Here is a 56,172-nt window from a genome sequence, read left to right as displayed (position 1 = left end):
CTCCTGGAACTACCTGCACGACCACTTCAAGGGCTCGCTGGTCGGGCACAGCGACAGCAACGCCGCCGAGGACACCGGGCGCCTGCGGGTCACCTACAGCCACAACTGGTTCGACAACGTGGCCTCCCGGCTGCCGCGGCTGCGCTTCGGCACCGCGCACATCTACGACAACCTGTTCACCAACGCCGCGACCAGCGGTATCCACTGCCTGATGTCGGCGCAGTGCCTGGTGCAGAACAACGTGTTCGTCAACGTGAAGCTGCCGGTCTGGACCACCGAGGACTCCGATGAGGACGGTTTCGCGGTGATCAGCGGCAACGACTTCGGTGGCGAGGCGCCGGTCATCACGCAGACCGGGACGTTCACCACCCCGCCGTACTCGTTCCCGCTCGGCGCGACCGCCGACGTCTCCGCCCTGGTGAAGGCGGGTGCCGGGGTCGGCAAGATCTGAGCATGAGAAAAGGGGGGCGCGATCCGCGCCCCCCTTTTCAGTCGACCAGACGAGCCAAAGTTTGTCCGATGGGCGTGGATAGCTACTTTTGGGTGGTATCTCTGAAGCGAGCCTCGGAGGTAACCCATGCACGCTTCCCTGCCCGACAACGAAACCGATCGCCTGTCCGCCCTGTACGCGCTCGACATCCTCGACAGCGCGCCGGAGCAGGACTTCGACGACATCGTGCAGCTCGCCTCGAACGTGTGCGGGACACCGATGTCGCTGGTCACCCTCGTCGACACGGACCGTCAGTGGTTCAAGGCGCGGGTCGGCACCGACCTCACCGAGACGTCCCGCGACCTCTCCTTCTGCGCGCACGCGATCCTCGGCCGGGACCTGCTGGTGGTGCCGGACGCGACCAAGGACGCCCGGTTCGCCGACAACCCGTCGGTCGACATGGAGGGCGGCATCCGCTTCTACGCCGGGGCGCCGCTGGTCACCACGGACGGGTACGCGCTGGGCACGCTCTGCGTGATCGACAACTCGCCGCGCAGCGTCGGCGTCGAGCAACTCCAGGCGCTGCGTGCGCTGGCCCGGCAGGTCACCTCACAGATGGAGCTGCGCCGGCACTCGGTCGCGCTGGCCAACACCACGGCCCGGCTGCAGGAGCTGGAACGGCGCAAGGACGACCTGGCCCAGCTGGTCGGCGGGGACCTGCGGGCGCCGCTGCGGCTGATGTCCACCTACCTGGAGAAGCTGGGCAGCACCGGCCGGCACGACGCCGAGATGGCCGAACTGGTCGGCCGGGCCACGGCCGGGCACATCCGCGGCTTCCTCGACCTGCTGCACCACCTGACCACCATGGCGGACGCCGGTTTCGGCAGCGAGAGCCTGCACATGCGGCAGATCGACCTGACCCGGGTCACCCAGCGGGCGGTCGAGGCGGTGCGGCCGATCGCGGCCACCAAGCAGATCTGGATCCTCAACCAGGGCGGCGGTCCGGCCCTGCCGATCATCGCCGATCCGGTACGCCTCGAGCAGGTGTTCACCCAGCTGCTGTTCGCCGCGGTGAAATACACCCCGGCCGGCGGCCGGGTGCGGGTCGGCACCGAGATCGAGTCCGGTCCGGCCCTGCACATCGACGACATGGACATGCCCAACGGCGTACGCCCGGAGCTGTTCCCGCATCTCTTCTACGGCGCGATCGCCAACCCGTCGGAGATCCCCGGGCCGGACCGCGGACTCGCGGTGGCCAAGAAGATCCTGGACGCGCATCACGCCACGGTGGCGCTCTCCGACCGGCCCGGCGACGGCACCTCGCTGCACGTCGTCTTCCCGTTCGCGCAGCCCACCACGAGCGCCGAGATTGCCGAGCTCATCGCGGCTTAGTGGTAGCGCCGGCCCGCACCCCGACCGGCTGCAGGTCGAGCGGGGTACGGGCCGGCGCATCACCCGGTGTAAACCGGGCCGGAGCCGCCACCCGGGGGCGAGCCGGCTGACGGAAGGTCTTCGGGGTCCATCGCGCTCGGCTGCACCGGCAGGGCCACCGCACGTCCGGCGGCCGGGTGATCGGAGCCCGGCCGCGGCACGTCGATAGTGGACGGCCAGGTGTCGATCTGCGGTGCCAGCTTCTGCTGCGGCACGTCGATCATTCCCGAGCGCTGGGCCAGGCCGGCCCGCTGCAGCTTGTGCCAGCGCAGCCGGCCGCCGGTCATCGCGGTCGTCGCCGACTGCATCAGCACCAGGTACATCAGCTGCCGGTAGGCGAACTGCTGCAACGGCAGCCGCCACAGCGGTTTGACCGACTCCTTGTCGAAGCGGAACGCGACCGCCGCGGTGAACAGCTGCAGCATCAGCATGCCGAACCAGGCCAGCAGCGTCTCCTGCAACTCCCAGAAGACCAGGCCGTAGAGCAGCATGATGTCGACGACCGGGGCGAGCATCGGCAGCGCCACCCCGAACAGCGCCAGGAACGGCAGGCCGACCCGCCCGAAACGACCGGACGGCCCGGAGTCGCGCAGCGCCCGGCGGTGCTTCCACATCGCCTGCATGGTGCCGTAGCTCCAGCGGTAGCGCTGGCGGTAGAGCTGCTCGAGGGTGGTCGGCGCCTCGGTCCAGGCCTTCGCCCGCTCCTCGTAGACCACCCGCCACCCGGCCCGGCACAGCGCCATGGTGACGTCGGTGTCCTCGGCCAGCGTCTCGTCGCTGACCCCACCGACCTGGGCGAGCGCCTCCCGGCGGAACGCGCCGATCGCACCCGGCACGGTCGGCATGCAGTTGAGCACCTCGTAGAGGCGGCGGTCCAGGTTGAAGCCGATCACGTACTCGATGTGCTGCCAGGCGGCGACCATCTTCTCCCGGTTGCCGACCTTGACGTTGCCGGCGACCGCACCCACGGTCGGGTCGGCGAACGCCTGCACCAGCATCCGGATCGAGTCCTTCTCGAAGATCGTGTCGCCGTCGACGGTGACGATCAGGTCGTTCTTGGCCAGCGCGATCCCGGTGTTCAGAGCGTTCGACTTGCCGCCGTTGGGCACCCGCACCACGCGCACGTTGGGCAGCGCCATCCGCTCCACGATCGCGGCGGTGTCGTCGGTCGAGCCGTCGTCGACCACCACCACCTCGATGCCCGGATAGTCGCCGCCGGCCAGCGAGCGTACGGCCGCCTCGATGCCCTCCTTCTCGTTGTAGGCGGGCACGATCACCGACACCGGGTCGGTGACCGGCGGACCCCAGCTCCAGTCCGGCTTGCGGCGCTGCCGGGCGTGCCGGGTGGCGAGAAGCAGGAGCAGGAGGGTACGGCCGATGGTGAGCAACCCGACCACCAGGAACAGGCCGGCGATGAACCAGACGAGCCCGTCGGCGAGCCGCACCGTCCACAGCACCGCACTACCGCGCCAGACGTCCGCGGCCGGCGCCGCCGGGTTCTCCGGCAGCAGCGGTACGGCGGCCGCGCCCTTCGCCTTGTTCCGTGCTTCGATGCTCTGGTTCAGGCCCTCGGTGACCGTGGTGAAGCGGTAGCCGCGCTCCTTCATCATCGGGATGAACCGGCGCAGCGCGGCCAGCGTCTGCGAGCGGTCACCGCCGGCGTCATGGAACAGGATGACCGCCGAGGTCTCGCCGGCCGGGGTCGCGTTGCGCACGATCTGCCGCACCCCGGGCAGCTGCCAGTCCTCGCTGTCCAGGTCGTTGACGACGACCAGGTAGCCCTGCTTGCCGGCCTCCTTGACCAGCTCCCAGTTCGTGTCGTCGATCGCGTTGGCCTTCGACGAGTACGGGAAGCGGGCCAGGTTGGTGCGCACGCCGGTGGCCCGGGCGATCGCGACCTGGGTCTGGGACAGCTCGAGCGTGCGTCGCCAGGGCGCCACCCGCTGCAGGTTCGGGTGGGTGAAGGTGTGCAGGCCCAGCTCGTTGCCGCCGGCGGTGATCTGCTTGGTGAGCGCCGGATGGCGGGCCACCTCGGAACCGACCACGAAGAACGTGCCGTGCGCGTCGTTCTCCTTCAGCACCTCGAGGATTTTCGGGGTCCAGGTCGGGTCGGGGCCGTCGTCGAAGGTGAGCGCGATGGTGCGCTCCGGCATCCGGGTGCTGCTCTCCTGGCCGCCGGTGGTGTTGATGACCGGCCCGCCCCCACGGATCGCCAGCGGTACGCCGTCCTGGTCGCCCACCTCTTCCTCGGCGTGGTCGCTCTTGAACTCGGCGTTGATGTAGGCCTGCACCGTCAGAACGCCGACGAAGAGGATCACCAACATCGAGCCCAGCAGGACGCGGGGTTTGGGGAGGAGACGACGGCGCGCCGGGCCGCGGGCGCGGGCCGGACTCACGCCGAGACCTCCGGAGCGGGGCTGGGCTCAGCGGCCGGCTCCGGCTCCTGGGTGGCCCGCGTCTCGACGGGTTCGGCGGACTTCGGCGGCGCAACTGACTTGACGGGCTCAGCGGTCTCCGCGGGCTCAGCCGGAGCCGGTGCGACCGTGGTGGACGAGGCGACCGGGGTGGGCTCCGCGGATCCGCCGCCCTGCCCGCCGGTGCCGACCGTCGGCGGGGCGGGTGCCGGGGCGGTCGTGGTCGGCGGTGTGGTGGTCGGCCCGGTCGTCGTCGGCGTAGTGGTCGACTCGGTCGGCTTGGTGGTGGTGACCGAGGGCTTCGGCGTGACCGGCGCGGTCGTCTTCTTGGGCGTCGGCTTCGTCGTCACCACCTTGGTCGACTCCAGGCGGGGTGCCGTCGTGCGCGGCGCGGTGGTGCGGCGGGGCAGCGCATCGGTGACGAACAGCGCGGTCGGCGACGTGGTCGGGGCCGGCGTGGGGGTCGGCCGCGGCGCCGCCTTGCCGTCGTCGTCGGTCTCCGCCTCGAGACCGGGCAACGGCAGCACGGCACTGGACCGGACCGGACCACCGGCCAGGCTGACGCTGATCAGGCCGCCGTAGAGCATGACCAGCACACCGAACGCGTAGGCGAGACGTCGCAGCAGCCGGCTGCGGCGTCCGGTGCTGTCCACGAACACCGGCGCCGGCACCTCCACGGAGATCACCTCGGTGTCGGGAATGTCGGCGACGGCGAATTGCGGGTTTTCTGGCTCCTGCGAAGTCACGCGGCGAGCTTAGGAACATCTACAGCGATCTTGAGCGCACTCACCCGAGAGAGTGACGGATGATCGCCACCACTAAATCAACCGAAATGATGAGCGTCGGCGTTTGACCAGATGGGGGCCGGTGTGTGCCACCGGAATAATGATCGCCCTGAGCTGGGAGGTAATGACACTCCCGGGGAGGTTACGACAATTATCCGAACAATTTTCTGTCGCATTAGCGACACGTCTCCCGGCAATTTCGCGAAAAGAATTCGCGAGGAGATAAATACTTCTAATACATAATTGCCCGGAATGTCCGATGTTGCAAGCTGCCTTGATCGAAATTTGAAACTTCGGTCGGCACCCGTTGTGTCCGACATCGGAGGTCGTTAAGCTTCATGTTGCGCGCCCCTATCGCCCGCTTCCCCCGTGGCAGGCGATCGGGGCGCGCCCTATTTTCCGGGCGAGCCCCCGCTGTGGAGCTAGATCCAGCGGCCGCCAAGCCACATCCGAGACGACCAGCTGTCGTAGGTCATCAGCTGTGCCACGAAGATCGGATGGAAGTAGGCGAAGCAGAGCGCGACGAGCACGACATAGGCTCCCGCGACCACCGTCCCGATCAGCTGGCGGTCCGTTCTGCCCTTGCCCGCCACCACCCCGTCCGGTGGCGTCATGATCGCCCCGAGGACGTAGACGACCGCCAGGATCAGGAACGGCACGGCGGGCAGCAGGTAGAACGAGAACATCGTCCGGCCGTCTTTGATCGCGTAGTAGAACCACGGCAGCATCCCGGCCACCACCGGCACCAGGATCGCCCAGGCCCGCCAGTCACGCCGGGCGATGCCGAACCAGATCAGCGCGATCAGCGCCGGGGCGAACGACCACCACAGCAACGGCGTGCCCAGCAGCAGGATCTCCCGGGCGCAGCTCGGCGCACCGCAGTTGCCGCTGTTGTTGTTCCAGTAGAACGCGACCGGCCGGCCCAGCAGCAGCCACTGCCACGGCCACGACTGGTAGACGTGCCGCTCGGTCAGCTGGCTGTGGAACCCGTACGCCTCCTGGTGGTAATGAATCAGGTTGAGCAGCGCGCCGAGGATCGGCGGCTCGCTCCACCCGTTCGCCTCCCGGTAGTGCCGGAAGTAGCCGGTGTTCGTGACGAACCAACCGGTCCAAGTGGCCAGGTAGAAGATGATGCTCAGCACGAAGGTGAGGAGCAGGTAGCCCAGGTCGCCGAGCACGCCGGCGATGAACGCGCCGCGGATGCCGGCCGAGCGGCGCGCCTGCACCCGCCACGCCCACACCAGGGCGGCGAAGAACGGCGCGAAGAACAGCGCGCTCCACTTCACCCCGCAGGCCAGGCCGAACAGCGCGCCGGAGGCGAGCAGCCACCACGGGACGATCCGGGGGATGGACGGGGTGCTGCTCGGGTCGTACCCGTTTTCCAGAGCGCGCAGCAGCCGGCGCCGGTAATGATCGCGGTCGAGCACCATGGCGGCGAAGGTGAGCAGCACGAACAGGCCGAGGAAGATGTCGAGCAGCGAGGTGCGGGACAGCACCAGCTGGAAGCCGTCGAGCGACAGCAGCAGCCCGGCCGTGCCGGCCAGCAGCACCGAGTGGAACAGCCGGTAGGCGATCCGGACCAGGATCAGGATCATCAGCGTGCCGGCGATCGCGGCGGTGAACCGCCAGCCCAGCTCGTTGTTGCCGAAGATCTTCTCGCCGATCGCGATCAGCCACTTGCCCAGCGGCGGATGCACCACGTACGCCGGGCCGTTGGTCTTCTCGTCCCACTCGACGCCGTGCTGCAGCATGTCCCACGCGTCGGTCGGGTAATACACCTCGTCGAAGATGTAGCCCTTCGGGCTCGCCAGGTTTTGGAAGCGCAGGATGCCGGCGATCACCGTCACGACGACGGTCACGATCCACGAATGCGGATTCAGCCAGTTTTCCAGCGTCGCCAGGCGGCGCCGGACGATCTCGGGAACACCGCGCTCACCGGGGGGCTCCACGGCCGCGGGCGGCTCCGGAGTGAGTTCTGTCTCAGCTGTCGCCGTCGTCACTCCGCGATCCTAGGACGTCGTGCTGGGAAGCGGTGTGATGGACTGACGCTGTGGCAGCCAACGAAACCGGCCGGGTCGTGCTCCTGGGGGCCCCGCTGGGCAACATCGGCGACGCCTCGAACCGGTTGCGCGACGTGCTGGCCTCGGCAGATGTGGTGGCGGCCGAGGACACCCGGCGCCTGGCCCGGCTCGCCCGCGACCTCGGCGTGACGGTCACCGGGCGGGTGGTGTCCTATTTCGAGGGCAACGACGAGCGGCGTACACCCGAATTGGTGGCGGCCCTGGCCGACGGCCTGACCGTCGCCGTGGTCACCGACGGCGGCATGCCGAGCGTCTCCGACCCCGGCTACCGACTGGTCAAGGCCGCGCTGGACGCCGGTTTCCCGGTCACCGCGGCGCCCGGCCCGAGCGCGGTGACCACCGCCCTGGCGCTTTCCGGGCTGCCCAGCGACCGGTTCGTCTTCGAGGGCTTCCTCCCGCGGACCGGCTCGCACCGCCGCTCCCGCCTGCGTGAACTCGCCGCCGAGCCGCGCACCCTGGTCTTCTTCGAGGCGCCGCACCGGATCGCGGACGCGCTGGCCGATCTGGCCGCGACGTTCGGCCCGGACCGGCCGGCCGCCGTCTGCCGCGAGCTGACCAAGACCTACGAGGAGATCCGCCGCGGCACCCTCACCGAGCTGGCCACCTGGGCCGAGGAGGGCGATCCGCGCGGCGAGATCACGGTGGTGGTGGCGGGCGCGCCGGTCGGGCCGCAGGCGCGGCCCTCCGACGACGAGCTGCGCGAGGCGGTCGCCGAGCGGGAATCCGCCGGCGCCACCCGCCGCGATGCGATTCAGGCCGTCGCCGACGACTTCGGCCTGAAAAAACGCGATGTCTACAGCTTGGTGCATCAGTCACGCACTTGATGAGTACGACGTCGGCAGCGGCCGTGGCGCACAAACCGGCTCGCCCAGGCCCTTACCGCTCACCCGGTCAGAACGAGCCGATCAGGAAGCCCACCAGCAGCAGCACCGGTCCGGCCAGGCTGGCCAGCACCGCACCCCGTCGCGCGCGCCCGGTCTCCAACCGGCGGGCACCGGTCACCCCGGCGATCACGTACCCGCACAGCAGGACCAGCGCGAACCCGAGCAGCCAGCGCAACTGCAGCAGCGGCGTGGTCTCGCCGAGATAGGCGCGCGGGCTGTCCGCGCTGACCATCCGGGCCGGGCTGACCGTGCCCGGCACCCGCTGGCCCGGGCCGACGCCGAGCAGCGTCACCTTGCTGATGGTGAAGCCGCCGTCGGCCGCGGCGAACCGGCCGTTGCAGTGCTGGGTGACCCCGGAGCTGGTGCAGTGTGCGGTGGTCGCGTAGCCGCGGTCGCCGTGCCCCATGGCCAGCCAGAACGGTTCGGCGCTGACCCAGGAGAAGAAGGCGGACAGCAGGCCGAGCGCGATCAGCGAGACCAGCGCGGCGACCGGCGGCTTGCCCTTCTTGCCGGACCGCCGGCCGCGGCGGCCCGCGGCGTGCGCCGGCCGAATGTCCAGCTCCGGCTCGGGCAGCTTCTCCGGGTCGGTGTGCCAGAACGGCGAGTTCTCCAGCCGTTCCAGCCGGGCGTCGACCTCGGGGGAGCCGGTCGGCGGTGGCAGCGGCGGCAGCGGTTCGGTCGGCCGATAGGCGTCGCGGCGACTCTGCCGGGCGACGCTCGGTGCCGGACCACGGTCGGTCGGAGCGGTTGGCTCGAGGGGCACGGTGGGCCGGTTGCGGGTGCTCGGTTCGGGCAGAACCATCACGTCCGCGTCGGCGTCCGGGTCGGGCAGCAGGCCGAGCTCGGCCTTCATCTCGGCGACCACCTCGGGCGCCGTCTGCGGTTCCCGAGCCGACGCCTCTTCGACCACCGGCACGTCGACCACCGGCACGTCGACCACCGGCACGTCGACCACCGGGACCTCGGCCGGCGGGGCTTCGACGGTCGGCGGCTCGGCGGTGTCCGCCTTTACATCGGCGGCCACGGTCGTGGCGGTGACCTTGGCGGTGTAGCCGGTCGGCCGGAGCGGGTCGTAGCGGTGCTCGTCGGCCTGATCGTGGTGGCGTTCCACCACCGGTGGGTCGATCAGCTGTACGGCGGTGTCGCGGGCGCCGGCGGCGTGCCCCTCGGCGGCCGCACCGGTGCGCTCGACCGGGCTCGGCGGCTGCAGGGTGCCGGTGCCCCCCTGCAACGCGCTCTCGGCGACCGCCTGATGCTGCGCTGCCCGGCGGCGCGGGCTGCGCGGTCGCCCCGGCTCGGCGGCGGCGTGTTCGTTCTCGCCACGCCACCAGGACGTGCCGGGGTCGGAGAACGACCACGGGCTTCCCTCGTTGGAGGGCTTTTCCCCAGGTTGCGGTGTTTCTCCGGTCACGGGTCCCATTGGACTACGCGGCCGCCCCGCTCAGCACGTTTAGATGGGGTGTGTCGCGATTTATACGGATCTTGCCGAGGGCGGAACCAATCCGTTCGCGGCGGAGCCGGGCCGCTCATTACTCTTAGGAACCATGAGTCACGTTCTAGCCGCGGTTGCCTGGCCTTACGCCAACGGCCCGCGCCACATCGGTCATGTCTCCGGCTTCGGGGTGCCCTCCGACGTTTTCAGCCGGTACATGCGGATGGCCGGTCACGACGTACTCATGGTCTCCGGCACCGACGAGCACGGCACCCCGATCCAGGTGCAGGCCGACGCCGAGGGTGTGACCGCGCGTGAGCTCGCCGACCGCTACAACCGGGTGATCGTCGAGGACCTGCACGGTCTCGGCCTGACCTACGACCTGTTCACCCGCACCACCACGCGTAACCACTACGCCGTGGTGCAGGAGCTGTTCTCGGTGCTGCACCGCAACGGCTACATCGTCGCCCGCACCACGCTGGGCGCCCGGTCGCCGTCCACCGGCCGCACCCTGCCCGACCGCTACATCGAGGGCACCTGCCCGATCTGCGGCTACGGCAGCGCCCGCGGCGACCAGTGCGACAACTGCGGCAACCAGCTCGACCCGGAGCAGCTGATCAACCCGCGGTCGAAGATCAACGGGGAGGTGCCGGAGTTCGTCGAGACCGAGCACTTCTTCCTCGACCTGCCCGCCTTCGCCCAGGCCATCGGCCGCTGGCTCGACCAGCGGGAAAATTGGCGGCCCAACGTCCTGAAGTTCTCCCGCAACCTGCTCGACGACCTGCAGCCCCGGGCGATCACCCGGGACCTCGAGTGGGGCGTGCCGATCCCGCTGGAGGGCTGGAGCGACCGCAACGACAAGCGCATCTACGTCTGGTTCGACGCGGTGATCGGTTACCTGTCCGCCTCGATCGAGTGGGCCCGCCGCACCGGCGACCCGGAGGCGTGGCGGCAGTGGTGGTCGGCCGACGGCCTCGGTAAGGACTCGCAGTCCTACTACTTCATGGGCAAGGACAACATCGTCTTCCACTCGGTGATCTGGCCGGCGCTGCTGCTGGGTTACTCGGGCGAGGGCGACAAGGGCGGCGAGCCGGGCGACCTCGGCAAGCTCAACCTGCCCACCGAGGTGGTCTCCAGCGAATACCTGACGATGGAGGGCAAGAAGTTCTCCTCGTCCCGCAAGGTGGTCATCTTCGTGCGCGACTTCCTGGAGCGCTACGACGCCGACGCCCTGCGCTACTTCATCGCGGCGGCCGGCCCGGAGTCGACCGACACCGACTTCACCTGGGCCGAGTTCGTCCGGCGCAACAACGACGAGCTGGTCGCGGGCTGGGGCAACCTGGTCAACCGCTCGATCTCGATGGCCGCCAAGAACTTCGGCGTCATCCCGGCCGCCGGCGAGCTGACCGCCGAGGACGAGGCGCTGCTCGCCGTCGCCAAGACCGGCTTCACCACGGTCGGTGAGCTGATCGGCAAGCACCGGCAGAAGGCGGCGATCGGCGAGGCGATGCGGGTGGTCGCCGAGGCGAACAAATACCTGTCCGACCAGGCGCCGTGGAAGCTCAAGGCCGAGGAGGACAAGCCGCGTCAGGCCACCGTCCTGCACGTGGCGCTGCAGGTGGTCAGCGACGCCAACACGCTGCTGACCCCGTTCCTGCCGCACTCCGCGCAGAAGGTGTTCGAGCTGCTCGGCGGCGTGGGCGTGCACGCCACGATGCCGCGCATCGAGCAGGTCGAGGACCTCGGCGGCGGCCCGGACTACCCGGTGCTGACCGGCGACTACACGGTCGGCGCGAAGTGGGAGTCGGTGCCGCTCGTCGCGGGCACGCCGCTGGCCGCCCCGAAGCCGGTGTTCCGCAAGCTGGAGCCGTCGGTGATCGAGGAGGAGCTCGCGCGCCTCGAAGGCTGACGCCCGGTTCGTCCGCGCAGGCCCGTTGTCGCCCTTCCGGCGGCGGCGGGCCGGTGTGATTTCTAGCGGCCTTGTCTTGATCGATCTCTAGTCGATGACCTACCCTCGTGCGACCACGGGGGAAACGCTTGCGTTTCATCGGTACGGCGCCGTTCTATCGTGCCTGCCGACTTCCCTTCGTGCGGCTGACCCCCTCGAAGGAGCAACATCTTGAAGACTCGCCTCAACCGGCCGCTCCTGGCCGCGGTCCTGATCGGCAGTCTTGCCGCCGGGACCATCTACGCCACCCCGGCGTTCGCCGACCCGGTCTCGCCCAGCGCCGACGCTTCGTCCGGCGCGCCGCTGACCATCACCGAGGCCGACCCGAGTGAATCCGCCTCGACGCCGACCGAGCCCGGCCCGGAGGACTCCACGCCGGTCGTGGCGCCGGAGCCGGAGGACACCACCTCGTCGGCACCCGACCCGGAGCCGTCCGCCTCGGACCCGGGCACGCCGCCCGACACCACCGCGCCGAGCGGCTCGTACAAGCTGAACCTGCTGTCGCTGTGGGTGGGGCAGCGGACCACGCTGACCCTGGGCACCGTCTCCGACAACGGCGGCGACCCCGACCAGGTCACCCGGGTGGTCACCTGGGGTGACGGCACGAGCACTACGCTGCCGGTCGCCCAGACCACGTTCGCCAAGCAGTACACCCGGGCCGGCCGGTTCGTCGTCACGGTGACCCTGACCGACGCGGCCGGCAACAAGAAGGTGCTGCCCGCGGTCGCCGTCACGGTCGTCACGCCGGGCAAGTTCAAGCTCAGCAAGTCCTCGGTCTGGCACCACGAGGCCTTCAACGTCGCGGTGTCGGCGGTTCCGGCCGGCACCACGAAGATCGTGATCAACTACGGCGACGGCAACGCCCGCGCGCTGACCGGCAAGAACCAGACCGTCGCCAAGTCGTACTACCACCGCAGCAACGGCACCCTGGTGCCGGCCGGCACGATCACGCTGACCGCGGTGTTCACCAACAAGTACGGCAGCACCACGCCGATCGTGGTCGGCCGGATCGCGGTCAAGAAGGACTCCTGGGCCCCCAAGGTGACCATCACCAAGCCCAAGAACAGCAGCAGCGCCAAGGCGTGGAGCACCCTGAAGGGCACCGCCACCGACAAGGGCTCCGGCGTCAGCGAGATGATCGTCGTGGTCCTGCGCGTGGTGGGCTCCAAGGAGCAGTGCTACTCGTACCAGAACAAGTGGATCAGCCTCACCAACGACCTGAACATCCTCCTGTGCCTTCGCTCGGTGAAGGTCAAGAAGAACAAGTGGTCGCTGGGCGTCAAGGGCCAGAAGAAGGGCAGCACGATCGACGTGCTGGCGGTCGTCGGCGACTGGTCCGACCGCACCGGCCAGGCCGAGGTCATGAAGAAGCTCACCAAGGCCTGATCCTCGAACGCGGGGAAACCGGCGCTCACGCTGCTTCGCGTGGGCGCCGGTTCTCTTTTGCCTACAGCGTGTACGGGATGTCGGCGATGTGGTGGTCGGTCAACTCGCCGACCGGCGCCCAGGTCTCGTAGACGCCGCGCTCGTAGCAGCGGGCTCCGGTCACCGCGAGGCCGTCGCCGTCCGGGCGGACCAGGCGCAGCCGGGCCCAGCTGTCGTCGCGCTGCAGCACCCAGCAGGGGGTGTTGCGCCACAGGGCCTGCTCGGCGCGGCGGCTCAGCGTGCTCACCGGGTAGCGCGCGGCGCGGGTCAGGGCCCGCACCCGGAACTCCTCCGGCGGGTCCGCGACCGCCTCGTACTCCTTGTCCTTGATCCGGCCGACCAGCTTCGACGAGCCGGGCGAGGTGCACGGCACGTACTCCCGGTCGGGCGTCACGCCGGGCAGGTTGTCCAGCAGCGACCGCCAGCGCGGCCCGGCCAGCCGCAGCCAGCCGTGCTGCTCCGGCTGGTAGGTGTAGAGGATGATCTCCTCGCCGCCCGGGGCGTACGCGATGAGCTGCGCGTTCGCCGGCATCGGGAGGTCGGCGAAACCGGCCGTCACGTACTCCGGGACCAGGTCGTCGGCGCTCGGGGTGAAGCCGGTGCCGAGCACCATGGCACCGACCCGGGAGTGCGCCGGCAGCAGCGCCAGGCCGGGCTGGGCGGGGCTGGCCGGCACCTCGTAGTCGATCGGGTCCACGGCCCGCCAGCGCAGCGCGTACGCCACCTCGGTGGCCTCGCCGGCGCCGTCGGTGCACAGCTGCGACAGCTCGCGCGGGTCGTGCAGGTGGGCGATGTCGCAGGACCGGTAGCAGAAGCCGTACGGCAACCAGCCGCCCAGATGACCGGCCACCTGGGCCGGCGACAGCACCTTGGTCATCCGGGTGCCGCGCAGGATCGCCGCGGTGGCCCGGATCCGGCGCAGCATCACGTCGTCCCGGTACGCCGCGGACTGGCTCATCCGCTGCACCTGGGACCAGTTGAGATCGCGGCGCAGAGGCGCCGAGAGGGGCGGCTCGAGAGGGTCAGCACCGACCGTGCTGTCCTCGCCGGTCAACGTCACGTGGCGCAAGCTAAGCGACAACGATGGATATCAGGTGAACAAACGGTGGCCTCCAGACGCAAGTGCAGAATGTCTCACATGCCTTCGACACCGTCGCAATCCCGCCAGGACAAGGACGCGCGCCGGCGCGGGGAGTTCCCTGCCGCCCCCGAGCCGCTGTCCGTTCCGGTCTTCGACAGCCACACCCACCTGGACCTGACGATTCAGGAGGCCGGCGTGCCCGGCGGCCAGGACGGCGACCCGGTGCAGGCGCTCATCGATGCCGCCGCCAAGTCCGGTATCGATCGGCTCGTGCAGGTCGGGGTGGACGTGCCCACGTCGCGCTGGGGGGCCGACCTGGCGGCCCGGAACGAGTCGGTGCTGGCCGCCGTCGCGATTCACCCGAACGAGGCACCTCATCTGTCCGATCTGGACGAGGCGCTGCGCGCGATCGAGGCGATGGCCGCCGAGCCGCGGGTCCGCGGGATCGGGGAGACCGGCCTCGACACGTTCCGCACCGGCGACGAGGGCCGGGCCGAGCAGGAGCGGAGCTTCCGGGCGCACATCGCGATCGCCAAGCGGTACGGCAAGGCCCTGGTCATCCACGACCGGGAGGCGCACGCCGACGTGCTGCGGGTGCTCGACGAGGAGGGCGCCCCGGACACGGTGGTGCTGCACTGCTTCTCCGGCGACCCGGACTTCGCCGCCCAGTGCATCCTGCGCGGCTACCACCTGAGCTTCGCCGGCACGGTCACCTTCGCCAGCGCCGGCGGCCTGCGTGCGGCGGCCGAGATGACCCCGGCCGACCAGATCATGGTGGAGACCGACGCGCCCTACCTGACCCCCGTCCCGCACCGGGGCCGGCCCAACGCGTCCTACCTGATCCCGCTGACCGTGCGGGCCCTGGCCGAGGCGCGCGGCGAGGACGTGGACGCGCTCTGCGCCGCGATCTCGGCGAACGGCGAGCGCGTCTTCGGCCCCTGGTCGAGCTAATCCACCACCCAGGCGGCCACCCCGAGTTGTTCGCCGAGGCCGGCAACGGTCTCGGCGAACGCCGCCGGGGCCGCGTTCAGCGGCCCGCGGGCAACCCATCGCACGGCCCAGCCGTTCTTCTCCGCCACGTTGAAGATGCGGTGCACCACCCGGCTGCCCCGCGGGTCGGGCTCCACCGACGTCACCCCGCGGTACCACCATTCGCCCTGCCGGCTCACCGACCGCGCCTGCCGGTCGACGGTCACGGTGATCCGGCTGCCCCGGTCGGTCAGGACGAACTCGTCGCCGTCGCCGCCGGTCACCACCGGTGAGCGCCCGCCCGGCCGGACGTCCAGCAGGATCTCGGCGACCCGCTCGGGCGGCGCCTCCACCACGGCGGTGAGCTCCAGCAACTCGGTCATTCCTGCTTTCTACCCCGTCGCGTCCAGGCGCGCGGCCCGCGCCCGTAGGCTCTTTCCTCATGGCTGACGCACTTCTCGGCCCGGCGGAGATCCGGGAGCTCGCGGCACGCCTCGGTGTGGCCCCGACCAAGAAGCTCGGCCAGAACTTCCTGCACGACCCGAACACCATCCGCCGGATCGTCAACGCGGCCGGTCTGCGCCCCGACGACGTCGCCCTGGAGGTCGGGCCCGGGCTCGGCTCGCTCACCCTCGGGCTGGTCGGCGCGGTCGCCCACGTGCACGCCGTGGAGATCGACCCCAAGCTGGCGGCGGCCCTGCCGGCCACTGTTACGGCACCCCACCTCACCGTGCATCCGGCCGATGCGATGCGGGTCAAGGCGGCCGACTTCGACCCGGCGCCCACCATGCTGGTCGCGAACCTGCCCTACAACGTCGCGGTGCCGGTGGTGCTGAGCCTGCTCGCCGAGCTGCCCACGCTGCGCGGGGGCCTGGTGATGGTGCAGAAAGAGGTGGCCGACCGGCTCACCGCCGGTCCGGGCTCCAAGGTGTACGGGGTGCCGTCGGTCAAGCTGGCCTGGTATGCCGAGGCGAAGCCGGCCGGGAAGGTGCCGCCGGCGGTGTTCTGGCCGGTGCCCAACGTGGATTCCGGGCTGGTCGCCTTCACCTGCCGGACCCCACCAATGGGGGACATCGACAGATCTCAAGTCTTCGCGGTGGTGGATGCGGCGTTCGCGCAGCGCCGAAAGACCCTGCGGGCGGCGCTGGCCGGCTGGGCCGGTGGCCCCGACAGGGCGGAGAAGGTGCTGGTCGCGGCTGGGATCAGCCCGCAGGCGCGCGGCGAATCGCTCACCGTGGGACAGTTCGCAGCGATAGCGGCCGCGGCAAAACTGTCCGGCGTCGGCGGTAAGCTCAGCGCGTCCGGCAAACAGCCCGAGGAGGTGGACTCATGACCGCGGAACCAGCCGGTCATGTCATGTGGTCGCCCAATCCGCTGCGACAGCGCGCGGCGAACCACTTCCTCGAGGACGTCCTCAATCTCCCCCACGACGCCCCCCGCGTCGAGCTTCGCGATGGAGTCATGATCGTGGTCCCCTCGCCGACGGTCGCCCACCAGAACATCGGCAATTTGCTGTGGCTCTGGTTCCGGCAGCACGCTCCGCAGGAATTCTTGGCGGTGACCGCGGTCGGCGTCGCGCTGGGCCTCAAGGACAGCGTTGAACCCGACGTGTTGCTGCTGGATGCCAAGGTTGAGCAGACGAATCACTATGTGATGCCGAGCAGCGTCGCCATCGCCGTCGAGGTTGTCTCGCCGGGCACCAAGCGCCGGGACCGGCTGGAGAAACCCGTCGAATACGCCGCTGCCGGTGTGCCGCATTTCTGGCGAATCGAGCAAAACCCGGTTCATGTCTACGCCTACGACCTCGTCGACGGGCATTACGAGCTGGCTGCTGACTCCGAGACGGAACTGGTGCTGAGTGCTCCGTTCGAGATCAAGCTCCCGATCCGGGACATCACTCCGTGACGGAGGCCTGGGGGCCTGACGACGACGAGCCGCGGCGGCACCATGGGCCGGTTCGGGTCCGGGTGCCCGCCAAGATCAACATGCATCTCGGGGTCGGGCCGCTGCGGCCCGACGGCTACCACGAGCTGAACACCGTCTATCACGCGATCAGCCTGTTCGACGAGCTGACCGCCCGGCCGGGGGACACGCTCGCGCTGACCATGGAGGGTGAGGGCGCCGGCTCGCTCGCGCTCGACGAGACCAACCTGATCATCCGGGCCGCCCGGGCGCTCGCCGCGCGGGCCCGGGTGCCCGCGCATGCCCGGCTGCACCTGCGCAAGACGATCCCGCTCGCCGCCGGGCTGGCCGGTGGCAGCGCCGACGCGGCCGCCACGCTGCTCGCCTGTGACCTGCTGTGGGGCACCGGGATGTCCCGCGACGAGCTGGCCGAGATCGGCGCCACGCTCGGCTCGGACGTGCCGTTCCTGCTGCACGGTGGCACCGCGCTCGGCACCGGGCACGGCGAGTCGGTCAGCCCGATCCTGGCCCGGCCGACGACCTGGCACTGGGTGGTGGCGGTGGCCGACGGTGGCCTGTCGACGCCCGAGGTCTACGCCAAGCTCGACGCGCTGCGGGAGAGCCCGTTCCCGCCCAAGGCGGTCCCCGGCGCCGACGACCTGATGTCCGCGCTGCGCCAGCGGGACCCGGCCGTGCTCGGCGCGGCCCTCGCCAACGACCTGCAACCGGCCGCGATCGCGTTGCGGCCGGAGCTGTCCGGCGTGCTCGAGGCCGGTCAGGAGGCGGGTGCGCTCGCCGCGCTGGTCTCCGGTTCCGGGCCGACCTGCGTCTTCCTCGCCGCCGGTGCGGCCGACGCCGAGCGGATCGCGGGCGTGCTCAACGCGGCCGGGATCTGCCGGGAGGCGGTGACCGCCCGCGGGCCGATGCCGGGCGCGCGGGTAACGTAGTCCGCATCGTGGCCAACATCATCAACTTGGACCGGGTCAGCAAGGGTTATGGCGCTGCCGGTCAACTGCTCACTGACGTCTCCCTCGGGCTGGACGACGACGCCCGGGTCGGCATCGTCGGTCTCAACGGCGCCGGCAAGTCCACCCTCCTGCGGATGCTCGCCAAGAGCGAGGAACCCGACTCCGGCCGGGTCACCCATCGGCGCGACCTGCGGGTCGCCACCCTTCCGCAAAATCTCGTCCTGGCCGGTGACGCCACCGTGCGGGATGTGGTGCTCGGCACCGGCTGGCTGGCCGAGGGCATGGGCGCCGAGCACGAGTGGGCCGGTGACGCCGGCGTCCGGGCCATCCTCGACGGCCTCGGCATGGGCTACCTCGGGCTGGACACCCCGGTCGGGCCGATGTCCGGTGGCGAGCGCCGCCGGGTCGCCCTGGCCGCGCTGCTGGTCCGCGAAAGTGACCTGCTGATCCTCGACGAGCCCACCAACCACCTCGACGTGGCCGGGGTCGACTGGCTCGCCCGCTACCTGCTGACCCGCCGCGGCTCCCTCGTCGTGGTCACCCACGACCGCTGGTTCCTCGACGCGGTCTGCACCGCCACCTGGGAAGTCGTCGACGAGCAGGTGCACGCGTACGAGGGCGGCTATGCGGCCTGGATCCTGTCCCGCGCCGAGCGGCAGCGGGTCGCCGCCGCGGTCGAGTCCCGCCGGCAAAATCTGCTGCGCAAGGAGATCGCCTGGCTGCGCCGCGGTCCGCCGGCCCGCACCTCGAAGCCGCAGTTCCGGATCGACGCGGCCAACGCGCTGATCGCCGACGTGCCGCCGGTGCGTGACGCGGTCAGCCTGCAGCGGCTGGCCGTCACCCGGCTCGGCAAGCAGGTCTACGACCTGGAGGACATCACGCTCAACGCCGGGCCCAAGCCCATCCTGGGCGGGCTGACCTGGCAGGTCGGCCCGGGCGACCGGATCGCCATCCTGGGCGCCAACGGTGCCGGCAAGACCACCCTGCTGCGGCTGCTCGCCGGGCTCAACAAGCCGGACGGCGGCCGCCTGGTCACCGGCTCGACCGTGCGGGCCGCGTTCCTCTCCCAGGAGCTCCGCGAGCTGCCCGGCGACCTGCGCCTGCTGGAGGCGGTCGAGGAGGTCGCGCGGCGGGTCAAGCTGGGCGACCGGGAGCTGTCCGCCGGTCAGCTGGCCGAGGTGTTCGGCTTCACCGACAAGCGGATCTGGACGCCGGTCAGCGATCTGTCCGGTGGCGAGCGGCGGCGACTGCAGCTGCTGCGGCTGCTCGCGGCCGAGCCCAACGTGCTGCTGCTCGACGAACCGACCAACGACCTGGACACCGACACCCTGGCCGCGCTGGAGGACCTGCTCGACTCCTGGCCGGGCACCATGATCGTGGCCAGCCACGACCGTTACCTGGTCGAGCGGGTCACCGACACGGCGTACGGGATGTTCGGCGACGGGCGGCTGGTGCACCTGCCGGGCGGCATCGACGAGTACCTCGCGCGTGCGGCGTCCCGCCTCGGTCCCGGCGTACCGGAAATGCAAGCGCAAGCCGGGACGGCCGTCAGTGGCCTCTCCGCGGGTGAGATGCGGCAGGCTCGCAAGGATCTTTCTCGTCTCGAGCGTCAGCTCGGAAAGCTCGAGGAGAAGATCATCAAGATCAACGAGTCCTTGGCGCAGCACGGAGCCGACTACTCGAAGCTGGTCGATCTGGAAGCGCAGCTCAAGGCCACCCAGGAAGAGCGTGGCCAGGTGGAAGAGGCCTGGCTCGAGTTGGCTGAGCAGGTGCCCGAATGAGGCTTGTTCGCGACCGGCCTTGAGCTGCAGTTGCGCAGGTTGGTCCGCAAAGGTCTCCACCGTCGCGAACAAGCCTCACTGTTGATCCGGGGGGTGTGCCTGCGCCGTTGTGGGGGATACGCGAGAATCGGCGTGGACAACATCTGACCTTGGAGACGGACACCATGGCGCACAATCCGGTCAACCACCCGCTGCGGCCGATCTACCGCGTCGTCGGCTTCATCGCCGGCGCCTACCTGGTCGTGTTCGGGATCGTCGGCCTGATCCAGACGTCCGGCGACGAGTTCACCGGCAAGTCCGAGCACCTGGTGCTCGGGCAGGGCGGCAACCTGCTGCTGTCGATCATCTCGCTGGCCGTCGGCGCGATCGTCCTGATCATCACCGCGGTCGGGCGCAATCTCGACACGGTCGGCGATCAATACCTCGGCTATGGGCTGCTGGTGCTGGGCACCTACGGGCTCGCCTTCAGCCGCACCGACGCCAACGTGTTCGGGCAGAACATCGCGACCGTGATCGTCACCTACCTGGTCGGGCTCGCGCTCATCACGGTCAGCCTCTACAGCAAGGTCGCACCGGCCGCGCAGGCCGGCGCGCCCCGACAGGTAAGGGAGGGCCGAACGGCCTGATGGCGCACTACCCCCTCAATCACCACCTGCGTCAGACGTACCGTTTCTTCGCCGGCCTGGCCGGCCTCTACCTCACGCTGTTCGGGGTCATCGGCCTCGGCACGACGTGGGGAGACGAGTTCTTCCACCGAGGCTCCGACTGGGTGCTCGGACTGCGGACCAACCCCGCCGCGTCCTGGCTCTACACCGTCCTCGGTGTTCTTCTGCTGCTCGCCGTGCTGCTCGGCGGCAACCTCTACCACCACGTCGCGCTGGTCCTCGGCTGGGGACTCTGCGGGCTCGGCGTGCTGGTCATGGCGTTCATCCAGACCGACGCGAACGTGCTGAACGTGTCGATGGCCAACGTGATCGTGACGATCGTCCTCGGGCTGGTCACGCTCACCGCCGGTCTCTACGGCAAGGTCGGCAGCCGCGACGCCGCTCGCGCCGAGGTCGACGCCGCGCACCATCCGCGCTAACGCGCTTTTCTGGTCAGCAGCGCGGGTTTCGGTTCGAGATGGGACAGGCCGTTCCACGCCAGGTTCACCAGGTGGGCGGCCACCATCTCCTTCTTCGGCTTGCGCGCCTCGCGCCACCACTGGCCGACCAGCGCCACCATGCCGACCAGGGCCTGTGAGTAGAGCTCGGCGAACTTCGGGTCGAGGCCGCGGCTCTTGAACTCACCGCCCAGGATGTGCTCGACCTGGTGGGCGACGTCGTTCATCACGCTGGAGAAGTTGCCCCCGGGGGAGAGCACCGGGGATTCGCGCACCAGCACCTGGAAGCCGTGCGGTTCGTCCTCGATGTAGTCGAGCAGGGCCAGCGCGGCCTGTTCGAGAAGCTCGCGCGGATGCCCGGCGGTCAGCGCGGTCGCGATCCGGTCGAGCAGCGAGCGCACCTCGCGGTCGACGACGACCGCGTAGAGGCCTTCTTTGCCGCCGAAGTGCTCGTAGACCACCGGCTTGGACACCTTGGCCCGGGCGGCGACCTCCTCCACGCTTGTCGCGTCGAAGCCCCGCTCGGCGAACAGTTGGCGCCCTGTCGCGATCAGCTGTTCCCGGCGCTGCGCGGCCGACATGCGTACCCGGGGAGGGGTCGCGGCCGGTCTCTGCCGTCGTGTCCGAGGTTGGTCGCCGTTGGTGTCGCCTGAGTCGGTCACCCGGCCATCCTGCCAGGCGTGGGGCTTTTCCCCGCCCCGGTGCCATGCGTGGATCAAGCGGACAACCTGTCCGTGGATCCGTTGGCGGTCCGGGATCATTGCCGGGGGCGTCAGTGGCGGATGGGGAGAACCGGGTTGCCGCTACTATATTTGCGGTAGACACGGACCTTGAAGAAATGTCCGCTTGATCCCGGATCGTCTAATGGTAGGACCGCGGCTTTTGGTGCCGTTTATAGGGGTTCGAATCCTCTTCCGGGAGCAGCCTGTCTGCGGCTAGAGCCGCCGCCCTCTTACTGCGAACAATGGAGCCCCGCGTGAGCCAGGCCTCTCGTCGTACTGTCGTCGTCCTCGCCGCCGGAGAGGGCAAGCGGATGAAGTCCGCGACCCCCAAGGTGCTGCACGAGCTGCTCGGCCGCACCCTGGTCGGGCACGTGCTGGCGGCGGCCGGGCCGGCCGCCGCGGAGCGGACGATCGTGGTGGTCGGGCACCAGGCCGACCAGGTGCGCGCGCACCTCGCCGAGATCGCGCCGGAAGCCGTGCCGGTGCTCCAGGCCGAGCAGAACGGCACCGGGCACGCGGTGCGGATCGCGCTCGACGCGGCGCCCGACGCGACCGGCACCGTGCTGGTGCTCAGCGGGGACGCGCCGCTGCTGCGCGGCGAGACGGTGGCCGCGCTGATCGAGGCGCACGAGGCGGGCAACCGGGCGGCGACCGTGCTGGCGGCCGCGGTGGACGACCCGACCGGCCTCGGCCGGATCGTGCGGGACGCGAGCGGCGGCCTGGCCCGGATCGTCGAGGAGCGGGACGCGTCGGCCGAGGTGCGCGCGATCCGGGAGATCAACGGCGGGATCTACGCGTTCGATGTGGTCGCGCTGCGCGACGCGCTGGGCAAGCTCTCCACCGACAACGACCAGGGCGAGGAATACCTCACCGACGTGTTCGGCCTGCTCGTCGAGGTGGGCAGCCCGGTGGGCGTGTTCGTCGCGCCGGACGCGGCCGAGACGCTCGGCGCCAACGACCGGGCGCAGCTGGCGGGCCTGCGGGCGATGCTGCGCGACCGGGTCAACACGGCCTGGATGCGCTCCGGCGTCGCCATCCTCGACCCGGCGACCACCTGGATCGACGTCACCGTGACGATCGAGCCGGACGCGGTGATCGACCAGAACTCGCAGCTGCGCGGCGGCACGAGCGTGGCGGCCGGCGCGGTGATCGGCCCGGACACCACGCTGATCGACACCACCGTGGCGGCCGGCGCGACGGTGCTGCGGACGCACTCGATCGGCGCCCTGATCGGGCCGGACGCGACCGTCGGCCCGTTCTCCTTCCTGCGCCCGGGCACCCGGCTGGGCCGCAAGTCGAAGGTGGGCGGCTTCGTCGAGGCGAAGAACGCCGAGCTGGGCGACGGCGCGAAGGTCCCGCACCTGACCTACGTGGGGGACGCGACGATCGGCGCCAAGGCCAACATCGGGGCCGGCACGATCTTCGCGAACTACGACGGCGTCAACAAGCACCACACCACGGTGGGTGAGGCCGCGTTCGTCGGGTCGGACACCGTGCTGATCGCCCCGGTCGAGATCGGCCCCGGCGCCTACGTGGCGGCCGGCAGCGCCATCCAGAAGGAAGTGCCCGCGGGCAACCTCGGCGTGACCCGGGCGCCGCAGCGCAACGTGGAGGGCTGGACCGCCCGCCGCCGGGCCGGAACGGTGTCGGCCGAGGCTGCCGAGCGGGCTGCCGCGGAGAAAAAGGGCGAGTAGCGTCCCCCAGGGGGTGAGGCATCCCACCCGCCGGGCTAGTGGCGTGGCAGGAAGGTGGCCTCGGGTGATACTTCAGGTGACTAACCCCCTCGATCCACGGGAGCAGCGAACCGATGGGCAGCATCGTCGCGGAGAACCGTAAGAGCCTGATGCTTTTCTCCGGCCGGGGGTTCCCCGAGCTGGCTGAGGAGATCGGCCAGGTGCTGGGCGTGGCGCCGACGCCGTCGGACTCGTACGAGTTCGCGAACGGCGAGATCTTCGTCCGCTTCAAGGATTCGGTCCGTGGTTCGGACGCCTTCGTCGTGCAGTCGATGACGGAGGGGGTGAACCGGTGGGTCATGGAAACGCTGATCATGATCGACGCGCTGAAGCGTGGATCGGCCAAGCGGATCACCGTGGTGCTGCCGTTCTACCCCTACTCCCGGCAGGACAAGAAGCACCGCGGCCGGGAGCCGATCTCCGCCCGCCTGGTCGCCGACCTGCTGAAGACCGCGGGCGCCAACCGCATCCTCACCGTCGACCTGCACACCGCGCAGATCCAGGGCTTCTTCGACGGCCCGGTCGACCACCTGTTCGCGATGGACATCCTGGCCGAGCACGTGGCCAAGAAGTTCGCCGGCCGCCCGATGACCGTGGTGGCGCCCGACTCCGGCCGGGTGCGGGTCGCCGAGCGGTGGACCGACCGGCTGGGCGGCTGCCCGCTGGCGTTCATCCACAAGACCCGGGACCCGCTGAAGCCCAACCAGGTGGTGGCCAACCGGGTGGTCGGTGAGGTCGAGGGCCGGGTGTGCCTGATCGTCGACGACATGATCGACACCGGCGGCACGATCACCAAGGCCGCCGACATCCTCTTCGACGAGGGTGCCGCCGATGTGATCGTCGCCTCGACGCACGCGCTGCTGAGCGACCCGGCGACCGAGCGGTTGAAGAACAGCCGGATCAGCGAGCTGGTGGTGACCAACACACTGCCGCTGCCGCCGGAGAAGCGGCTCGACAAGATCACTGTGCTCTCCATCGCGCCGCTGCTGGCCCGGGCGATCCGCGAGGTCTTCGATGACGGTTCGGTGACCACGCTCTTCGGCGGGCTGAGCTGATCCTGCGTGTTTTGTCGCTTTTACCGGCGGCGCCGGCCACGCACCGGTGATGACACATGCCCCGATGAGGCGTGCAGGGAAACGGAAGGTAAGCTAGTGCGGTTGCCACGGCGAGGGTGCCCCGCGGTCTGCTGAGGTTCGCAGCCGCTCGGAGGCACCGTGATCGACGCGGTGCTCCGGGCCTGTGCCCAGCGCGCCCCCTTGCCCGGCAGCGCCGGCATTGGCCTCCGGCACCGACGGCGGCCGATTGCCACACACTGCACTGCCGGACCCAGCAGCCCGCCGACTTACGCCGCAGCCCGATCCAAGAGTTTCAGGAGTTTCCCCGTGTCCGAGGTAAAGATCAGCGCCGAGCCCCGCACCGAGTTCGGCAAGGGTGGTGCCCGCCGCACGCGCCGGGCCGGCCTCGTGCCCGCCGTGCTTTACGGCCACGGCGAGAAGCCGCAGCACATCGCGCTGCCGGCCCGGGAGTTCGCGGCTGCCATCCGGCACGGCGGGCTCAACCAGGTCTTCACGATCGACGTCAACGGCGCGACGGGCACCACGCTCGCGCTCCCCAAGGCGATCCAGCGCGACCCGATCAAGGACACCTACGAGCACGTTGACCTGATCATCGTCAAGCGTGGCGAGAAGGTCCAGGTCGACGTCCCGGTGACGCTGGTCGGCGAGGCCGCCCGCAACACCCTGGTCGTCAGCGAGTCGACCACGCTCGCCATCGTGGCCGAGGCCATGCACCTGCCGAACGGCTTCGAGGTCTCGATCGAGGGCCTGGAGGCGGGTTCGCAGATCACCGCCGCCGACGTGACCCTGCCGACCGGCTCCGAGCTGGCCGTCGAGCCCGACTTCGTGCTCGCGATCATCTCGCAGGCGCAGACCGCCGAGCAGATGGAGGGTGGCGACGCCGAGGGCGAGACCACCGAGGCTGCCGAAGGCGCGTCCGAGGAGTAAATCGCCGCGTTGCGGTGCCCGAGCAGTGGTCAGGGAAAGTGTCGTTCCGGCACTTTCCCTGACGTGTATCTGGAGGCATGAGAGTGAGCGACGACGCGCCGTGGCTGGTGGTCGGGCTGGGTAACCCCGGCAAGGAGTACGCCGGTAACCGGCACAACGTGGGCTTCATGGTGGCCGACCTGCTGGCGTCCCGGGTGAGCGCGAAGTTCGGCCGGTCGAAGCGGGTGCACGGCGACGTTGCCGAGGGCCGGATGGGCTTCGGCGGGCCCAAGCTGGTGCTGGTCAAACCGCTGACCTACATGAACCTGTCCGGCGCGCCGGTGGTGGCGCTGGCCCAGTTCTTCAAGGTGCCGGTGGAGAACGTGATTGCCGTGCATGATGAGTTGGACGTGCCGTTCGGACAGGTGCGGGTCAAGCGGGGCGGCGGTGAGGGCGGGCACAACGGGTTGCGTTCGATGTCCAAGTCGCTGTCGAGCAAGGAGTACGCGCGAGTCCGGTTCGGGATCGGGCGCCCGCCCGGCCGGCAGGACCCGGCCGACTACGTGTTGTCCGACTTCAGCGGCACCGAACGCAAAGAGCTGGAGTTTCTCGTCGACCGCGCGGCCGACGTCGTAGAGGCGGTCGTGCTCGAGGGCGTCGAGTGGGCGCAGAACAAATACCACGGCGGTTGATCCGGCGGGGTCGAAACGGATGGATCGTTTGAGCGGTTTTGTCCGTCTCTTGGTCCCGTGACGCGGGCCGCCGTCCGCGCGTTGGTCACACGTACGCACCACTCGGTGCTGCGGGGCCGGCGTGACGGGGGAGGTGCGGGGTGCAGGAGCAGGAGTCGGTGATGACCGAGCCGACCGTTCGCCTGCCGGAGGTTCGTCCGGCCGCGAGCACGCCGCCGGAGGGATACGGTCCGGCCAATCATCCGCCGACGAACCACGGGCCGCGGCCGCACCGGCCGGTGAGCCGCAAGACCACGGTGCGCAACGCGAAGATCCCGTCGCCGGTGGTGCCGCTGAGCCCGCCGCCGGCCGGGGCCGGCACGCGACCGGTAGACCCGAAGCCGCGGCCGAAGCCGGACAACGCGCCGCCACGGGCCGCGCAGGGTAGGGCCGAGCGCAATCAGGCCGCCGAGCGGCACGACAGCGACCGGCGGAACCGTTCGATGGCGGTCCGGCCGATGGCCCGGCCGTTTGCGCGGGTGCGCGGCCGGCACGCGGCCATGTCCCGGCGGCAGCGCTGGGAGGGCCGCTACGTGCGGACCCTGGTGCTGGCCGACCTGGTGGCGGGCAGTACCGCCGGGGCGGTGACGTTCGGGCTGCGCTTCGGCGACGAGGTCACCGAGTACAACCGCGGCTACATGATCATTTCGGCACTGCTGCCGGTCCTGCTGCTGGCGGTGCTCGCCGTCGCCCGGGCCTATGAGCGGCGCTATCTCTTCGTCGGGACCGACGAATATCAGCGCGTGCTGCGGGGTGGGGTCGGCCTGATCGCGGGCGCGGCCCTGGTGTCGTACGCGCTAGATCTTGATTTGGCCCGAGGCTATGTCCTCGCCGCCCTGCCCACCGCGATCTGCACCTCCGTGGTGTTGCGTTTCGCCCTGCGCAAGCGGCTGCACCTGGCCCGCGCCCGGGGGGAGAGTCTGCGCCGGGTGATCCTGGCCGGGCATGAGCTGTCGGTGATCGGGATGGCCCGGCAACTGCGGCGGGAGCGCTATCACGGACTCGAGGTGGTGGGCGCGTGCCTGCCGGCCGGGCATGACGGCGTCGGCGTGACCGGGCTGACCGTGTTCGGCACGTTCGACGACGTGGCGAGCGCGGTCGAGCAGGCCGACGCGGACACCGTGGTGGTGCTCAGCTGTCCGGAGCTGGACGGCGCCGCGGTGCGCCGGCTGGCCTGGCGGCTCGAGCGCGACGAGGTCGACCTGGTGGTGGCGAGCGCGCTGGTGGACGTGGCCGGCGCCCGCACCACGATCCGGCCGTTCGACGGGCTGCCCATGCTGCACGTCGAGCACCCGCGGCTGCACGGCGGATCGAGGCTGGTCAAGGACCTTTTCGATCGGGTCGGCGCGCTGATGCTGCTCGCCGGTTTCGGCCCGCTGCTGCTGGCCGTCGCACTGTGTGTGCGGGTGACCTCTCGGGGGCCGGTACTCTTTCGTCAGGTACGGGTCGGTCGCGACGGCCGCCTGTTCCGCATTTTCAAGTTCCGGAGTATGTACGTCGACGCCGAGGCACGGCTGGCCGAGCTGCGGCATCTCAACGAGCACGACGGTGTGCTCTTCAAAATCCGTGACGATCCGCGGGTCACCGGGGTGGGCCGCTGGTTGCGCCGGTTCTCGGTGGACGAACTGCCGCAGTTGCTCAACGTTGCGCTCGGGCAGATGTCGCTGGTGGGGCCGCGGCCTCCGCTGCCGTCGGAGGTGGCCGCCTACGCCGACGACGTGCGGCGCCGGTTGGCCGTCAAACCTGGCATGACGGGCCTTTGGCAAGTTTCCGGACGATCGGACCTGCCATGGGAGGAAGCCGTCCGCTTGGACCTGCGCTATGTGGAGAACTGGTCGCTCAGCTTGGACCTGGTGATCCTTTTACGGACGATGACCGCCGTGGTGCGTTCATCCGGAGCGTACTGAAGTCGGGCGTACTTGACCTTGGGGAGTGGCAGAACATGACTAGCGAGCGGACAGAGACGTCGGCGCGCCTTCTCAACCAGCGCGAAGGCGCCGACGCCGGTGGCACCCCGCCGGTCATCGACGCGGCCTTCGCTCGCTGGCTCGCGGACCGGGCCGGCCAGCTGCTGCTGCAGGTCCGTGACGAGATCGGCTACGCGGACGGCAAGGCGCTCAAGACCGCCGGCGACCGGGCCGCGCACGATCTGCTCTGCGCCGAGCTGGCCCGGTGGCGCCCGGCCGACGCGGTGCTCTCCGAGGAGGACGACCACTCCCGGGTCGCCTGGCAGGACGGCGAGCCCAGCTCGGTCCGCCCGGAGCGGCTCGGCGCGAACCGGGTCTGGATCATCGACCCGCTGGACGGCACCCGGGAGTTCTCCGAGGAGGGTCGCACCGACTGGGCGGTACACGTCGCTCTCTGGAGTTCCGATTCCGGTAACCCGAGTCATCTGGCGGCCGGTGCCGTCGCGATGCCGGCCCGGCATCGGACGCTGGCCACCGATCACCCGCCGGCGTATCCGCCGATGCCGATCGACAACGGTGACGGCAAATCGATGCGCATCGCTGCCTCAAGGACCCGTCCGCCCGCCTTCGTGACCGCTCTGGCGGAAGAAATCAATGCCGAGTTGGTGCCCATGGGTTCGGCCGGTGTGAAGATCGCCGCGGTCATAAACGGCGAGGCAGATGCCTATATTCACGCCGGCGGGCAGTACGAGTGGGACTCCGCCGCGCCGGTCGCTGTGGCTTTGGCCACCGGCCTACACGCTAGCCGAATCGACGGTTCTGCGCTGAAATACAACGAGGCCGATCCGAAGCTGCCGGACCTCGTGGTCTGCCGGAAGGACCTGGCTCCTCAGTTGCTTGCAGCGTTGCAGCGTCACCTTCCGTAACAACGACCGTAAGCAACCCCCCGGAAAGGTCGGGAAACACCGATGAGTCAGCCGAAGCCATACCGCGTCTCACATCTGGATGCTCTCGAGGCCGAGAGCATTTTTGTGATGCGCGAGGTGATGGCCGAGTTCGAGCGCCCGGTTCTGCTGTTCTCCGGTGGCAAGGACTCGATCGTCATGCTGCGGCTGGCCGAGAAGGCGTTCGCGCCCGCGCGGATCCCGTTCCCGGTGATGCACATCGACACCGGCCACAACTTCCCGGAAGTGCTCGACTACCGCGACTCCCGGGTCGCGACCCTCGGCCTCAACCTGGTCGTCGCCAGCGTGCAGGAGGCGATCGACACCGGCCTGGTCCGCGAGCTGCCGGACGGCACCCGTAACCGGATCCAGACGCCGGTGCTGCTGGCGGCGGTGGAGAAGTACCGGTTCGACGCGCTGTTCGGCGGGGCGCGGCGGGATGAGGAGAAGGCGCGGGCGAAGGAGCGGATGTTCTCGTTCCGCGACGAGTTCGGTCAGTGGGATCCGAAGAACCAGCGCCCGGAGCTCTGGGGGCTCTACAACGGCAAGCATCACCCGGGTGAGTCGATCCGGGTGTTCCCGCTGTCGAACTGGACCGAGCTCGACGTGTGGCACTACATCGAGCGGGAGAACATCCCGCTGCCGAGCATCTACTACGCGCACGACCGCGAGGTCGTCGAGCGCGACGGCATGCACTACGCCGTCAACGAGTTCATCCGTCTGCGCGAGGGCGAGGCCGCGCAGGTCCGGAGGGTCCGCTACCGGACGGTGGGTGACGCGTCGCAGACCGCCGCCGTGCTCTCCGACGCGGACACGGTGGAGAAGGTGATCGCCGAGGTCGCCGCGACCCGGATCACCGAGCGGGGAGCGACCCGCGGCGACGACAAGGTCTCCGAGGCAGCGATGGAAGACCGCAAGCGAGAGGGCTACTTCTGATGAGCCAGGCAGTCCTGGAGGCGGAAAGCGCTCCGGCGCAGCGCATGGACCTGCTCCGCTTCGCCACCGCGGGCAGCGTCGATGACGGCAAGTCGACCCTGATCGGGCGCCTGCTCTACGACACCAAGTCGATCTTCGCCGACCAGCTGGACGCGGTCGAGGCGGTCAGCGCGGCGCGCGGCGACGAATACACCAACCTGGCGCTGCTCACCGACGGCCTGCGGGCCGAGCGGGAGCAGGGCATCACGATCGACGTGGCGTACCGCTACTTCGCGACGCCGCGGCGCAAGTTCATCATCGCCGACACCCCGGGGCACATTCAGTACACCCGGAACATGGTCACCGGTGCCTCCACCGCCGACCTGGCGCTGATCCTGGTCGACGCCCGCAAGGGCCTGGTCGAGCAGTCCCGCCGGCACGCGTTCCTGACGTCGCTGCTGCGCGTGCCGCACCTGGTGCTGTGCATCAACAAGATGGACCTGGTCGACTGGGACAAGGACATCTACGACAAGATCGCCGACGAGTTCACCTCGTTCGCGGCCAAGCTCGAGATCACCGACCTGACGATCATCCCGGTCTCCGCGCTCAACGGCGACAACATCGCCTCCCGCTCGGAGAACAGCCCGTGGTACGAAGGGCCGTCGCTGCTGCACCACCTGGAGCACGTGCACATCGCCTCCGACCGCAACCTGGTCGACGTGCGCTTCCCGGTGCAGTATGTGATTCGCCCGCAGTCCACCACGGTCACCGACTACCGCGGCTACGCCGGTCAGGTCGCCTCCGGCGTGCTCAAGCCGGGTGACGAGGTGCTCGTCCTGCCGTCCGGCCTGACCAGCACGATCGCCGGCATCGACACCGCTGACGGCCCGGTCGCCGAAGCGTTCCCGCCGATGTCGGTCACCGTCCGGCTCAGCGACGAGATCGACATCTCCCGCGGCGACATGATCTGCCGGCCGCACAACGCGCCGGCCGTGGCCCAGGACATCGAGGCCATGATCTGCTGGATGGACGAGACGGCCCCGCTGCGGATCGGCGCGAAATACGCCATCAAGCACACCACGCGTACGGCCCGGACCGTCGTCCGCGGCCTGCAGTACCGCCTCGACGTCAACACCCTGCACCGCGACGACACCGCCGGCGAACTCGGGCTCAACGAGATCGGCCGGGTCAAGCTGCGCACCACCGTGCCGCTGCTCGCCGACGAGTACCGCCGTAACCGCACCACCGGCGGCTTCATCCTGATCGACGAGAGCACCAACCGGACGGTCGGCGCCGGCATGATCATCGAGGCGCAGTAACCGGCTGCAGCGTTGCCCACACGATCTTTCCGGTCTTCGTGGGCAGGGCGCCCCAGGCGTCCGCGGTCGCCGTCACCACGCGCAGGCCCCGCCCCCGGTCGTCCAACGGCCGGCCCGGGCGGGGCCTCGCCGGTTTCCGCATCGTCGGCAGCGCCGGGTCGGTGTCCGACACGGTCAGGTGAACGCCGGCCCCACGCCGGCACACCGACACGCTGATCGCCGCCCGGGTGTGCTCGATCGCATTCGTCACCAGCTCCGACATGACCAGCCGGGCCGGGTGCAGCAGGCCGGGCAGCTCCCACGACAGGCACGCCTCGGTGATCAGGTTGCGGGCCAGGCTCGGCGACTCCGGCTCGGCCGGCAGGGACAGCGTCATCCGCTCGGCGGACGGCAGCCGGCCGGTGATCGCCACCCGCGCCTGGCGCAGCTTCGCGTACACCGGCAGATGGCCGCGGGTGCCGAGGCGCTGCATCCGGTCGGCCAGCGGCAGCTCGGGCGGGATGCACAGGGCCAGTTCCACCACCGGCTGCAGGAACGCCGCCGACTGCTGAGCGCCCAACCAGGTCGTCGCGCTGCCGCAGGTGCGGTCGTCGAGGGCGGACAGGTCGACGATCACCGCTTCCGGGTGCCCGGCCAGGCACTTGCTCAATGTGGACGAGGCGAACTGCCGCAACGGATGGTTCCAGGGGCCACAAACGGACATCAGGGCAACCGCAGCTTCCAGATCACCCTCCACGACGACCGAGGATTCCTCGGCCGGCGCACATGCTGTGCTCACGGACATGACGTCACGGTAATCGGGAGCGGAGATTCTGTCGGGGTTCGGTAGCTCCCCCGGGTGATCGGCCTTAAGTACTGCAACGTTGTAACGTGCAAAGCCGTGCCGCCCCGACTGAAGGACGTCGCCGCCCGCGCGGGTGTGTCGATCAAGACGGTGTCCAATGTCGTCAACGGCTTCGCGCACGTCGCTCCCGATACCCGGGCCCGGGTCCAGGCCGCCATCGACGCGCTCGGCTACGTGCCCAACCCCACCGCGCGCCGTCTGCGCGGCGGCGGCTCCGGGGTGATCGCGCTGGCCGTGCCCGAGCTGCGCTCGCCCTACTTCGCCGAGTTGGCCGGATTGATCGTGCGGTCCGCCGAGCCGCGCGGCTGGACCGTTCTGATCGAACAGACGGACGGTCGCGCCGGCCGGGAACGCGACCTGGTCGCCGGCCTGCGCCGGCACGCCGTCGACGGCCTGATCCTCAGCCCGGTCGGCCTCGATCCGTCGATGATGGGGCGGGACCGGTTGCCGACGGTGCTGCTCGGCGAGCGGATGCGCGGCGGCCCGGCCGACCACGTGGCGATCGACGGTGCCGCGGCGGCCGCCGACGCGACCCGTCACCTGCTGCGCCTCGGCCACCGGCGGATCGCCGCGATCGGCGGACCGGCCCGGCCGTCCGCGGTCACCCGGGCCCAGCGCCTCGCCGGTTTCCGGGCCGCGCACGCCGAGTCCGGTCTCGCCGTCGATCCGCGGCTGGTAGCCACGGTGTCGGGCATGCACCTCGCCGACGGCGCCGCGGCGATGGCGTGGCTGCTCGACTGCAACCCCGAGCCGCCGGACGCGGTCTTCTGCTTCACCGACCCGCTGGCCCTCGGCGCCATCCGGACCTGCGCGGATCGGTGGCTGGACGTGCCCGGGGACATCGCGGTGATCGGCTTCGACGGGATCGACGAGGGGCGCTACAGCACCCCGTCGCTCAGCACGGTCGCGCCGGACACCGCCCGGATCGCCCAGTTCGCGGTGGACCTGCTGGCCGAGCGGCTCGGTGGCGGATCAGCCGCCACCGTGCCGCCCCGCGCGATCTGCGTGGAGCACCGGCTGGTGGCCCGGGAGAGCACCCTGGGCCGGCCTTCTAGAGCCGCGTAGCACCCGGCCCGGCGGTCGCGATCCAGCAGGTCGGAGCGGTGAACGTCGCCTCCGCGTAGGCGGCCTCGACGGCGGCCACGGTCTCGTCCGCCCGGGCCGTGTCGATCAGGGCGAGCACGCAGCCGCCGAAGCCGCCGCCGGTCATCCGGGCGCCGTAGGCCCCGGCCGCCAGCGCCGACTCGACCGCGATGTCGACCTGCGGGACGGTGATCTCGAAGTCGTCCCGCATGGAGGCGTGCGACGCGGTCAGCAGCGGTCCGATGTCCCGGGTGCGGCCGGCCCGCAGCAGCTCGACGGTGTCCAGCACGCGCTGGTCCTCGGTGACGATGTGCCGCACCCGGCGGCGCATGACGTCGTCGTCCAGCTTGGCGAGCGCCTCGGCCAGGTCGTCCGGGGTGACGTCGCGCAGCGCCGGCACGCCGAGGATGTGCGCCGCCTCCTCGCACGACTTGCGCCGGGCACCGTACTCGCCGTCGACGTGCTGGTGCGGGGCGTTGCTGTTGATCACCAGGATGGCCAGGCCCTCGGCGGCCAGGTCGAACGGGATCTGGTCGATCTCGTACGTCCGGCAGTCCAGGAACAGCGCCCGGCCCTCCTGACAGCGGATCGACGCCGACTGGTCGAGGATGCCGGTGGGCGCGCCGACGTAGACGTTCTCGGCCCGCTGGGCCAGTGCCGGCCGCCGCTCCAGCGGAACGTCCAGCCCGCCGAGGTCGATCAGCGCGGTGAGTACCGACGACTCCAGCGCCGCCGAGGAGGAGAGGCCGGAACCGAGCGGCACGTCGGAGTCGATCGCGATGCGGGCGCCGGGCACCTCGAAGCCGGCGTCCCGCAGCGACCAGACGATGCCGGCCACATAACCCGCCCAGCCGGAAACCTCACCCGGTTCGGTGACCCCGAACGAGACCGGCTCGTCGGCGAAGGTGGAGCAGACGGTCCACTCGCCGGCCGGGGCCGGGCCGACCGCCGCGATCGTGCGCTGCGGAAGAGCGAAGGGCAGAACGTAGCCCTCGTTGTAGTCGGTGTGCTCGCCGATCAGGTTCACCCGTCCGGGGGCGGCCCACAGGCCGGCGGGCTCGGTGCCGTAGCGCTGCCGGAAGACGTCGGCGGCGCTCATGCGACGTGCGAGCGGTAGAACGTCCACGCGTCGGAGATCATCGCCTGCAGCGTGTTCTTCTCCGGCACCCAGCCCAGCTCCGCGTGCGCCTTGGCGGAGGAGGCGACCAGGGTGGCCGGGTCGCCCTCGCGGCGCGGCGCGAGCTCGGCCGGCAGCGCGGTGCCGGTGACCTCGCGGGCCACCTCGACGACCTGCTTGTTGGAGAAGCCGTTGCCGTTGCCCAGGTTGTAGATGCGGTGCTCGCCCGGGGTGGCGGCGTCCAGCGCGAGCAGGTGCGCCCGGGCGAGGTCGGCCACGTGGATGTAGTCGCGCACGCAGGTGCCGTCGTCGGTCGGGTAGTCGTCGCCGAACAGCTGCAGCTTCTCCCGCTTACCCGCGGCCACCTGCAGCGCGATCGGGATCAGGTGGGTCTCCGGGCTGTGCCGCTCGCCGATCTCGTAGCCGTCCTGGATGTACGCCCCGGCCACGTTGAAGTAGCGCAGCGAGACGGCGGCCAGCTTGTGGGCGTACGTCTCCGAGGTCAGCGCGTGGTCGAAGGTCAGCTTGGTGGCGCCGTACGTGTTGGTGGGCGCCTTGGCCGCGGACTCGGTGATCGGCAGCTCGACCGGGTTGCCGTAGACGGCGGCGGTCGACGAGAAGATGAACCGCGGCACCCGGGCCGCCCGCACCGCATCCAGCAGGGCCAGGGACTTCACGACGTTGTCGTGCCAGTACAGTTCCGGCTTGACCATCGACTCGCCGGCCGCGATCAGACCGGCGAAGTGCAGCACCGCGTCGAAGCCGGAGTCGGGCGTGAGCACGTCGGCCGCGTCGCGGATGTCCTTCTCGACGAAGGTCGCGTCGGGCGCGACGGCCTCGCGGAAACCGGTGCTGAGGTTGTCGAGCACGGTGACCTCGTGGCCCGCATCGAGCAACAGTCGGCTGGTGACGCTGCCGACGTAGCCGGCACCCCCGGTGACGAGCAATTTCACGACGTGTAACCCCTCAGTCGACGCTGTTTTCGGCAAGTCTAGGCGGCCCTGAGTTTCCACCAGAAACAATCACAAGTCAACATTGTCGAACAGCACAACTCGGAGCCGGGACGTGTTCGCCACTCTCCGATGACTCCTGACAGAATGGCCGCTATGTCAGACGCCGCCTACCGCCCTCGGGTCCTTTCCGGTATCCAGCCGACCGCCGATTCGTTCCATCTCGGCAACTACCTTGGCGCGGTCCGCAACTGGGTGGCGATGCAGGAAACGCACGACGCCTACTACTGCGTCGTCGATCTGCATGCGATCACGATGGGGCACGACCCCATCGCGCTCCGCAACCGGACCAGGATCTCGGCGGCCCAGCTGCTCGCCCTCGGGCTCGACCCGGAGCGGTGCACGCTCTTCGTCCAGTCGCACGTGCCCGAGCACGCTCAGCTCGGCTGGGTGCTGAGCTGCATCACCGGCTTCGGCGAGGCCGGCCGCATGGTCCAGTTCAAGGACAAGTCGGCCAAGGCCGCCGACACCACCACGGTCGGGCTGTTCACCTACCCGATCCTGCAGGCCGCCGACATCCTGCTCTACCAGGCCGACCAGGTCCCGGTGGGCGAGGATCAGCGCCAGCACCTCGAGCTGACCCGCGACCTGGCCCAGCGGTTCAACACCCGCTACGGCCCGACCTTCCGGGTCCCGTCGGCGTTCATCCTGCGCGACACCGCGAAGATCACCGACCTGCAGGACCCGACGGCCAAGATGAGCAAGTCGGCGTCCTCGCCGAACGGCATCATCGAGCTGCTCGAGGAGCCGGCCCGCTCGGCCAAGAAGATCAAGTCGGCGGTCACCGACACCGGCCGGGAGATCCTCTACGACGAGGAGAACAAGCCGGGTGTCAGCAACCTGCTGACCATCTACGCGGCGCTGACCATGCGGACCATAGACGAACTGCTCGAGCAGTACGACGGCCGCGGTTACGGCGACCTGAAGAAGGACCTCGCGGAGATCGTCGTCGAGTTCGTCAAGCCGGTTCAGGAACGCACCCGTGCCTACCTGGAGGACCCGGGCTATCTGGACAAGGTGTTGGCGATCGGGGCCGAAAAGGCTCGCGCGGTCGCTTCGGTGACGCTCGCCGAGGCGTACCAGAACGTGGGTTTCCTCAGCCCGGCCCGCGAGCTCTGAGCGGCGGTGACCGCCGCAGCGACGACGCGGATCGGTGTCGCGATCGACATCCCCGAGCCGTGGGGCGAGCAGTTGACGCTGCGCCGCGCCGCGGCCGGTGACCCGCAGGCCGCCTACACGCCGGCGCACGTGACGCTGCTCGGCCCGACCGAGATCGCCACCGACGCGCTCGGTGCCGTCGAGAAGCACCTGGAGAAGGTGGCGGTCGCCCAGCAGCCGTTCACCATCCATCTGCGGGGCACCGGCACGTTCCGGCCGATCACCGAGGTGGTGTTCGTGGCGCTCGCGGTCGGCATCAGCGAGTGCGAGCTGCTCGCCGAGGCGATCACGTCGTCGGACGATGTGGACCGCGGTTCCCGGTTCCCCTATCACCCGCACGTGACGGTCGCCCAGGACGTGTCGCCCGAGCAGCTCGACGCGGTGTTCGAGGACCTCGGCGGGTTCTCGGCGAAATTCCACGTCACGTCGTTCACGCTGTTCTCGCACGGCGGCGAGGGGCCCTGGCGGAGACGCCGCGACTTCCCCCTGGGTGTCTAGAGTTTCCCGCACCGTGATTTCGGTTACGGTGCGGCCGTGAACCCGATCGATCGGGCGTATGACGCCGCCGAAGCGCGAATCATGCGTCTTCGTTTCCGGTCGCGGTATTTCGATCACCTCAGCCGGGCCCTGCTGCGTTTCTGGGACGCGCAGGGTGGCCGGCTGGCCGCCGCCATCGCCTACTACGGCTTCTTCGCGATCTTCGCGCTGCTGCTGATCGGGTATTCGATCTTCGGCATCCTGCTGACCAGCAACGTCGAACTGCTGAACATCGTCACCGAGTTCCTCGCCCAGAACCTGCCGTTCCTCGACATCCAGGCGATCCTGTCCAGCGGCAAGACGGTCGGCATCGTCGGCATCTTCGGGCTGACCTTCACCGGCATCGGCTGGGTGGAGGCGATCCGCTCGTCCCAGCGGCTCATCTGGCGGATTCCCGAGCAGCCCGGCTACATCGGCGTACGGCAAGCGCTGGATCTTCTTGTTCTGATCGGCCTGATCGTGTTGCTCGCCCTCTCCCAGCTCGCGGTCTACGGCCTGGAGAAGGTGACCGACTGGCTCGCCGACGGCTTCGTGCAGAACGCGGTGAGCTGGCTGCTCACCATCGCGGTCAACATGCTGCTGGCGGCGGCGCTGCTGGCCGCCGTGCCGCGGTTGCGGATGACGGTGCGCCGGATCGCGCCGCCGGTGCTGCAGGTCGGCTTCGGCATCACGTTGCTCAATACGGTGGGCAAGTCGTTCGTCGGCCTGGTCGAGCACAACCCGGCCTACGCCCTGGTCGGTTCGGCCGTCGGCGTGCTGGTCTACCTGTACGTCTTCAACCAGCTGCTGCTCTTCGGCGCGGCCTGGGCGGCGACCAGCCCGCATGGTCGGGTCGTCGACTTATCAGCTGACGATAAAAATGCCCCGGTGGGGCAAAATAGCTGGATTCGGCACACCCGCCCGGAATGATGTGCCCGTGGGCACTCTCGTGACGCTTGACCTGCCGGCGAATTCGCCGGTGGCCGATCTTCCCTGGGTCATCACGATCGGTTCGCTGGGCGACGAGGAGGACTGGGAACCCATCGTCTGCGGTCCCTACGAACGGGCGCACGCCCTCTCCCTCGCCCAGGCGGTGGTGGCCGACGAGGACCTGATGGCGGTGGTCGAGCCGCTGCTGCCCCGAGCCGACGCCGAGGCGATCCGGGACGAGATCGAGCTGGCCCGGGCCGCGGCGGAGGCACCGGAGGACGACGCCTTCGGCGAGGAGGATCACGAGACCCGGCGGGTACGCCCGGGGCGGGCACCCACCGAGGCCGAGGTGCGCGAGGGCTGGGCCCGGATCGCGGCCCGGCTAGCCCCGGTGAAGTAGGGCCCGCACGCCGGCCAGGTAGGTGTCCCGGTCCGGCCCGCCGGTCAGCAGCCGCTGCAACGCGTAACCGGGGATCAGCGAGTAGAGCGCCGACGTGACCCCGGCGACGTCGGTGTCCGGCGGTAGCTCGCCGCTCTGCACCGAGTGCTCGACGACGGCCTGCAGGCTCAGCCGCATCCCGGTGTAGCGCTCCTTGACGATCTCGCCGATCGCCGGGTCGAGCGTCGCCTCGGCCCAGATCTGCAGCGCGATCGGCAGGCTGCCGCCCGGGCCGATCTGCGGGTCGAGGCCGGTGATGATCTGCTCGATCGACTCGATCATCGGCAGCCGCTCGGCCGCCACCGCGTCGATGTGCTGCTGGAAGCCGCCGGCCACGGTCATCGCGATGGCGTTGATGATCTCGTGCTTGGATTTGAAGTAGCGGTAGACCGCGCCGACCGACAGCCCGGCCTCCTGGATCAGGTCCTGCATCGACGTGTTGTGCAGGCCCTTGCTCAGGAAGCAGGTGCGGGCCGCGGCCAGGATCTGCTCGCGGCGGGCGGTGAGATGCTCCTCGGAGACGCGTGGCATCCTGCCAGTGTAAAACGAACGCTCGCTTTTATAAGTGGATGAGATAGTGGCGTGCATGGTGATCACGCGGCGCTGGGCGCTTTTCCTGATCGCGGTCGGCGTCTGGACCTGGGTGATCTGGCCGCGCTTCGGCCTGGCGATCTACAAGGATGACCGGTCGTTCGCCGACGGCAGCCCCACGTCGTTCCTCTGGGTGCACGCCGTGCTGATCGCGGCGTCGCTGGCCATCGGCACCACCGTCGGGGTGCTCGGCGTCCTCGCCTGGCGGCGGGCCCGGCCGGCCGAAGAATTCGCGGCCAAGGTCGGCGCCGGGCCGCAAGATTAACGGCATGTTACGTAATCTCCGGTCAATTCGCGCTTAGATCCGCCTAAACCGGCGTTCAACATCATCCCCGGTTGCGGCGAGATAACGGTGCGCCAACAGTCCGGCGCAAACTTCGGTTGACCCTCTGGCCTGCGGCTACGCTCCCCAACTTGAAGACTCACCGACGGGTGTCGGTGTGCATTGGAAGGAGGGCGTTTTGCGCCCAGTACGTGGGAAGCGGATCCTTGCGGTTCTCGCGGCCGGTGGGCTTGCCCTCACCGCCGCTGCCTGTGGTGACGCCCCGGCCGAGACTCCCAGCGGTAGCTCCACGAGCGCCGCCGCCGCATACAAGGCTTGCATGGTCACCGACACCGGCGGCATCGACGACAAGTCGTTCAATGCTTCCGCGTGGGCCGGTCTGCAGGCTGCGAAGACGCAGGCCAGCAACGTCGACCCGAAGTACGTGGCGTCGACCGCCGAGGCTGACTACGAGCCCAACCTGCGCGGCTTCGTGACCCAGAAGTGCAACTTCATCCTCTCGGTCGGCGGCCTCATGGGCACCGCCACCCAGAAGGTGTCGGACGCGGAGAAGAGCTCCCAGTTCGCCATCGTGGACAGCGGTAGCACCGGGTCCAACGTCTACCCGATGCAGTTCGCCACCCACCAGGCCTCGTTCCTCGCCGGCTACCTGGCCGCGGGTTACTCGAAGTCGGGCAAGGTCGCCACGTTCGGCGGCATGAAGATCCCGCCGGTGACCATCTTCATGGACGGTTTCGCCGACGGCGTGGCGTACTACAACAAGCAGAAGAGCAAGAACGTCGTCGTGCTCGGCTGGGACAAGACCAAGCAGGCCGGCAGCTTCACCGACGACTTCGCCAGCGCGGCCAAGGGCAAGGCGCTCGCCAGCACCTTCGTCTCGCAGGGTGCCGACGTGATCCTGCCGGTCGCCGGTGGCACCGGCCTCGGTGCGGCCGAGGTCGCGACGGCCTCCAGCGGCAAGGTCTCGATCATCTGGGTCGACCAGGACGGCTGCAAGAGCGCGGCGCAGTACTGCAGCGTCTTCCTGACCACGGTCGTGAAGAACATCGAGGACGCGGTGGAGAAGGCGGTCGTCGCCGGCGCCACCGGCACGCCGCTCGCCGCGACCCCGGGCTACCTGGGCACGCTGGAGAACAACGGCGTCGAGCTCGCTCCGTACAACCAGTTCGACAGCAAGGTCGACGCCGGTCTCAAGACCGAGGTCGAGAAGCTGAAGGCAGACATCATCTCGGGTGCCGTCAAGGTCGAGTCGGCCAACGCCCCGAAGTAATACGGCAGTAGCATTCGGCCGCCGCCCGGCTGCGAGTTTTCCTCGCAGCCGTGCGGCGGTTCCACATGACCAACCAGGTCAGCCGAGGTCAGGAGATTCCGCTGAGACTCGAACTGCGCGGCATCACCAAGCGCTTCGGCGACCTGGTGGCCAACGACCACATCGACATCACCGTCGAGCCCGGCGAGGTGCACGCCCTGCTGGGCGAGAACGGCGCCGGCAAGTCGACGCTGATGAACCAGTTGTACGGCCTGCTGCAGCCGGACGAGGGCGAAATCGTGGTGAACGGCGAGGCGAAGGTCTTCCGCAGCCCCCGCGACGCGATCGCCGCCGGCATCGGCATGGTCCACCAGCACTTCATGCTCGTACCGGTCTTCACCGTGGCGGAGAACATCGCGCTCGGCGCCGAGGAGATCCGCGGCGGTCCGCTCGGCATCCTCGACCGCCGCCGCAACCGCCGCGACGTGCTGGAGACCTCGAAGAAATACGGCCTGCCGGTCGACCCGGACGCCCTGATCGAAGACCTGCCGGTCGGCGCCCAGCAGCGCGTCGAGATCGTCAAGGCCCTGACCCGCGACGTCGACCTGCTCATCCTGGACGAGCCGACCGCGGTGCTCACCCCGCAGGAGACCGACGAGCTCCTCTCGGTCATGCGCAGCCTCGCCGAGACCGGCAAGTCGATCGTCTTCATCACCCACAAGCTTCGCGAGGTCAAGGCGATCGCCGACCGGATCACGGTGATCCGCCGCGGCCGCACGGTCGCCCCATCCGACCACCCCGCCGCCACCCTTGACCGGAACAGGACCTCCTTCTCCCCGGACACCCCTGAGGACGAGCTGGCCGCGCTCATGGTCGGCCGTCAGGTCAGCCTCGAGGTCAGCAAGACCCCGGCCGAGCCCGGCCGGGAGGTCCTCAAGATCAGCGGTCTGGTGGTCGACGACGACCGCGGCATCCGGGCGGTCGACGGCGTGGACCTCAGCGTCCGGGCCGGCGAGGTGCTCGGCATCGCGGGCGTGCAGGGCAACGGCCAGACCGAGCTGGTCGAGGCGATCGTGGGCCTGCGCGCGGCCCGCTCCGGCAGCCTCGAGCTCGACGGCGAGAGCCTGGCCGGGATGGGGACCAAGAAGATCCTCCGGTCCGGGGTCGGCTACATCCCCGAGGACCGCAGCCTCGACGGCGTGGTCAAGGAGTTCTCGGTCGCCGAAAATCTGGTGCTCGACATGTACGACCGGCCGCCGTTCGGCAACGCCTTCAAGCTCAACCCCAAGGCGATCAACGAGTCGGCCGCCGAGCGGGTCACCCAGTTCGACATCCGCACCTCATCGCCGGCCTCGACGGTGAGCACCCTCTCCGGCGGCAACCAGCAGAAGGTGGTCGTCGCCCGGGAGATGTCCCGGCCGTTGCGCCTGATGATCGCCAGTCAGCCCACCCGCGGCGTGGACGTCGGCTCGATCGAGTTCATCCACAGCCAGATCATCCACGAGCGGGACAACGGCACCGCTGTTCTCGTGGTGTCCAGCGAGCTGGACGAGGTGGTCGGTCTCGCCGACCGGATCGCGGTCATGTACCGCGGCAAGATCCTGGCCATCGTCTCGCCCGACATGCCCCGCGAGGAGATCGGCCTGCTGATGGCCGGCATCACCGGCGCGGAGGCCGCAGCGGAACCGGAACCGGAAGAGGAAACAGAGTGACCACCGACGTCGAGGCGCCCCCACCCGCCAAGGAGTCGCCCAAGGAAAAGGAGGAGGGTTTCCTCACCCTCTTCCTGAAGAACCTCTGGTCGGCCAACACGGTCACCGTCACGGTCCTGTCGATCTTCCTGGCGCTGGTCGTCGGGGCGGTGCTGATCGTGGTCTCCGACTCCGAGGTGCTGGGCAAGTTCGCGTACTTCACCTCCCGGCCCAGCGACGCGCTCGAGGCGAGCTGGACCCTGATCAGCGGCGCCTACGCCGACCTGTTCAAGGGCGCCCTCTTCGATCCGGCCTCGTTCCAGGCCTGGTTCAACGGCAGCGGCACCTGGCAGGCCGCGTTCAACCCGATCTCCGAGACGCTCACCTACGCCACCCCGCTGGTCTTCACCGGCCTGGCGGTGGCGCTCGCCTTCCGCGGCGGCCTGTTCAACATCGGCGGCCAGGGCCAGGCGATCATGGGCTGCGTGCTGGCCGGCGTGGCCGGTTTCGCGTTCCATCTGCCGGTCGGCCTGCACCTGCTCGTGGCGCTGCTCTTCGGCGTGCTCGGCGGCGCGCTCTGGGGCTTCGTGCCCGGCTTCCTCAAGGCCCGCACCGGGGCCCACGAGGTCATCACCAGCATCATGCTCAACTACACGGCCCTGCTGTTCCTCGGCTGGCTGATCCTGCAGAAGGGCGTGCAGGACCCGGAGCGCAGCGACGCGATCAGCAAGACCATCGCCACCTCGGCCGAGCTGCCGGCGCTGCCCGCCCCGCTGCGGGTGCACCTCGGCATCGTGGTCGCCGTGCTGGTCACCGCCGGGGTCGCCTGGATCATCAACCGGTCGTCCTTCGGCTTCGAGCTGCGCGCGGTGGGCGTGAACCCGCCCGCGGCCAAGACCGCCGGGATGAGCGTCGCCAAGACGTACACCCTGCTCATGGTGGTGGCCGGTGGCCTCGCCGGACTCGGTGGCGCGACCCAGGTGCTCGGCACCGCCGACAAGCTCACCGCCCAGGTGGCCGGCAACATCGGCTTCGACGGCCTGCTGGTCGCCCTGCTCGGCCGGAACAAGCCGTGGGGCACGCTGTTCGCCGCGATCCTGTACGGCGGGCTACGGGCCGGCGGCAACCTGATGCAGGTCGACATCGGCATCTCGCTCGAGTTGGTCACCGTGCTGCAGGCCCTGATCGTCATCTTCATCGCCGCGCCCGCCATGGTGAAGGCGATCTTCCAGCTCCGCGCCGCCCGTTCCGCACGGCTCGGCGCCTCGATGTCGAAGGGCTGGTGACCCAGGTGTCCACGGCAACAGTGGAAAACCTGACCGGGTTGGCCGCACCCGACCGGTTCTGGAACCGGGACCGCCGGCTCGGCGCCGGTGTCACGGTCATCGGCCTGGTGGCCGCGCTGATCTTCGGCCCGCTCGCCGAGTCGAAGACCGCCCGCTTCACGCTCAGCACCGACGCGAGCGGCGCCGCGCTGTCGATCAACGGCCAGTTCGGCACGATCCTGTTCGGGCTGATCGCGGTGGCCCTCGGCGTCGTCATGCTGACCGGCAAGGCCAAGCGCTGGCAGACCCTGCTGCTCTGCCTCGGCATCGCGGCCTTCGTGCTGTCGTTCCTGTGCTGGCAGGTGGCCGGCAAGTTCATGCCGCTGATCGACACACTCAGCGGCAGCGTCGAGTACGCCCTGCCGCTCGTCCTGGGCGCGCTGGCCGGTGTGCTCGGCGAACGCTCCGGCGTGGTCAACGTGGCGATCGAGGGCCAGTTCCTGATGGGCGCGTTCGGCGCGGCCCTGGTCGGCACGCTCGCCACCAGCGTCTGGGCCGGCCTGATCAGCGCCATGATCGGCGGCCTGATCATCGCCGCGATGCTGGCCGTGCTGGCCATCAAATTCCTGGTCGACCAGGTCGTCGTCGGCACCGTGCTCAACCTGTTCGCGCTCGGCGTCACCGGCTTCCTCTACGAGCGGCTGATGCAGCCGAACGCCCTGAAGTACAACCAGCCGCCGCAGATGCCGCGCTGGGAGATCCCGGGCCTGGCCGACATCCCGGTGATCGGGCCGGTGCTGTTCCACACCAACGTGCTGGTCTGGATCGCCCTGATCCTGGTCTTCGTCATCCACTTCGCGCTCAAGGGCACGCGGTGGGGCCTGCGCACCCGCGCGGTCGGCGAGCACCCGACGGCGGCCGACACGGTCGGTGTCCGGGTGCGCGGCCTGCGCTACGTGAACGTGATGGTCGGCGGTCTGATCGCCGGGGCCGGCGGGGCCTACTTCACGCTCGTCTCCACCGGCGCGTTCAACAAGAACATGACCGCGGGCGCCGGCTTCATCGCGCTGGCCGCCCTGATCTTCGGCCGCTGGACCCCGTTCGGCGCGCTCGGCGCGGCCCTGTTCTTCGGCTTCGCGCAGAAGCTCGCCTACTTCCTGAGCGTGGCCGGCAGCCCGGTGCCCAACCAGTTCCTCAACATGCTGCCCTACATCGCCACCATCGTGGCCGTGGCCGGTCTCGTCGGCCGGGTTCGGGCGCCGGCCGCGGACGGCATCCCATACGTCAAGAGCTGAGCGGCTCACCTGGCAGAATTCAGGGCATGGAGATCGACTGGGCTGGACTGCGGGCCGCCGCCATCGAGGCGATGCGGCACGCGTACGCGCCCTACTCCGACTTTCCGGTCGGAGTGGCGGCGCTGGTGGACGACGGCCGGGTCGTCGTCGGGTGCAACGTGGAAAATGCGTCCTACGGCGTCGGGCTCTGCGCCGAGTGCGGGCTGGTCAGCTCGCTGCACGCGACCGGCGGTGGCCGGCTGGTGGCGGTCTCCTGCGTGGACGCCAACGGCAACCCGCTGATGCCGTGCGGGCGCTGCCGGCAGCTGCTCTACGAGCACGGCGGGCCGGAGTGCCTGTTCGAGGCGCTGCCACGGCCGCTGAAGCTCAGCGAGCTGTTGCCGCACGCGTTCGGGCCGGACGACCTCGACAAGGTCAACGGGCCGTCGGCCGGGCACGAGGTGCCGACCGCGCTGGCCAAGTGGCGCGGGCGGGGCACGGTCTTCGTGCACCCCGACCTGTCCGGCGGCGAGACGGTCTGGACCGGCTACTGGGAGCGGTCCGGGGGCAGCCCCGAGGAGAGCGGCGTCGCGAAGGGCGTGCTCGAGGAGGGTCCGAACTTCCCCACCACCGCCGAGGCGGTCGGGTGGGGCCGGGTCCGCACGCCACGGATCGTGGTGGTGGACGCCGACGGCGGCCTGGCCTGGGCCGGCGAGGGAGAACCACCGGAGGGCATCCCCGCCCGGTGGGCACAGGACGGGGTCTAGATGAGCGAGCGTAGCGAGCGAATCGGCAAGTTCAGTGCGGAATTTGCTCTTGGTAACTCGGAGCGAAGCGAGGAGTTGACATGAGCGATTTTGCGGCAGTTGACGTCATCCGGGCGAAGCGGGACGGTCACGTCCTCAGCGACGCACAGATCGACTGGGTGGTCGACGCCTACACCAAGGGTGTGGTCGCCGATGAGCAGATGTCGGCGCTCGCCATGGCGATCCTGCTGCGCGGCATGACGCCGGCCGAGATCGCCCGCTGGACCGCCGCGATGATCGCCAGCGGGGAACGGCTCGACCTCTCCAGCGTCACCCGGCCGACCGCCGACAAGCACTCCACCGGCGGCGTCGGCGACAAGATCACGCTGCCGCTGACCCCGCTCGTGGCGGCCTGCGGCGCGGCCGTGCCGCAGCTCTCCGGCCGCGGGCTCGGCCACACCGGTGGCACCCTCGACAAGCTCGAGTCGATCGCCGGGTGGCAGGCCTCGATCAGCAACGACGCGTTCAAGCGCCAGCTGCAGGACGTCGGCGCGGTGATCTGCGCGGCCGGCGACGGCCTGGCCCCGGCCGACCGCAAGCTCTACGCGCTGCGCGACGTCACCGGCACGGTCGAGGCCATTCCGCTGATCGCCAGCTCGATCATGAGCAAGAAGATCGCCGAGGGGACCGGCGCGCTGGTGCTCGACGTCAAGGTCGGCTCCGGTGCCTTCATGAAGGATCTGGCCACCGCGCGCGAGCTGGCCAGCACCATGGTGCGGCTCGGCAAGGACAGCGGGGTCAACACGATCGCGCTGCTCACCGACATGAACACCCCGCTCGGCCTGGCCGTCGGCAACGCGATCGAGGTGGCCGAGTCGGTCGAGGTGCTGGCCGGCGGCGGTCCGGCCGACGTGGTCGAGCTGACCCTGGCGCTGGCCCGGGAGATGCTGACCGCGGCCGGGATCGACGCCGACCCGGCGAAGGTGCTGGAAAGCGGCGCCGCGATGGACAGCTGGCGCCGGATGATCCAGGCCCAGGGCGGCGACCCGGATGTCCCGCTGCCGGTGGCCCGGGAGACCGAGGTGCTGCGCGCTTCGGCGGACGGCGTGGTGACGGCCGTCGACGCGTACGGGATCGGGGTGGCCGCCTGGCGTCTCGGCGCCGGGCGCGCGCGCAAGGAGGACCCGGTCAGCTTCGGGGCCGGGGTGATGCTCAAGGTGAAGCCGGGGGACCGGGTGCGGGCCGGGGACGTGTTGCTCGAATTGCGTACGGATGAAAGCGCCCGGATCGACACGGCGCGTGACCTCGCGGCAGCGGCCGTCACCGTCGGCGAGGCCGCGCCCGCCCTTACCCCTCTCGTTCTCGACCGCATAGCCTGACCCACCATGACGAAGGCCGTCCCCGATCCGCGCGCGGTCCGCGACGCCAGCCTCGACGAGGTCGAGCGGCTGGGTCTGCCGCTGCCACCGCCCGGCTTCCCGCTGATCTGGGAGCCGGGCGACACGGTCGACCTGCGCCCGACCGTGGAGATCGAGGCGCGGTGCGCGGTCCTGCACGTGGTCGTGGCCCGGTGCTTCGGGATGCCCACCGAGATCGCGATGGGCTGGCTGCTCGGCTCGCACCTGGTCGATCTCGTGACGCCGCCGGAGTGGCAGTTCGTGATCGGCGCCAAGGGTGATCACCGATCGTTCGTGCTGCACCATGACGCGGTGTTCGCGCTGGCCTGGTTACTGGGGCTGAGCCGGCATCTGGATCCGACCGCCCCGCCCGAGGACCGGATGATGTCGCAGATGCCCGATCTCCCGTCTGGTGAGACTTTCGGCAGCTGGCGGTCGCGGTCGCTGATGTCGCCCCGCGACCCGGTCGAGGCGGCCGTCCTGCTCGACCTCTACTACTGCCTGGACTGGGCGTTCCAGGAGGCCGAGCGGCTCGGCGGGCCGGTGCCCGGCGAGATCGACAGCAACGCGATCGGCCAGCGTCGCTGGGCCCTGGAGTGGGCGGTCCTCTTCCACGGCCCCTACCACGACAAACCGCCGGAGTGGGAAGAGGTCGACCTCTCGGTCTGAGGACTACCGGGGGTGGTAGGCCGTCACCTGCACCGCCGCGGTCACCGGCACGTCGGTGGTCGGCAGATCGGCGACCGGGACGTGGTGGGCGCTCGGGGTCATTCCGATCAGGGTGCGCACCTCGGCCGCGGTCAGGTGCAGTTCGCGCTGGTAGGACTTGGCGGCGCCGGCCGTGAAGTGCTCGTCGAGCGCCTCCCGGACCCGCTGCTGCTTGTCCGGATCGACCCGGATCAGGCCGTGCGCCGCGATCAGCTCCCGCAGGTGCTCCGGGGCCGGGGTCACCACCACCAGCACCCCGTCCGGCCGCAGGACCCGGCGGAACTCGGCGCCGTTGCGCGGCGCGAACACGTTGATGATCAGGCCGGCCGACGCGTCCGCGATCGGCAGCGGCCGCCAGAGATCGGCGAGCACGGCGGCGGCCCGCGGATGGGCCCGGGCGGCGCGGCGCAGGGCCGGCTTGGACACGTCGAGGCCGAGGCCGGTGGCGCCGGGGGCCGCGTCGAGCACCCGGGCCAGATAACTGCCGGTGCCGACGCCGGCGTCGACGACAAGACCCGGGATGGCGTACGCGGTGAGCGCCTCGGCGATGAAGTCGTAGTGCCCGGCGGCCAGGAAGCCGGCCCGGTCGGCCACCATCTCCACGGTGTCCCCGGAGTGCGGCAGCCGGCCCGCGCTCAGGTCCGCATATCCCTGTTTGGCCATGTCGAAGCTGTGCCCGCGGGGGCATCGCAGGGCCCGATCGGCCCGGTGCAACGGCTGTTCGCAACTCGGGCACCGCAGGTACGGCAATGCTCCGTCGATCATTCGTTCCCGCCCTCTAGGCTTCTCGGATGGCCGCCATCACGCACTCCGACATCGTCAAGGCACCGAAAGCGCTGTTGCACGACCACCTCGACGGTGGTCTGCGCCCCGAGACCATCCTCGAGCTCGCCGGGGAAATCGGGCACGAGCTTCCGGCCGGCGATCCGGCGGCGCTGGGCGAGTGGTTCGTCGCGGCGGCCGATTCGGGCTCGCTCGAACGGTACCTGGAGACGTTCGCGCACACGGTGGCGGTGATGCAGACCGCCGAGTCGCTGCACCGGGTGGCCAAGGAGTGCGCGCTCGACCTGGCCGCGGACGGGGTGGCCTACGCCGAGGTGCGCTACGCGCCGGAGCAGCATCTGGAGCGCGGTCTTTCGCTGGACGACGTGGTCGACGCGGTGAATGCCGGATTTGTCGAAGGTTCCGCGGAAGCGGCGGCCCTGGGCCGGCCGATCCGGGTCGGGGTGCTGCTGACCGCGATGCGGCACGCGGCCCGCTCGCAGGAGATCGCCGAGCTGTCGGTGCGCTACCGGGACGCGGGCGTGGTCGGCTTCGACATCGCCGGCGCCGAGGCCGGTTTCCCGCCCACCCGGCACCTGGACGCCTTCGAGTACCTCCAGCGTGAGAACTTCCACTTCACCATCCACGCCGGCGAGGCCTTCGGCCTGCCGTCGATCTGGCAGGCCATCCAGTGGTGCGGCGCCGACCGGCTCGGGCACGGGGTGCGGCTGGTGGACGACATCACGCGTACGCCTGGGGAAGATGCCGTTCTCGGACGCCTCGCGGCCTATGTTCGCGACAAGCGGATTCCGCTGGAGTTGTGCCCTTCGTCCAATGTGCAGACCGGTGCGGCCGCCTCGATCGCCGAGCACCCGATCGGTCTGCTGCACGATCTGCGGTTCCGGGTCACCGTCAACACCGACAACCGGTTGATGAGCGGCACCTCGATGTCGCGGGAGATGGCCCTGCTCAGCGAGGCTTTCGGCTGGGGCTGGGCGGAGCTGCAGTGGCTCACCATCAACGCCATGAAGTCGGCCTTCATCCCGTACGACGAGCGCCTCGAGATCATCAACGAAGTGATCAAGCCGGCCTACGCCAAGCTGCTGGGTTGAGTGCTTCCCGGCAAGCGCCACCCGACCTAAGGTTTGCGGCTTTGCCGGTTCGGTGAGACGTCTCATCCGTTCGGTCAGAATGGTCCCTACAAATACTTCAAAATCGGGCATCTCACCTTGCTCTGCGGGCCCGACCGCGACATCGTCTGTCCTGCCGCGATCCACTACGATCGGGCCCGATCGAACGACGACACCCCCGCGTCGAGTCGATCGGCATGAGTGACTCTGAGAGATGCGAAGCGATACAGGCAGTCATAACGAACCGGCGATGTCCAACTCCGACGGAGCAACATCGCGTCACACAAGCGGTCCGTGTCCGCCTGCTCTTTCTCTTTGACACTCGTCGTGATGGAATCTCGGGGGCCCGACGCGGTAGTCGGCCGTGTGCGGTGTTCCGGCGACCCGAAAGCCGGGCCCGAATCAGGAGGACGGTGACGTGAGCAAGCGCCCCAAGACGGCGACCGGCGTCATGTCGCGTCTCCGTCGGCCGGCCGATCGGCTGCGAGATCTGCCGATCTGGTCGAAGCTCGGTCTCATCATGCTGGTGCCTACCCTGGCGACGATCATCGTCGGCGTCAGCGGTCTGGTGGACCACATCGACGAGGCGAGCAACGCGGAGCGCGCTCGGAACCTTTCGGTTCTGTCGGAGGCCGCCGGTGGTCTCGTCGACCGCCTGCAGAACGAACGTGCCTACGGCGTCATCATCACCACGAGCCCGCGGCAGAGCACTGTCCGCGACGTGGCGATGAAGGCCTACAACGGCGAGCACGCTCAGGTCGACCAGGCCAAGGTTCCGTATTCGCAGCAGAAGGCCGCGCTGGATGACGTGCCGCCCAAGGTGAGCACCCTCCTGCTGCGGCTGGACCGTAACCTCGAGGACCTGCCCGCCAAGCGGAGCCAGATCGCCAACGGCAAGCTCAACGCCGATGACGTCAAGGACACCTACGGCAAGCTGATCGACGACCTGCTCTCGGTCCGCGACGTCTCCGCCCAGCTGGCCAGCGACACCGAGCTGAGCGACCACCTGCGTACGGTGGCCGCCGTCGCCCGGGCCAAGGACTTCATCTCCCAGCAGCGCGACGTCGGTCACGAGGTGCTCGGCGCCGGCGACTTCAACGCCACGCTGCGCCAGGACTTCCTGCTCACCGACGCCGGCTTCAAGCTCGCGCAGTCGAGCGTCAAGTCGGTCGGCAGCGACGAGGAGCAGCAGCTCTTCGAGCGCACGGCGAACGTGACCGACGGCCGCGCCGCCACCAACCTGACCATCCAGCTCCGCGCGCTGCAGGGTGCGAACACCAAGAACATCCCGTTCGACTCCCAGCAGTGGGAGACGGCGATGATCGGCTACAACAATCTCTTCCGCGAGGTGGAGAAGAAGTTCGACGCCGACATCGTGGTCGAGGCCACCGATCTGCGTAACGCGGTGAACCGCAAGGTCTTCATCGAGACCAGCGTTCTGCTCGCGATGCTGCTGCTGGCCATCCTGTTCGCCTGGCTCGTCGCCCGGTCGATGGCCCGCTCGCTGCGTGAGCTGCGCCAGGGTGCCCTGTCGGTCGCCCAGTTCGGGTTGCCGCACGCGGTTTCCCGACTGCGAGATCCGGCACTCGCCACCTCACTGACCCCGGCCCAGGTCGCCGACCAGATCGCCGAGCCGCTGCCGGTGCGCAGCCGGGACGAGTTCGGTCAGGTGACCGAGGCGTTCAACGCGGTTCACCTCGAGGCGGTGCGCACCGCGGCCGAGCAGGCCGCCCTGCGGGCCTCCGTCGCGACGATGTTCGTCAACCTCGCCCGCCGTTCGCAGATCCTGGTCGACCGGCTCATCGGTCACCTCGACCGGCTGGAGCGCGGCGAGGAAGACCCGGACCGTCTGGCCGAGCTCTTCCAGCTCGACCACCTGGCCACTCGAATGCGGCGTAACGACGAAAACCTCCTGGTTCTCGCCGGCGCCGACTCGACCCGCGTGCAGCGCGAGCCGGCCGCCCTGATCGACGTGCTCCGGGCCGCCCAGTCCGAGGTCGAGCACTACACCCGCATCGAGTTCGGCATGATCGACCGAGACATCGAGGTGGCGGCGCACGCCGTCAACGACATGGTCCACCTGGTCGCCGAGCTCTTCGACAACGCGACCGCGTTCTCGCCGCCCAACTCGACGGTCACCGTCGAGGCCCGGCGGCTGGGCGACAGCGCGCTGCTCTCGGTGGAGGACCGCGGCATCGGCATCAGCCGGGAACAGCTGCGCGACCTCAACGAGCGGCTCGCCAACCCGCCCATGGTGGACGTGGCCGTCTCCCGCATGATGGGCCTGGTCGTGGTCGCCCGGCTGGCGAACCGGCACGGCGTCAAGGTCGAGCTGCGCCCGGCCGACAGCGAGCGCGGCACGGTGGCCGAGGTCGGCCTGCCGCTGCCGGTGCTCTCCGGCGGTAACAGCGCCGGTCGTCCGCTGCCGGCCAACGGCTACGAGAGCCTGCAGCAGGGTCCCGGTCGTTCGGGCATGCCCGAGCCGCTGGCCCTGGAGAGCGGTCGTGGCGGTTACCCCGGTGGCCGTCCCTTCGACCCGAACCCGCCGATGCCCAACGGCGGCATGCTCGGCACCAACGGCAGCCGCGGCGTTCCGGCCTGGTCCGATCTGACCGGCGCGTCGGGTGGTTCCAACGGTTCCAACGGCTTCGGCACCAACGGCTCGTCGAACGGCGGCGGCGGTGGCGGCCAGAACGGCTTCTACGGCCCGCGCAGCAACGAGATGATCCCGCCGCTGCCGACCGGCCCGATGGGCCCGGGCGGTGGCCCGCAGGGCTTCACCGGCCCCGACGGCCTGCCGCAGCGCCGCAACGGCGACCAGTTCCAGACGGGCAACGACACCTACGGTGGTCCGTCGATCCCGCGGCAGCTGCCGTCCAACCCGGAGAGTCAGGGTCGCGGCGGTTACGTTCCGCCGGTGTCGGCCCCGCCGATGCCGCCGGTCTCGGCACCCCCGGTGCCGTACGGCCGGCCGAACTCGGCACCGCCGGCCAACGGGTCGCCGGTGTCCGGTGCGGCCGCGAACCCACCGGTCTGGCCGCCGGTCGCCCCCGAGCGCGACCCGAACGCCACTCCGCACGTGCCGGAGAACCTCGCCGCGGCGCTCGACATGACCGCCGAGATCCCGCGCTACCGGCCCGAGCGGTCCGACCCCCAGGTCGAGCGCCCGAGCAACCCGCAGACCGCGCCGATCCCGTCGTCCGCCCCGCCGGCCCGTCCGGTGTCGGCGACCCCGGTCTCCGCGATGCCGACCTCGGGTGGCCCGGAAGCCCAGCAGCGGGCGGCGGCTGCGGCCCGGGCGGCCCACGAGATCGCGGCGGCCCAGGCCGCCGAGGCTCAGGCCACCGCGGCTCAGCAGATCGCCGCGGCCCAGGCGGCAGCCCGTCAGCGGGACAGCAACCAGGGCCAGTTCGCCGACGAGACGATGGAGCTACCGATCTTCCGCGAGCTCGAGTCGGCGTGGTTCACCACTACCACACCGTCCCGGCCGGACGGCAAGCCCAACGGCTCCGACGAAGCGGTCACCTCGCAGCGGATCCCGACCGGGGAACCCACCCGTTCGGTGCCGCAGCAGGCCGGTTCGCCCGAATCGCGGGAGCTCGACCCGGCAACAGTGGGCGTTGGCGCCACGAACGGCTACGGTTCGAACGGCAATGGCTCCAACGGCAACGGGGCCAACGGCAGCGTGGCGAGTAATCCATGGCAAACCGCTGCCGACGAAGGCTGGCAGGCCGCTCGCGCGGCCGCCGAGCACTCGATCGACACCACTACCACGGCCGGGCTGCCCAAGCGCACACCGATGGCGCAGCTCGTCCCCGGCGGTGTCGACCGTGGCGGAGACCCCGCCCAGAAGCGCACGCCCGAGGGAGTTCGCGGTCTGCTGTCCGCGTACCACCGGGGTGTGCAGCGCGGTCGCACCAAGGAACAATCGACCAACCCGGAGGGAACTCCGGGAGGGCAGCAGTCCTCGCAGGCTGGCAAGGAGCATGAGGCATGACATCTACGCAGGATCTCGGTTGGCTTCTGGCCAACTTCGCCGACCGCGTTCCCGGAGTCGCGCATGCGATCGCGGTCTCCGCCGACGGTCTGCTCCTCGCAGCATCGCGGGACCTTCCGCGTGACCGTGCCGACCAGCTGGCGGCAATCGCCTCCGGCCTGGTCAGCCTCACCCAGGGCGCCGCTCGGTGCTTCGAGGGTGGCGCGGTGCTGCAGACGGTCGTCGAGATGGACAACGGGTTCCTTTTCCTGATGTCGATCTCCGATGGCTCGTCGTTCGCGGTGCTCGCAGCGCGCAGCTGCGACGTCGGTCAGGTCGGCTACGAGATGGCCCTCCTTGTCGACCGCGTCGGCGAGGCCCTCACTCCGGCTCCGCGTTCCGCGGCCGGCGTGCTGGGCTGAACGGGCAGGTAGCCGGTTCATCCGGCCGCTGTCCAAATCATTGACAACAAGAGACACTTCTAGGGGTTCGAGGAAGGGGTGAGCGGTGACGATGCCCGAACGCGATGAGCCGACAGGCGCGCTGGTCAGGCCGTACGCCGTGACCCGCGGTCGGACCCGGCCGAAGCTTGAGATAGCGCTGGAAGCGCTGGTCGAGACAACCGTGCGCGGGCGATCAGGAATGATCCGCGGCGGGCAGGGTGGAAGCGAGCATCAGTACATCGCGGCCATGTGCGACGGCGGCCGTGTGCAGTCGCTCGCTGAAATCGCCGCACGCATGCAACTGCCGCTCGGTGTGGCTCGAGTGATCGTCGCGGACATGGCCACTGATGGCCTGGTCGCGGTGTACGAGCCCACCTCGCTGGACGACGAGACCGACGCGGTAGGCACGGAACTGCTGGAAAGGGTGCTGAGTGGACTTCGCAGGCTCTGACATGTCGCACCGTCCCGCTGCGGGGGGACGCGTTACATCGGCGAAGATTGTCATCGCCGGTGGGTTCGGCGTCGGCAAAACGACGCTGGTCGGGTCGGTCTCGGAGATCACCCCACTGACCACTGAGGCGATCATGACCTCGGCTGGTGTGGGTGTCGACGACAACCGGCAGGTGCCCGGGAAGATGACGACCACCGTCGCCATGGACTTCGGCCGCATCAGTATCGATCGTGACCTGATCCTGTACCTGTTCGGTACCCCGGGCCAGACCCGTTTCTGGTTCATGTGGGACGAACTGGTCCGGGGCGCGATCGGTGCCGTGGTCATGGTCGATACGCGCCGGCTGGCCGACTGCTTCGCCGCCATCGACTTCTTCGAGCACCGTCGCCTCCCGTACCTGGTGGCGATCAACTGCTTCGACGGGATGCAGTACCACAACGCGCAGGACGTTCGGGACGCGCTCGCGATCTCGAGCGACGTGCCCGTGGTGAGCTGCGACGCCCGCAACCGCGAGTCGACGAAGAACGTCCTCATCTCGCTCGTCGAGTATGTGTTGACGATGCGTCGCACGCGGGCCGTAGCGCCGGCGTAGCGCTTGGTGGAAGCCCCGCTCCGATAGTCGGAGCGGGGCTTCTGCATGCTCAAGAGTCGATCAGCGTCGGCAGGGCGTCGAGGTCGGGGATCGCCAGCGCGGGCGTGTAGGGGTCGGGATCGCTGCGCAGGGCGGCCGCGTCCGGGTAGGCCGTGTTGGTCACCAGGATCGGGCGCATCCCCGCCCGGTGGGCGCCGGCGTGCTCGCGGCTGCCGCCGTCCCCGACATACCAGCAGTCGGCCGGGTTTACCCCGAGACGGGCGCTGACGGCCTCGTAGAGGCGTTGGTCGGGCTTGCGGTACCCCTCGTGCCAGGAGAAGACCGCTGCGTCGATCCTGGGCGCGTAGGGCGTTTCCGGCCAGGACTCGTAGAGCTCGCTCGAACAGTCGCTGATCAGACCCAGCCGGTAGCCGTCGGCGCGCAGCCGATCCAGTAGGTCGAGCACGCCCGGCCGGGGCGGCCGGACGTGGACCGAGCCGGCCAGCTGGGCGGCCACGGCCGCGTCCAGCTCGGACTCGGCCGGGTCGGCGCCGCAGTCCCGGGCCACCCGGCGCAGCGTCTGCCGGGCGTCGCCGTAGCCGCCCACGATCCGCTCCGGGAAGCTGGCGCCCATCGCGTGCCAGAAGCGGTCGGCGGGGACGCCCAGGGCGGCCGCGGTGGCGGTGACGGAATCGCGGCGGCCGGCCTCGGCGGCCGGGTCGGTCAACGTGCCGAAGAAGTCGAAGACGATAGCCCGCACCTCGACATGGTCTCAGGGCATCAGCGGAAGCTTGCCGACGATCTTGTCCAGCGGATTGCGGGGGCCGACGATGCTGACCGCGTAGTAGTCGAGGGCGTCGGCCGGCGCCTCGCCGACGGCGGTCAGGTATTCGGTGTAGACGCGGGTCTGCTGGGCGGCCGCGGGCATGTCGGCGACGAAGAAGTCGGGGCGGGCGGCGGCCCGGGCCCGGATGGTGCGGAGGGTGGCGGCGTCGGCGGCCAGCACCGTGCAGCCGGCCCAGGGCAGGCCGGGGTGGCTGTTGCCGTCGGCGTCGATCGCGTCGTCGCCGAGCAGACCGGCGACGGCCTTGACGGTGGCGGCGGCGGTGCAGATCGCGGCGTTCGCGGCCCGGCCGGCGGGCAGGGCGGTGTCGACCACCACGACCCACTTGAGGCGGGCGGCCCGGGTCGGCGCGCTCGGGTCGATCTCCTCGGTGGCAAATCCGACGGTCATGCTGTCTCCCTGTGCATTCATCCGGGCTCTGCGAAGAATGCTAGGCAGATGAATACGATAGCTGCAAAGCATCCGTACTAATCGCGGAAGAGAGAGGCAGATGACTGACCTCGACGAACTTGATACGGCGATCCTGCGGGAACTCCAGTCGGATGCACGGAAGACCAATCGGGAGGTGGCGGCGGCGGTCGGTGTCTCGCCGACCACCGCGCTCGACCGCACCCGGGCGTTGCGGCGGCGCGGGGTGATCCGGGGCGCGCTCCTCGACGTCGACCTGCCGGCCATCGGGCGGCCGGTGCAGGCGCTGATCGCGGTGCGGATCCGGCCGCCGTCGCGGCGCAACATCGAGGCCTTCCGCGAGTGGGTCAGCATGCTGCCGGACACACTCGGGCTCTACGTCACGACCGGCACCGACGAC

Annotated in this window: 53 protein-coding genes and 1 tRNA gene (2 of these 54 only partly in view); 40 read left to right on the top strand and 14 right to left on the bottom strand. The window is 69.8% G+C overall.

Going from position 1 to position 56,172, the window contains the following annotated elements; all coding sequences use genetic code 11:
• Both Adu01nite_RS04520 and Adu01nite_RS04515 read left to right on the top strand, forming a co-directional pair.
• Positions 1 to 451: the 3' portion of a pectate lyase family protein gene (locus Adu01nite_RS04520; protein ID WP_203725073.1), read on the top strand. It extends 1,163 nt beyond the left edge of the window; 451 of the gene's 1,614 nt are visible here — the last part of the coding sequence; its start codon lies off the left edge, out of view; its stop codon occupies positions 449 to 451.
• Positions 452 to 577: 126 nt separating this feature from the next.
• Positions 578 to 1,822 carry a GAF domain-containing sensor histidine kinase gene (locus Adu01nite_RS04515; protein ID WP_203725071.1) on the top strand — a complete coding sequence of 415 codons (1,245 nt, stop codon included), beginning with the start codon at positions 578 to 580 and terminating at the stop codon, positions 1,820 to 1,822.
• Positions 1,823 to 1,881: 59 nt separating this feature from the next.
• Here Adu01nite_RS04515 and Adu01nite_RS04510 read toward each other — a convergent pair whose 3' ends face one another.
• The 3 genes from Adu01nite_RS04510 to Adu01nite_RS04500 all read right to left on the bottom strand — a co-directional run bounded on the left by Adu01nite_RS04510 (position 1,882) and on the right by Adu01nite_RS04500 (position 7,060).
• Positions 1,882 to 4,185: a bifunctional polysaccharide deacetylase/glycosyltransferase family 2 protein gene (locus Adu01nite_RS04510; protein ID WP_203725138.1), complete on the bottom strand. Its 2,304-nt coding sequence runs from the start codon at positions 4,183 to 4,185 to the stop codon at positions 1,882 to 1,884.
• 68 nt (positions 4,186 to 4,253) lie between these two features.
• The gene (locus tag Adu01nite_RS04505; RefSeq protein WP_203725069.1) at positions 4,254 to 5,021 is read right to left on the bottom strand and encodes a hypothetical protein; all 768 of its coding nucleotides are present in this window, start codon (positions 5,019 to 5,021) and stop codon (positions 4,254 to 4,256) included.
• Between the two features lie 461 nt (positions 5,022 to 5,482).
• Positions 5,483 to 7,060 (bottom strand): dolichyl-phosphate-mannose--protein mannosyltransferase, encoded by a 1,578-nt coding sequence (locus Adu01nite_RS04500; protein ID WP_203725068.1) that lies wholly within the window; start codon positions 7,058 to 7,060, stop codon positions 5,483 to 5,485.
• A 50-nt stretch (positions 7,061 to 7,110) separates the two neighbouring features.
• Between Adu01nite_RS04500 and rsmI the strand changes: the two genes are divergently transcribed.
• Positions 7,111 to 7,965: a 16S rRNA (cytidine(1402)-2'-O)-methyltransferase gene (rsmI, locus tag Adu01nite_RS04495; RefSeq protein ID WP_203725066.1), complete on the top strand. Its 855-nt coding sequence runs from the start codon at positions 7,111 to 7,113 to the stop codon at positions 7,963 to 7,965.
• Between the two features lie 67 nt (positions 7,966 to 8,032).
• On the opposite strand, the gene Adu01nite_RS04490 is transcribed toward rsmI, so the two are convergent.
• Complete coding sequence (locus Adu01nite_RS04490; protein WP_203725064.1) at positions 8,033 to 9,436, bottom strand: hypothetical protein; 1,404 nt, start codon at positions 9,434 to 9,436, stop codon at positions 8,033 to 8,035.
• Positions 9,437 to 9,569: 133 nt separating this feature from the next.
• Between Adu01nite_RS04490 and metG the strand changes: the two genes are divergently transcribed.
• Complete coding sequence (gene metG, locus Adu01nite_RS04485) at positions 9,570 to 11,366, top strand: methionine--tRNA ligase (protein WP_203725062.1); 1,797 nt, start codon at positions 9,570 to 9,572, stop codon at positions 11,364 to 11,366.
• Positions 11,367 to 11,576: 210 nt separating this feature from the next.
• Positions 11,577 to 12,791, top strand: a complete 1,215-nt coding sequence (locus Adu01nite_RS04480) for a hypothetical protein (protein WP_203725060.1) — start codon at positions 11,577 to 11,579, stop codon at positions 12,789 to 12,791.
• Between the two features lie 61 nt (positions 12,792 to 12,852).
• Here the strand turns inward: Adu01nite_RS04480 and Adu01nite_RS04475 are convergent, their stop codons facing one another.
• Entirely contained in the window at positions 12,853 to 13,890 is a 1,038-nt protein-coding gene (locus Adu01nite_RS04475) for a hypothetical protein (RefSeq protein WP_203725058.1), read from the bottom strand.
• Positions 13,891 to 13,959: 69 nt separating this feature from the next.
• Between Adu01nite_RS04475 and Adu01nite_RS04470 the strand changes: the two genes are divergently transcribed.
• Complete coding sequence (locus Adu01nite_RS04470; protein ID WP_203725056.1) at positions 13,960 to 14,862, top strand: TatD family hydrolase; 903 nt, start codon at positions 13,960 to 13,962, stop codon at positions 14,860 to 14,862.
• Here the strand turns inward: Adu01nite_RS04470 and Adu01nite_RS04465 are convergent.
• A complete protein-coding gene (locus tag Adu01nite_RS04465; RefSeq protein ID WP_203725054.1) occupies positions 14,859 to 15,263 on the bottom strand; it encodes a hypothetical protein in 405 nt (134 codons plus the stop codon). The two genes, Adu01nite_RS04470 and Adu01nite_RS04465, sit on opposite strands and share 4 nt — an antisense overlap.
• Positions 15,264 to 15,322: 59 nt before the next feature.
• Here Adu01nite_RS04465 and rsmA point away from each other — a divergent pair, with 59 nt between their 5' ends.
• The 6 genes from rsmA (at position 15,323) to Adu01nite_RS04435 (ending at position 20,615) form a co-directional block, all read left to right on the top strand.
• Positions 15,323 to 16,213, top strand: coding sequence for a 16S rRNA (adenine(1518)-N(6)/adenine(1519)-N(6))-dimethyltransferase RsmA (rsmA, locus tag Adu01nite_RS04460; RefSeq protein WP_203725052.1), 891 nt, complete (start codon positions 15,323 to 15,325; stop codon positions 16,211 to 16,213).
• Positions 16,210 to 16,785 carry a Uma2 family endonuclease gene (locus Adu01nite_RS04455; RefSeq protein ID WP_203725050.1) on the top strand — a complete coding sequence of 192 codons (576 nt, stop codon included), beginning with the start codon at positions 16,210 to 16,212 and terminating at the stop codon, positions 16,783 to 16,785. Before rsmA ends, Adu01nite_RS04455 begins: the two co-directional genes overlap by 4 nt.
• Positions 16,782 to 17,729 (top strand): 4-(cytidine 5'-diphospho)-2-C-methyl-D-erythritol kinase, encoded by a 948-nt coding sequence (locus Adu01nite_RS04450; RefSeq protein ID WP_203725048.1) that lies wholly within the window; start codon positions 16,782 to 16,784, stop codon positions 17,727 to 17,729. The genes Adu01nite_RS04455 and Adu01nite_RS04450 overlap by 4 nt, the downstream gene beginning before the upstream one ends.
• Positions 17,730 to 17,737: 8 nt before the next feature.
• Positions 17,738 to 19,531 carry an ABC-F family ATP-binding cassette domain-containing protein gene (locus Adu01nite_RS04445; RefSeq protein WP_203725047.1) on the top strand — a complete coding sequence of 598 codons (1,794 nt, stop codon included), beginning with the start codon at positions 17,738 to 17,740 and terminating at the stop codon, positions 19,529 to 19,531.
• Positions 19,532 to 19,695: 164 nt separating this feature from the next.
• Positions 19,696 to 20,157: a DUF4383 domain-containing protein gene (locus tag Adu01nite_RS04440; protein ID WP_203725136.1), complete on the top strand. Its 462-nt coding sequence runs from the start codon at positions 19,696 to 19,698 to the stop codon at positions 20,155 to 20,157.
• Positions 20,157 to 20,615: a DUF4383 domain-containing protein gene (locus Adu01nite_RS04435; protein ID WP_203725045.1), complete on the top strand. Its 459-nt coding sequence runs from the start codon at positions 20,157 to 20,159 to the stop codon at positions 20,613 to 20,615. Before Adu01nite_RS04440 ends, Adu01nite_RS04435 begins: the two co-directional genes overlap by 1 nt.
• On the opposite strand, the gene Adu01nite_RS04430 is transcribed toward Adu01nite_RS04435, so the two are convergent.
• On the bottom strand, positions 20,612 to 21,214 hold the full coding sequence (locus tag Adu01nite_RS04430; RefSeq protein WP_203725135.1) for a TetR/AcrR family transcriptional regulator: 603 nt from the start codon (positions 21,212 to 21,214) through the stop codon (positions 20,612 to 20,614). The genes Adu01nite_RS04435 and Adu01nite_RS04430 overlap by 4 nt on opposite strands.
• Before the next feature lie 269 nt (positions 21,215 to 21,483).
• On the opposite strand from Adu01nite_RS04430, the gene Adu01nite_RS04425 reads away from it, so the two are divergent.
• The 9 genes from Adu01nite_RS04425 (at position 21,484) to Adu01nite_RS04385 (ending at position 30,886) form a co-directional block, all read left to right on the top strand.
• Positions 21,484 to 21,554: transfer RNA gene (locus tag Adu01nite_RS04425), tRNA-Gln, on the top strand.
• A 43-nt stretch (positions 21,555 to 21,597) separates the two neighbouring features.
• On the top strand, positions 21,598 to 23,049 hold the full coding sequence (glmU, locus tag Adu01nite_RS04420; RefSeq protein ID WP_203725043.1) for a bifunctional UDP-N-acetylglucosamine diphosphorylase/glucosamine-1-phosphate N-acetyltransferase GlmU: 1,452 nt from the start codon (positions 21,598 to 21,600) through the stop codon (positions 23,047 to 23,049).
• 113 nt (positions 23,050 to 23,162) lie between these two features.
• The gene (locus tag Adu01nite_RS04415) at positions 23,163 to 24,143 is read left to right on the top strand and encodes a ribose-phosphate diphosphokinase (RefSeq protein WP_203725041.1); all 981 of its coding nucleotides are present in this window, start codon (positions 23,163 to 23,165) and stop codon (positions 24,141 to 24,143) included.
• A gap of 327 nt (positions 24,144 to 24,470) precedes the next feature.
• Complete coding sequence (locus Adu01nite_RS04410) at positions 24,471 to 25,091, top strand: 50S ribosomal protein L25/general stress protein Ctc (protein WP_203725039.1); 621 nt, start codon at positions 24,471 to 24,473, stop codon at positions 25,089 to 25,091.
• Between the two features lie 77 nt (positions 25,092 to 25,168).
• Positions 25,169 to 25,762 (top strand): aminoacyl-tRNA hydrolase, encoded by a 594-nt coding sequence (pth, locus tag Adu01nite_RS04405; protein ID WP_203725037.1) that lies wholly within the window; start codon positions 25,169 to 25,171, stop codon positions 25,760 to 25,762.
• 161 nt (positions 25,763 to 25,923) lie between these two features.
• Positions 25,924 to 27,708: a sugar transferase gene (locus Adu01nite_RS04400; RefSeq protein ID WP_203725035.1), complete on the top strand. Its 1,785-nt coding sequence runs from the start codon at positions 25,924 to 25,926 to the stop codon at positions 27,706 to 27,708.
• A 35-nt stretch (positions 27,709 to 27,743) separates the two neighbouring features.
• Positions 27,744 to 28,634: a 3'(2'),5'-bisphosphate nucleotidase CysQ gene (locus tag Adu01nite_RS04395; RefSeq protein WP_203725033.1), complete on the top strand. Its 891-nt coding sequence runs from the start codon at positions 27,744 to 27,746 to the stop codon at positions 28,632 to 28,634.
• A 42-nt stretch (positions 28,635 to 28,676) separates the two neighbouring features.
• Positions 28,677 to 29,588: a sulfate adenylyltransferase subunit CysD gene (gene cysD, locus Adu01nite_RS04390; RefSeq protein ID WP_203725031.1), complete on the top strand. Its 912-nt coding sequence runs from the start codon at positions 28,677 to 28,679 to the stop codon at positions 29,586 to 29,588.
• Complete coding sequence (locus tag Adu01nite_RS04385; protein WP_203725029.1) at positions 29,588 to 30,886, top strand: sulfate adenylyltransferase subunit 1; 1,299 nt, start codon at positions 29,588 to 29,590, stop codon at positions 30,884 to 30,886. Before cysD ends, Adu01nite_RS04385 begins: the two co-directional genes overlap by 1 nt.
• Here the strand turns inward: Adu01nite_RS04385 and Adu01nite_RS04380 are convergent.
• Positions 30,870 to 31,670: an ATP-binding protein gene (locus Adu01nite_RS04380; RefSeq protein WP_203725027.1), complete on the bottom strand. Its 801-nt coding sequence runs from the start codon at positions 31,668 to 31,670 to the stop codon at positions 30,870 to 30,872. The genes Adu01nite_RS04385 and Adu01nite_RS04380 overlap by 17 nt on opposite strands.
• A gap of 96 nt (positions 31,671 to 31,766) precedes the next feature.
• Here Adu01nite_RS04380 and Adu01nite_RS04375 point away from each other — a divergent pair, with 96 nt between their 5' ends.
• Entirely contained in the window at positions 31,767 to 32,795 is a 1,029-nt protein-coding gene (locus Adu01nite_RS04375; protein ID WP_203725025.1) for a LacI family DNA-binding transcriptional regulator, read from the top strand.
• On the opposite strand, the gene galK is transcribed toward Adu01nite_RS04375, so the two are convergent.
• Complete coding sequence (gene galK / locus Adu01nite_RS04370) at positions 32,782 to 33,912, bottom strand: galactokinase (RefSeq protein ID WP_203725023.1); 1,131 nt, start codon at positions 33,910 to 33,912, stop codon at positions 32,782 to 32,784. The genes Adu01nite_RS04375 and galK overlap by 14 nt on opposite strands.
• Entirely contained in the window at positions 33,909 to 34,883 is a 975-nt protein-coding gene (gene galE / locus Adu01nite_RS04365; RefSeq protein ID WP_203725022.1) for a UDP-glucose 4-epimerase GalE, read from the bottom strand. The genes galK and galE overlap by 4 nt, the downstream gene beginning before the upstream one ends.
• A 153-nt stretch (positions 34,884 to 35,036) precedes the next feature.
• Between galE and trpS the strand changes: the two genes are divergently transcribed.
• From trpS to Adu01nite_RS04345, 4 genes are read left to right on the top strand one after another with little or no spacing between them, the layout of a single operon-like run.
• Positions 35,037 to 36,059 (top strand): tryptophan--tRNA ligase, encoded by a 1,023-nt coding sequence (trpS, locus tag Adu01nite_RS04360; protein WP_203725020.1) that lies wholly within the window; start codon positions 35,037 to 35,039, stop codon positions 36,057 to 36,059.
• Between the two features lie 6 nt (positions 36,060 to 36,065).
• On the top strand, positions 36,066 to 36,596 hold the full coding sequence (locus Adu01nite_RS04355) for a 2'-5' RNA ligase family protein (RefSeq protein WP_203725018.1): 531 nt from the start codon (positions 36,066 to 36,068) through the stop codon (positions 36,594 to 36,596).
• A 36-nt stretch (positions 36,597 to 36,632) separates the two neighbouring features.
• Positions 36,633 to 37,544 (top strand): YihY/virulence factor BrkB family protein, encoded by a 912-nt coding sequence (locus Adu01nite_RS04350; protein ID WP_203725016.1) that lies wholly within the window; start codon positions 36,633 to 36,635, stop codon positions 37,542 to 37,544.
• A 7-nt stretch (positions 37,545 to 37,551) separates the two neighbouring features.
• Positions 37,552 to 37,944 carry a hypothetical protein gene (locus tag Adu01nite_RS04345; RefSeq protein ID WP_203725014.1) on the top strand — a complete coding sequence of 131 codons (393 nt, stop codon included), beginning with the start codon at positions 37,552 to 37,554 and terminating at the stop codon, positions 37,942 to 37,944.
• Here Adu01nite_RS04345 and Adu01nite_RS04340 read toward each other — a convergent pair.
• Positions 37,927 to 38,514 carry a TetR/AcrR family transcriptional regulator gene (locus Adu01nite_RS04340; RefSeq protein WP_203725012.1) on the bottom strand — a complete coding sequence of 196 codons (588 nt, stop codon included), beginning with the start codon at positions 38,512 to 38,514 and terminating at the stop codon, positions 37,927 to 37,929. The genes Adu01nite_RS04345 and Adu01nite_RS04340 overlap by 18 nt on opposite strands.
• A 55-nt stretch (positions 38,515 to 38,569) precedes the next feature.
• Between Adu01nite_RS04340 and Adu01nite_RS04335 the strand changes: the two genes are divergently transcribed.
• The 8 genes from Adu01nite_RS04335 to Adu01nite_RS04300 all read left to right on the top strand — a co-directional run bounded on the left by Adu01nite_RS04335 (position 38,570) and on the right by Adu01nite_RS04300 (position 47,148).
• On the top strand, positions 38,570 to 38,839 hold the full coding sequence (locus Adu01nite_RS04335) for an SCO4848 family membrane protein (RefSeq protein ID WP_203725010.1): 270 nt from the start codon (positions 38,570 to 38,572) through the stop codon (positions 38,837 to 38,839).
• A gap of 196 nt (positions 38,840 to 39,035) precedes the next feature.
• Complete coding sequence (locus Adu01nite_RS04330) at positions 39,036 to 40,127, top strand: BMP family lipoprotein (protein WP_203725008.1); 1,092 nt, start codon at positions 39,036 to 39,038, stop codon at positions 40,125 to 40,127.
• A gap of 50 nt (positions 40,128 to 40,177) precedes the next feature.
• Positions 40,178 to 41,818: an ABC transporter ATP-binding protein gene (locus Adu01nite_RS04325; protein ID WP_307836541.1), complete on the top strand. Its 1,641-nt coding sequence runs from the start codon at positions 40,178 to 40,180 to the stop codon at positions 41,816 to 41,818.
• Positions 41,815 to 43,083, top strand: a complete 1,269-nt coding sequence (locus Adu01nite_RS04320; protein WP_203725006.1) for an ABC transporter permease — start codon at positions 41,815 to 41,817, stop codon at positions 43,081 to 43,083. Before Adu01nite_RS04325 ends, Adu01nite_RS04320 begins: the two co-directional genes overlap by 4 nt.
• 5 nt (positions 43,084 to 43,088) lie before the next feature.
• The gene (locus tag Adu01nite_RS04315) at positions 43,089 to 44,357 is read left to right on the top strand and encodes an ABC transporter permease (RefSeq protein WP_203725004.1); all 1,269 of its coding nucleotides are present in this window, start codon (positions 43,089 to 43,091) and stop codon (positions 44,355 to 44,357) included.
• A gap of 26 nt (positions 44,358 to 44,383) precedes the next feature.
• Entirely contained in the window at positions 44,384 to 45,103 is a 720-nt protein-coding gene (locus tag Adu01nite_RS04310; RefSeq protein WP_203725003.1) for a cytidine deaminase, read from the top strand.
• A gap of 80 nt (positions 45,104 to 45,183) precedes the next feature.
• Positions 45,184 to 46,461, top strand: coding sequence for a thymidine phosphorylase (locus tag Adu01nite_RS04305; RefSeq protein WP_203725001.1), 1,278 nt, complete (start codon positions 45,184 to 45,186; stop codon positions 46,459 to 46,461).
• 6 nt (positions 46,462 to 46,467) lie between these two features.
• Entirely contained in the window at positions 46,468 to 47,148 is a 681-nt protein-coding gene (locus tag Adu01nite_RS04300) for a DUF4272 domain-containing protein (RefSeq protein WP_203725000.1), read from the top strand.
• Positions 47,149 to 47,151: 3 nt separating this feature from the next.
• Here the strand turns inward: Adu01nite_RS04300 and Adu01nite_RS04295 are convergent, their stop codons facing one another.
• Positions 47,152 to 47,952 (bottom strand): putative RNA methyltransferase, encoded by an 801-nt coding sequence (locus Adu01nite_RS04295; RefSeq protein ID WP_203724998.1) that lies wholly within the window; start codon positions 47,950 to 47,952, stop codon positions 47,152 to 47,154.
• 26 nt (positions 47,953 to 47,978) lie between these two features.
• On the opposite strand from Adu01nite_RS04295, the gene Adu01nite_RS04290 reads away from it, so the two are divergent.
• The 5 genes from Adu01nite_RS04290 (at position 47,979) to Adu01nite_RS04270 (ending at position 54,541) form a co-directional block, all read left to right on the top strand.
• The gene (locus Adu01nite_RS04290; protein ID WP_203724996.1) at positions 47,979 to 49,061 is read left to right on the top strand and encodes an adenosine deaminase; all 1,083 of its coding nucleotides are present in this window, start codon (positions 47,979 to 47,981) and stop codon (positions 49,059 to 49,061) included.
• A 436-nt stretch (positions 49,062 to 49,497) separates the two neighbouring features.
• Entirely contained in the window at positions 49,498 to 53,076 is a 3,579-nt protein-coding gene (locus Adu01nite_RS04285) for a sensor histidine kinase (RefSeq protein WP_203724994.1), read from the top strand.
• A complete protein-coding gene (locus Adu01nite_RS04280; RefSeq protein ID WP_014447580.1) occupies positions 53,073 to 53,477 on the top strand; it encodes a roadblock/LC7 domain-containing protein in 405 nt (134 codons plus the stop codon). The genes Adu01nite_RS04285 and Adu01nite_RS04280 overlap by 4 nt, the downstream gene beginning before the upstream one ends.
• 91 nt (positions 53,478 to 53,568) lie before the next feature.
• Positions 53,569 to 53,949 (top strand): DUF742 domain-containing protein, encoded by a 381-nt coding sequence (locus Adu01nite_RS04275; RefSeq protein WP_203725131.1) that lies wholly within the window; start codon positions 53,569 to 53,571, stop codon positions 53,947 to 53,949.
• 1 nt (position 53,950) lies between these two features.
• Positions 53,951 to 54,541, top strand: a complete 591-nt coding sequence (locus tag Adu01nite_RS04270; RefSeq protein WP_203725129.1) for a GTP-binding protein — start codon at positions 53,951 to 53,953, stop codon at positions 54,539 to 54,541.
• Between the two features lie 49 nt (positions 54,542 to 54,590).
• On the opposite strand, the gene Adu01nite_RS04265 is transcribed toward Adu01nite_RS04270, so the two are convergent.
• Complete coding sequence (locus Adu01nite_RS04265; RefSeq protein ID WP_203724992.1) at positions 54,591 to 55,280, bottom strand: HAD family hydrolase; 690 nt, start codon at positions 55,278 to 55,280, stop codon at positions 54,591 to 54,593.
• A gap of 12 nt (positions 55,281 to 55,292) precedes the next feature.
• Positions 55,293 to 55,754, bottom strand: a complete 462-nt coding sequence (locus Adu01nite_RS04260) for a DUF2000 domain-containing protein (RefSeq protein ID WP_203724991.1) — start codon at positions 55,752 to 55,754, stop codon at positions 55,293 to 55,295.
• 100 nt (positions 55,755 to 55,854) lie between these two features.
• Between Adu01nite_RS04260 and Adu01nite_RS04255 the strand changes: the two genes are divergently transcribed.
• Positions 55,855 to 56,172, top strand: the 5' portion of a protein-coding gene (locus tag Adu01nite_RS04255) for an Lrp/AsnC family transcriptional regulator (protein ID WP_203724989.1). It continues 165 nt past the right edge of the window; 318 of the gene's 483 nt are visible here — the first part of the coding sequence; its start codon is at positions 55,855 to 55,857; its stop codon lies beyond the right edge, outside the window.

It is taken from the genome of Paractinoplanes durhamensis (genome assembly GCF_016862175.1).
Taxonomy (GTDB): Bacteria; Actinomycetota; Actinomycetes; order Mycobacteriales; family Micromonosporaceae; genus Actinoplanes; species Actinoplanes durhamensis.
The sequence above is the reverse complement of the archived record's forward strand: the minus strand, read 5'-3'. Positions and strand labels throughout refer to the sequence as shown.

What these genes read in the sequence shown, in the direction of transcription:
- Adu01nite_RS04515 (WP_203725071.1), top strand. Translation starts at nt 578, where the DNA reads ATGCACGCTTCCCTGCCCGACAACGAAACCGATCGCCTGTCCGCCCTG.
- Adu01nite_RS04510 (WP_203725138.1), bottom strand. Translation starts at nt 4,185, where the DNA reads ATGTTGGTGATCCTCTTCGTCGGCGTTCTGACGGTGCAGGCCTACATC.
- metG (WP_203725062.1), top strand. Translation starts at nt 9,570, where the DNA reads ATGAGTCACGTTCTAGCCGCGGTTGCCTGGCCTTACGCCAACGGCCCG.
- Adu01nite_RS04470 (WP_203725056.1), top strand. Translation starts at nt 13,960, where the DNA reads ATGTCTCACATGCCTTCGACACCGTCGCAATCCCGCCAGGACAAGGAC.
- Adu01nite_RS04465 (WP_203725054.1), bottom strand. Translation starts at nt 15,263, where the DNA reads ATGACCGAGTTGCTGGAGCTCACCGCCGTGGTGGAGGCGCCGCCCGAG.
- rsmA (WP_203725052.1), top strand. Translation starts at nt 15,323, where the DNA reads ATGGCTGACGCACTTCTCGGCCCGGCGGAGATCCGGGAGCTCGCGGCA.
- Adu01nite_RS04455 (WP_203725050.1), top strand. Translation starts at nt 16,210, where the DNA reads ATGACCGCGGAACCAGCCGGTCATGTCATGTGGTCGCCCAATCCGCTG.
- Adu01nite_RS04440 (WP_203725136.1), top strand. Translation starts at nt 19,696, where the DNA reads ATGGCGCACAATCCGGTCAACCACCCGCTGCGGCCGATCTACCGCGTC.
- Adu01nite_RS04435 (WP_203725045.1), top strand. Translation starts at nt 20,157, where the DNA reads ATGGCGCACTACCCCCTCAATCACCACCTGCGTCAGACGTACCGTTTC.
- Adu01nite_RS04430 (WP_203725135.1), bottom strand. Translation starts at nt 21,214, where the DNA reads ATGTCGGCCGCGCAGCGCCGGGAACAGCTGATCGCGACAGGGCGCCAA.
- glmU (WP_203725043.1), top strand. Translation starts at nt 21,598, where the DNA reads ATGGAGCCCCGCGTGAGCCAGGCCTCTCGTCGTACTGTCGTCGTCCTC.
- Adu01nite_RS04415 (WP_203725041.1), top strand. Translation starts at nt 23,163, where the DNA reads ATGGGCAGCATCGTCGCGGAGAACCGTAAGAGCCTGATGCTTTTCTCC.
- pth (WP_203725037.1), top strand. Translation starts at nt 25,169, where the DNA reads ATGAGAGTGAGCGACGACGCGCCGTGGCTGGTGGTCGGGCTGGGTAAC.
- Adu01nite_RS04400 (WP_203725035.1), top strand. Translation starts at nt 25,924, where the DNA reads ATGACCGAGCCGACCGTTCGCCTGCCGGAGGTTCGTCCGGCCGCGAGC.
- Adu01nite_RS04395 (WP_203725033.1), top strand. Translation starts at nt 27,744, where the DNA reads ATGACTAGCGAGCGGACAGAGACGTCGGCGCGCCTTCTCAACCAGCGC.
- cysD (WP_203725031.1), top strand. Translation starts at nt 28,677, where the DNA reads ATGAGTCAGCCGAAGCCATACCGCGTCTCACATCTGGATGCTCTCGAG.
- Adu01nite_RS04385 (WP_203725029.1), top strand. Translation starts at nt 29,588, where the DNA reads ATGAGCCAGGCAGTCCTGGAGGCGGAAAGCGCTCCGGCGCAGCGCATG.
- Adu01nite_RS04380 (WP_203725027.1), bottom strand. Translation starts at nt 31,670, where the DNA reads ATGTCCGTGAGCACAGCATGTGCGCCGGCCGAGGAATCCTCGGTCGTC.
- galK (WP_203725023.1), bottom strand. Translation starts at nt 33,912, where the DNA reads ATGAGCGCCGCCGACGTCTTCCGGCAGCGCTACGGCACCGAGCCCGCC.
- trpS (WP_203725020.1), top strand. Translation starts at nt 35,037, where the DNA reads ATGTCAGACGCCGCCTACCGCCCTCGGGTCCTTTCCGGTATCCAGCCG.
- Adu01nite_RS04340 (WP_203725012.1), bottom strand. Translation starts at nt 38,514, where the DNA reads ATGCCACGCGTCTCCGAGGAGCATCTCACCGCCCGCCGCGAGCAGATC.
- Adu01nite_RS04335 (WP_203725010.1), top strand. Translation starts at nt 38,570, where the DNA reads ATGGTGATCACGCGGCGCTGGGCGCTTTTCCTGATCGCGGTCGGCGTC.
- Adu01nite_RS04310 (WP_203725003.1), top strand. Translation starts at nt 44,384, where the DNA reads ATGGAGATCGACTGGGCTGGACTGCGGGCCGCCGCCATCGAGGCGATG.
- Adu01nite_RS04305 (WP_203725001.1), top strand. Translation starts at nt 45,184, where the DNA reads ATGAGCGATTTTGCGGCAGTTGACGTCATCCGGGCGAAGCGGGACGGT.
- Adu01nite_RS04300 (WP_203725000.1), top strand. Translation starts at nt 46,468, where the DNA reads ATGACGAAGGCCGTCCCCGATCCGCGCGCGGTCCGCGACGCCAGCCTC.
- Adu01nite_RS04295 (WP_203724998.1), bottom strand. Translation starts at nt 47,952, where the DNA reads ATGATCGACGGAGCATTGCCGTACCTGCGGTGCCCGAGTTGCGAACAG.
- Adu01nite_RS04290 (WP_203724996.1), top strand. Translation starts at nt 47,979, where the DNA reads ATGGCCGCCATCACGCACTCCGACATCGTCAAGGCACCGAAAGCGCTG.
- Adu01nite_RS04280 (WP_014447580.1), top strand. Translation starts at nt 53,073, where the DNA reads ATGACATCTACGCAGGATCTCGGTTGGCTTCTGGCCAACTTCGCCGAC.
- Adu01nite_RS04275 (WP_203725131.1), top strand. Translation starts at nt 53,569, where the DNA reads ATGCCCGAACGCGATGAGCCGACAGGCGCGCTGGTCAGGCCGTACGCC.
- Adu01nite_RS04270 (WP_203725129.1), top strand. Translation starts at nt 53,951, where the DNA reads ATGTCGCACCGTCCCGCTGCGGGGGGACGCGTTACATCGGCGAAGATT.
- Adu01nite_RS04260 (WP_203724991.1), bottom strand. Translation starts at nt 55,754, where the DNA reads ATGACCGTCGGATTTGCCACCGAGGAGATCGACCCGAGCGCGCCGACC.